50 protein-coding genes (2 of these 50 only partly in view) are annotated in these 57,671 nt (G+C 45.0%); 27 read left to right on the top strand and 23 right to left on the bottom strand.

The features are described from left to right. The 5 genes from E5260_RS07990 to E5260_RS07970 all read left to right on the top strand — a co-directional run. A protein-coding gene (locus tag E5260_RS07990; RefSeq protein WP_003640573.1) for a S41 family peptidase crosses the window boundary here: on the top strand, window positions 1–1,450 show its 3' portion. 29 nt of this gene lie to the left of the window's left edge; the window shows 1,450 of its 1,479 coding nt (coding positions 30–1,479); its start codon lies beyond the left edge, outside the window; the stop codon is at window positions 1,448–1,450. A gap of 366 nt (window positions 1,451–1,816) precedes the next feature. Further along, window positions 1,817–3,292: an MFS transporter gene (locus E5260_RS07985; protein ID WP_003640572.1), complete on the top strand. Its 1,476-nt coding sequence runs from the start codon at window positions 1,817–1,819 to the stop codon at window positions 3,290–3,292. 284 nt (window positions 3,293–3,576) lie between these two features. Further along, window positions 3,577–4,635: an LLM class flavin-dependent oxidoreductase gene (locus tag E5260_RS07980; RefSeq protein WP_003640571.1), complete on the top strand. Its 1,059-nt coding sequence runs from the start codon at window positions 3,577–3,579 to the stop codon at window positions 4,633–4,635. Beyond that, the gene (locus tag E5260_RS07975; RefSeq protein WP_003640570.1) at window positions 4,632–5,330 is read left to right on the top strand and encodes an NADPH-dependent F420 reductase; all 699 of its coding nucleotides are present in this window, start codon (window positions 4,632–4,634) and stop codon (window positions 5,328–5,330) included. Before E5260_RS07980 ends, E5260_RS07975 begins: the two co-directional genes overlap by 4 nt. 186 nt (window positions 5,331–5,516) lie before the next feature. Continuing rightward, entirely contained in the window at window positions 5,517–6,452 is a 936-nt protein-coding gene (locus tag E5260_RS07970; protein WP_003640569.1) for a restriction endonuclease, read from the top strand. 249 nt (window positions 6,453–6,701) lie between these two features. On the opposite strand, the gene E5260_RS07965 is transcribed toward E5260_RS07970, so the two are convergent. Continuing rightward, entirely contained in the window at window positions 6,702–7,631 is a 930-nt protein-coding gene (locus E5260_RS07965) for a LysR family transcriptional regulator (RefSeq protein WP_003640568.1), read from the bottom strand. 189 nt (window positions 7,632–7,820) lie between these two features. Between E5260_RS07965 and E5260_RS07960 the strand changes: the two genes are divergently transcribed. From E5260_RS07960 to E5260_RS07915, 10 genes are all read left to right on the top strand, one after another. Beyond that, complete coding sequence (locus E5260_RS07960; RefSeq protein WP_003640567.1) at window positions 7,821–8,969, top strand: cobalamin-independent methionine synthase II family protein; 1,149 nt, start codon at window positions 7,821–7,823, stop codon at window positions 8,967–8,969. A 567-nt stretch (window positions 8,970–9,536) separates the two neighbouring features. Then, window positions 9,537–10,391, top strand: a complete 855-nt coding sequence (gene ylqF, locus E5260_RS07955; protein ID WP_003640566.1) for a ribosome biogenesis GTPase YlqF — start codon at window positions 9,537–9,539, stop codon at window positions 10,389–10,391. Beyond that, window positions 10,384–11,151, top strand: coding sequence for a ribonuclease HII (locus E5260_RS07950; protein WP_003640565.1), 768 nt, complete (start codon window positions 10,384–10,386; stop codon window positions 11,149–11,151). The genes ylqF and E5260_RS07950 overlap by 8 nt, the downstream gene beginning before the upstream one ends. Window positions 11,152–11,229: 78 nt before the next feature. Continuing rightward, window positions 11,230–12,096, top strand: a complete 867-nt coding sequence (dprA, locus tag E5260_RS07945; RefSeq protein WP_003640564.1) for a DNA-processing protein DprA — start codon at window positions 11,230–11,232, stop codon at window positions 12,094–12,096. 88 nt (window positions 12,097–12,184) lie between these two features. After that, window positions 12,185–14,332 carry a type I DNA topoisomerase gene (gene topA / locus E5260_RS07940; protein WP_003640563.1) on the top strand — a complete coding sequence of 716 codons (2,148 nt, stop codon included), beginning with the start codon at window positions 12,185–12,187 and terminating at the stop codon, window positions 14,330–14,332. Between the two features lie 278 nt (window positions 14,333–14,610). Further along, window positions 14,611–15,936 (top strand): FADH(2)-oxidizing methylenetetrahydrofolate--tRNA-(uracil(54)-C(5))-methyltransferase TrmFO, encoded by a 1,326-nt coding sequence (gene trmFO, locus E5260_RS07935; RefSeq protein ID WP_013355556.1) that lies wholly within the window; start codon window positions 14,611–14,613, stop codon window positions 15,934–15,936. 79 nt (window positions 15,937–16,015) lie between these two features. Next, window positions 16,016–16,960, top strand: a complete 945-nt coding sequence (gene xerC / locus E5260_RS07930) for a tyrosine recombinase XerC (RefSeq protein ID WP_003640561.1) — start codon at window positions 16,016–16,018, stop codon at window positions 16,958–16,960. Further along, a complete protein-coding gene (gene hslV, locus E5260_RS07925; protein ID WP_003638820.1) occupies window positions 16,944–17,486 on the top strand; it encodes an HslVU peptidase proteolytic subunit in 543 nt (180 codons plus the stop codon). The genes xerC and hslV overlap by 17 nt, the downstream gene beginning before the upstream one ends. 17 nt (window positions 17,487–17,503) lie before the next feature. Beyond that, complete coding sequence (hslU, locus tag E5260_RS07920) at window positions 17,504–18,922, top strand: ATP-dependent protease ATPase subunit HslU (protein ID WP_003640560.1); 1,419 nt, start codon at window positions 17,504–17,506, stop codon at window positions 18,920–18,922. Window positions 18,923–18,948: 26 nt separating this feature from the next. Further along, window positions 18,949–19,827: an aldose 1-epimerase family protein gene (locus E5260_RS07915; RefSeq protein WP_003640559.1), complete on the top strand. Its 879-nt coding sequence runs from the start codon at window positions 18,949–18,951 to the stop codon at window positions 19,825–19,827. A 195-nt stretch (window positions 19,828–20,022) separates the two neighbouring features. Here E5260_RS07915 and plsY read toward each other — a convergent pair whose 3' ends face one another. Next, window positions 20,023–20,649 carry a glycerol-3-phosphate 1-O-acyltransferase PlsY gene (plsY, locus tag E5260_RS07910; protein WP_003644419.1) on the bottom strand — a complete coding sequence of 209 codons (627 nt, stop codon included), beginning with the start codon at window positions 20,647–20,649 and terminating at the stop codon, window positions 20,023–20,025. Between the two features lie 484 nt (window positions 20,650–21,133). On the opposite strand from plsY, the gene parE reads away from it, so the two are divergent. From parE to msrA, 6 genes are all read left to right on the top strand, one after another. Next, window positions 21,134–23,140: a DNA topoisomerase IV subunit B gene (gene parE / locus E5260_RS07905; RefSeq protein ID WP_003640557.1), complete on the top strand. Its 2,007-nt coding sequence runs from the start codon at window positions 21,134–21,136 to the stop codon at window positions 23,138–23,140. 13 nt (window positions 23,141–23,153) lie between these two features. Further along, a complete protein-coding gene (gene parC, locus E5260_RS07900) occupies window positions 23,154–25,604 on the top strand; it encodes a DNA topoisomerase IV subunit A (RefSeq protein WP_003640556.1) in 2,451 nt (816 codons plus the stop codon). A gap of 183 nt (window positions 25,605–25,787) precedes the next feature. Then, a complete protein-coding gene (locus E5260_RS07895) occupies window positions 25,788–26,747 on the top strand; it encodes a LysR family transcriptional regulator (protein WP_003644418.1) in 960 nt (319 codons plus the stop codon). Between the two features lie 22 nt (window positions 26,748–26,769). Beyond that, window positions 26,770–27,699, top strand: a complete 930-nt coding sequence (locus tag E5260_RS07890; RefSeq protein WP_003640554.1) for a manganese-dependent inorganic pyrophosphatase — start codon at window positions 26,770–26,772, stop codon at window positions 27,697–27,699. A gap of 127 nt (window positions 27,700–27,826) precedes the next feature. Then, a complete protein-coding gene (gene msrB / locus E5260_RS07885) occupies window positions 27,827–28,261 on the top strand; it encodes a peptide-methionine (R)-S-oxide reductase MsrB (protein WP_003644417.1) in 435 nt (144 codons plus the stop codon). Between the two features lie 27 nt (window positions 28,262–28,288). Then, the gene (gene msrA, locus E5260_RS07880) at window positions 28,289–28,804 is read left to right on the top strand and encodes a peptide-methionine (S)-S-oxide reductase MsrA (RefSeq protein ID WP_003640552.1); all 516 of its coding nucleotides are present in this window, start codon (window positions 28,289–28,291) and stop codon (window positions 28,802–28,804) included. A gap of 163 nt (window positions 28,805–28,967) precedes the next feature. On the opposite strand, the gene E5260_RS07875 is transcribed toward msrA, so the two are convergent. The 4 genes from E5260_RS07875 to E5260_RS07860 form a co-directional block, all read right to left on the bottom strand. Then, complete coding sequence (locus E5260_RS07875) at window positions 28,968–29,168, bottom strand: sterile alpha motif-like domain-containing protein (protein WP_003640551.1); 201 nt, start codon at window positions 29,166–29,168, stop codon at window positions 28,968–28,970. A 212-nt stretch (window positions 29,169–29,380) separates the two neighbouring features. Continuing rightward, window positions 29,381–30,235: a phage integrase N-terminal SAM-like domain-containing protein gene (locus E5260_RS07870; protein ID WP_003640550.1), complete on the bottom strand. Its 855-nt coding sequence runs from the start codon at window positions 30,233–30,235 to the stop codon at window positions 29,381–29,383. A gap of 2,054 nt (window positions 30,236–32,289) precedes the next feature. Further along, on the bottom strand, window positions 32,290–33,816 hold the full coding sequence (locus E5260_RS07865; RefSeq protein ID WP_003640549.1) for a hypothetical protein: 1,527 nt from the start codon (window positions 33,814–33,816) through the stop codon (window positions 32,290–32,292). Window positions 33,817–33,827: 11 nt separating this feature from the next. Next, entirely contained in the window at window positions 33,828–35,135 is a 1,308-nt protein-coding gene (locus E5260_RS07860) for a glycosyltransferase family 2 protein (protein ID WP_003640548.1), read from the bottom strand. A gap of 202 nt (window positions 35,136–35,337) precedes the next feature. Between E5260_RS07860 and E5260_RS07855 the strand changes: the two genes are divergently transcribed. Next, window positions 35,338–35,745 carry a hypothetical protein gene (locus E5260_RS07855; protein ID WP_003640547.1) on the top strand — a complete coding sequence of 136 codons (408 nt, stop codon included), beginning with the start codon at window positions 35,338–35,340 and terminating at the stop codon, window positions 35,743–35,745. Window positions 35,746–35,823: 78 nt separating this feature from the next. On the opposite strand, the gene E5260_RS07850 is transcribed toward E5260_RS07855, so the two are convergent. From E5260_RS07850 to E5260_RS07820, 7 genes are all read right to left on the bottom strand, one after another. Further along, a complete protein-coding gene (locus tag E5260_RS07850) occupies window positions 35,824–37,173 on the bottom strand; it encodes a dihydrolipoyl dehydrogenase family protein (RefSeq protein ID WP_003640546.1) in 1,350 nt (449 codons plus the stop codon). Between the two features lie 65 nt (window positions 37,174–37,238). Next, entirely contained in the window at window positions 37,239–37,676 is a 438-nt protein-coding gene (locus tag E5260_RS07845; protein WP_003644413.1) for a MarR family winged helix-turn-helix transcriptional regulator, read from the bottom strand. Between the two features lie 170 nt (window positions 37,677–37,846). Continuing rightward, entirely contained in the window at window positions 37,847–38,374 is a 528-nt protein-coding gene (locus tag E5260_RS07840) for a GNAT family N-acetyltransferase (protein WP_003640544.1), read from the bottom strand. Window positions 38,375–38,472: 98 nt separating this feature from the next. Beyond that, complete coding sequence (locus E5260_RS07835; RefSeq protein ID WP_003640543.1) at window positions 38,473–40,368, bottom strand: CDP-glycerol glycerophosphotransferase family protein; 1,896 nt, start codon at window positions 40,366–40,368, stop codon at window positions 38,473–38,475. A 25-nt stretch (window positions 40,369–40,393) separates the two neighbouring features. Then, window positions 40,394–41,500 (bottom strand): CDP-glycerol glycerophosphotransferase family protein, encoded by a 1,107-nt coding sequence (locus E5260_RS07830; RefSeq protein WP_003640542.1) that lies wholly within the window; start codon window positions 41,498–41,500, stop codon window positions 40,394–40,396. Continuing rightward, window positions 41,488–42,513 carry a ribitol-5-phosphate dehydrogenase gene (locus E5260_RS07825; RefSeq protein WP_003640541.1) on the bottom strand — a complete coding sequence of 342 codons (1,026 nt, stop codon included), beginning with the start codon at window positions 42,511–42,513 and terminating at the stop codon, window positions 41,488–41,490. Before E5260_RS07825 ends, E5260_RS07830 begins: the two co-directional genes overlap by 13 nt. A 1-nt stretch (window position 42,514) precedes the next feature. Further along, window positions 42,515–43,216, bottom strand: a complete 702-nt coding sequence (locus E5260_RS07820; protein ID WP_003644410.1) for an IspD/TarI family cytidylyltransferase — start codon at window positions 43,214–43,216, stop codon at window positions 42,515–42,517. A 602-nt stretch (window positions 43,217–43,818) separates the two neighbouring features. Here E5260_RS07820 and E5260_RS07815 point away from each other — a divergent pair. From E5260_RS07815 to E5260_RS07805, 3 genes are all read left to right on the top strand, one after another. After that, a complete protein-coding gene (locus E5260_RS07815; protein ID WP_003644409.1) occupies window positions 43,819–45,168 on the top strand; it encodes a hypothetical protein in 1,350 nt (449 codons plus the stop codon). 26 nt (window positions 45,169–45,194) lie between these two features. Next, a complete protein-coding gene (locus E5260_RS07810; RefSeq protein ID WP_003640538.1) occupies window positions 45,195–46,787 on the top strand; it encodes an L-lactate permease in 1,593 nt (530 codons plus the stop codon). A gap of 114 nt (window positions 46,788–46,901) precedes the next feature. Next, window positions 46,902–47,252: a hypothetical protein gene (locus E5260_RS07805; protein ID WP_003640537.1), complete on the top strand. Its 351-nt coding sequence runs from the start codon at window positions 46,902–46,904 to the stop codon at window positions 47,250–47,252. A 150-nt stretch (window positions 47,253–47,402) separates the two neighbouring features. Here E5260_RS07805 and E5260_RS07800 read toward each other — a convergent pair whose 3' ends face one another. Then, window positions 47,403–48,287, bottom strand: a complete 885-nt coding sequence (locus E5260_RS07800; RefSeq protein ID WP_003644407.1) for a lipoprotein — start codon at window positions 48,285–48,287, stop codon at window positions 47,403–47,405. A gap of 192 nt (window positions 48,288–48,479) precedes the next feature. Next, the gene (locus E5260_RS07795) at window positions 48,480–49,820 is read right to left on the bottom strand and encodes an amino acid permease (protein ID WP_003640535.1); all 1,341 of its coding nucleotides are present in this window, start codon (window positions 49,818–49,820) and stop codon (window positions 48,480–48,482) included. A 224-nt stretch (window positions 49,821–50,044) separates the two neighbouring features. Between E5260_RS07795 and E5260_RS07790 the strand changes: the two genes are divergently transcribed. Next, window positions 50,045–50,902 carry a DUF368 domain-containing protein gene (locus E5260_RS07790; protein ID WP_003640533.1) on the top strand — a complete coding sequence of 286 codons (858 nt, stop codon included), beginning with the start codon at window positions 50,045–50,047 and terminating at the stop codon, window positions 50,900–50,902. Between the two features lie 135 nt (window positions 50,903–51,037). Here E5260_RS07790 and E5260_RS07785 read toward each other — a convergent pair whose 3' ends face one another. The 3 genes from E5260_RS07785 to E5260_RS07775 all read right to left on the bottom strand — a co-directional run bounded on the left by E5260_RS07785 (window position 51,038) and on the right by E5260_RS07775 (window position 52,672). Next, window positions 51,038–51,775, bottom strand: a complete 738-nt coding sequence (locus E5260_RS07785) for a DUF1003 domain-containing protein (protein ID WP_003640532.1) — start codon at window positions 51,773–51,775, stop codon at window positions 51,038–51,040. 228 nt (window positions 51,776–52,003) lie between these two features. Next, on the bottom strand, window positions 52,004–52,312 hold the full coding sequence (locus tag E5260_RS07780; RefSeq protein WP_003640531.1) for a DUF960 domain-containing protein: 309 nt from the start codon (window positions 52,310–52,312) through the stop codon (window positions 52,004–52,006). A 27-nt stretch (window positions 52,313–52,339) separates the two neighbouring features. After that, window positions 52,340–52,672: a hypothetical protein gene (locus tag E5260_RS07775; RefSeq protein WP_003644404.1), complete on the bottom strand. Its 333-nt coding sequence runs from the start codon at window positions 52,670–52,672 to the stop codon at window positions 52,340–52,342. Between the two features lie 337 nt (window positions 52,673–53,009). Between E5260_RS07775 and E5260_RS07770 the strand changes: the two genes are divergently transcribed. Next, complete coding sequence (locus tag E5260_RS07770; RefSeq protein ID WP_003640529.1) at window positions 53,010–54,197, top strand: MFS transporter; 1,188 nt, start codon at window positions 53,010–53,012, stop codon at window positions 54,195–54,197. A 202-nt stretch (window positions 54,198–54,399) separates the two neighbouring features. On the opposite strand, the gene E5260_RS07765 is transcribed toward E5260_RS07770, so the two are convergent. The 5 genes from E5260_RS07765 to E5260_RS07745 all read right to left on the bottom strand — a co-directional run. Next, window positions 54,400–55,188 (bottom strand): DUF4931 domain-containing protein, encoded by a 789-nt coding sequence (locus E5260_RS07765; RefSeq protein WP_003640528.1) that lies wholly within the window; start codon window positions 55,186–55,188, stop codon window positions 54,400–54,402. Window positions 55,189–55,269: 81 nt separating this feature from the next. Beyond that, window positions 55,270–55,560 (bottom strand): RNA-binding protein, encoded by a 291-nt coding sequence (locus E5260_RS07760; RefSeq protein ID WP_003644401.1) that lies wholly within the window; start codon window positions 55,558–55,560, stop codon window positions 55,270–55,272. A 91-nt stretch (window positions 55,561–55,651) separates the two neighbouring features. Continuing rightward, window positions 55,652–56,386, bottom strand: coding sequence for a hypothetical protein (locus E5260_RS07755; RefSeq protein WP_003640526.1), 735 nt, complete (start codon window positions 56,384–56,386; stop codon window positions 55,652–55,654). A gap of 115 nt (window positions 56,387–56,501) precedes the next feature. Further along, window positions 56,502–57,239 carry a DUF975 family protein gene (locus tag E5260_RS07750; protein ID WP_003640525.1) on the bottom strand — a complete coding sequence of 246 codons (738 nt, stop codon included), beginning with the start codon at window positions 57,237–57,239 and terminating at the stop codon, window positions 56,502–56,504. A 114-nt stretch (window positions 57,240–57,353) separates the two neighbouring features. Continuing rightward, a protein-coding gene (locus E5260_RS07745) for a GNAT family N-acetyltransferase (RefSeq protein ID WP_003640524.1) crosses the window boundary here: on the bottom strand, window positions 57,354–57,671 show its 3' portion. Its footprint extends 117 nt past the window's final position; only the last 318 of its 435 coding nucleotides appear in the window; the start codon falls outside the window, past its right edge; it ends in the stop codon at window positions 57,354–57,356.

Genomic DNA, 57,671 nt, shown 5'->3' with positions numbered 1-57,671 from the left:
GCACATAAAAAAAGTGCCCCGGCCAAAGCGACGCGTTGGTCTATGGACCTATATTATTTCCATTGTCGTCGCATTAGGCATTGGGGTGGGTGGGACGTACTGGCTGATTGGTCGGCAAGTCAATGCCCAGCTCAGCAGTATGCAGCAGACTAGTAAAGCAATGAAAAAGATTGAATCAGTTTATGAAACGATCAATGAGAATTACTACAAACCGGTCAATGCGAATAAGTTGGCCAACGGTGCCATTAACGGCATGGTCAATTCGTTAGGTGATAAATTTTCCGAGTACATGGACAAGAGCGAGACGGAAAGCTTGAATGACACGATCGACAGTTCGTTTTCTGGAATTGGTGCCCAGGTTCAAAAATCTGGCAACTATGTTCAAATTATTTCACCAATTGCTGGTACGCCAGCTAAGAAAGCTGGTTTGAAACCGAAGGACATTATTAAGGCGGTCAATGGCAAGTCAGTGGCCGGTAAGACCTTGACACAAGCCGTTAGCATGATGCGTGGTAAGATCGGTACGACGGTCAAATTGACGATTGAACGCAGTGGTCAAACCTTTACCGTAAGTTTGAAGCGGGCTAAGATTCCAGTGACGACCGTTGATTATAAGTTAGTCGGTGGCGATAAGAAGATCGGTTATATTACGGTATCGACCTTCTCGACGAATACTGCTAAGGAATTTAAGACGGCGTTGAAGGCACTCGATAAGAAGGGGGCCAAGAAGTTAGTCATCGATATGCGTGGTAATCCTGGCGGGTTGATGACGGCTGCCTTGAAGATGGCCTCAATCTTCTTGAAGAATGGTAAGACGATCATGCAGGTCCAAGCACGCGATGGTTCGACCGAAAAATACACGGCGTCCAAGAAGTATGATGGTGGCTTTAAAGAAACGAAGCCAACGACCGTCTTAATTGATGGTGGGAGTGCTTCGGCAGCTGAAATCTTCTCCGCAGCCTTGCATCAATCGGCAGGTGTTAAACTGGTCGGGTCACAGTCATATGGTAAGGGGACCGTTCAAACGGTGACGACTTTTAATGATAAGACTGAGATGAAGATCACGGTCGCGAAGTGGCTGACACCAAACGGCACTTGGATCAACAAGAAGGGCTTGACACCTGATGTTAAAGCTGATGAGCCGAGTTATGCAAGCTTGACGGTTATTAGCAAGGTCAGTGATTTACAAGCTGACAAGGTCAATAGCAATGTCAAGACGTTCCAGAAGTACTTGCAAGCCTTAGGTTACTTTAAAGGAACCGTTAATGGCTACTTTGGTGATTCAACCACCAGTGCGGTCAAGCAGTATCAAAAGCATGCCAAGTTAACGGTCAATGGCAAGGTCGATAAACAGACACTGACTAAGATCGAGACTGAATTAGCTAATAAGATCAGTGATAATGATCGGGCTTACGATGCAGCAATGAAATTGATTGAAAAGACAAATTAGTTCAAAGCTGATTCGTATATTTTAAAAGGCGTAACCGAAATCCGCATGGCTTTCGGTTATGCCTTTTTAGTTGCGGAATTTTAATGCGGTACCGTCAACGAAGCTTTGACAAGATAGAGGTGGATCTACGAATTAGGCTCAAAAATGGCTTGTCACGGGTGCTTTATAAATCGGCAGTGGAAAGTCTTGTTCATCATGAATTTAAATCAAGATTTAGACTTGCCTTGCGGTGGGGGTAAAGCGGTATACTAGAAATTGTGCGTTAATTGATCAGTATGAAATAGTGAATTTCAACGGGTTGGATTGAGGTAACTTTTAGCTGAACGACTGACGAGATGTTTAGCAATTATAGAAAGAAGTTTTGTTGTGAATCGACGGGCCATTTATTTTGTTCAGGGCGCCCTGTTACTATCGAACGTTATGGCTGGTATCGATAGTACGAATGTGAATACGGCGCTACCAGCAATTATTGCGGATTTACACGGTCTACGGTTAATGGCGTGGATCGTCGCTGTTTTCTTACTAGGAACGGCAGTTTCGACCTTGATCTGGTCAAAAATGGGTGAGCGCTTTGGTAATAAGCGAGCTTATCAAATGACGACGGCACTCTTTATTGTCGGCTCCTTACTACAAGGATTAGCACCCAACATCTGGTTTTTGATTATTGCTCGGGGTGTTGCGGGTCTCGGCAACGGGGGGATGATTTCCTTACCTTACATCATGTATGCGGACATTTTTAAGAATCCGCGTGATCGAATGCGGGCACTGGGACTAGTCTCGGCTTGCTTTAGTATGGCAACGATTATTGGCCCCATGGTCGGTGGTGTGATTGTCGATGTGTGGTCTTGGCACTGGATCTTTTACCTCAACGTACCAATTGGGATTGTCTCAGCCGTGCTGTTACAAATCTTCTATCAAGAACCTAAGCGGGAACATAACTTGCAACCAATGGATCGTGCAGGGGCGTTATTGATGGCGGTTGGGATCATCAGTTTGCTTGGTGGTATTGAACTGATCGGCATGGTGTCGTTATGGATTGTCGCGATCGTGATCGTGGGGGCGCTCATTGTGTTGGGCAGTTTAACCATCGTGGAACGTCGCGCTGTGGACCCGGTTATTCCGGGCCGCCTGTTTAAGAACGCGCCGTTAGTGGTCGATTTCGTCTTATTTGTGCTTATTTGGGGCGCGTTCGTTGCCTTTTTGACGTACAGTCCGATGTGGGCTCAGGGCTTGCTAGGGACGTCAGCGTTAATTGGGGGAGCCACGCAGATTCCAAGTGCTTTTGCTAATTTTGGGGGTAGTGAATCAGTTCCCCGCATGCGGCGGCACTTGACGCCCCATCGCGTCTTGACGATCAATATTATCATTTTGACGCTGACCTTCGTTCCATTGATGATTGGCGGTGTTAAGCTTCCATACTGGGTCTTACTCTTAGCTGGCTTCTTTGAAGGTTGGGGCAATGGGGCCTGCTTTAATGAGCTGCAGGTTAAGGTCCAAGTAGACGCTGATCAACGTGACATTCCAGTTGCGACTTCGTTTAGTTATTTGATTCGGATGCTCAGCCAGACGTTTACCACGGCTATCTTTGGGCTAATCATGAACCAAGCTCTGACTAGTGGGGTGGCACGATCGGATGGTAAAATCACCATGGCGATGATGAACCAGTTAAGTGATGCTAGTCGGGCGGGCCGGCTACCAGCGCACCTAGTGCCGATGATGCGTGGCATCTTACACACTGGACTACAAAATATCATGATTGTTGCGTTCGGATTAATGATTGTCGCTTTAGTGATCAACTTATGGGCACAACGTCATGAGACGCAACGGCAGGCCCAGAGCTAGATAGCATGTGCAAACTTGATTTTTGCAATGATGATTGGTTCGGAACAACTTACGGATGAGTTACGGAGAGGTATTCTAATTGAATACCTCTTTTTATTCTGTGCGATGCTTGTATCGCTGAATTACTACCGAACCGGAATTCATCCAATTGGCAGATTGTTTTAATCATGATTGAAGGTGACTGTCAAGCTGTGCCTATCAGTTGCATTTAAAGAGATAATACGATATATTAACATCAACCACTTACTAAAAGTAAGTAAAATAAAAGTAATGGGGGCATTAAGATGATTGATGTTAATCAACTAGAGTTTGGGTTAGAAACATTTGGGGATATTGTGGCGAAAACGGATGGTAGTTTACAGTCGGCGGGAGAGTCATTGCGCCAAATCGTGCGCGAAGGTCAGTTAGCGGATCAGTATGGGCTGGATGTTTTTGGCATTGGTGAACATCACCGACCAGACTACAGTGTCTCAAGTCCGGAAACGGTGTTAGCAGCCACCGCTGCCGTGACCCAGCACATCAAATTAGCGTCAGCAGTAACGGTGCTGAGTTCCGATGACCCGGTTCGAGTTTATGAACGGTTTGCAACGTTAGACGGCCTGTCTAATGGGCGCGCCCAAGTGATGTTAGGACGGGGGTCGTTTACCGAATCGTTCCCGTTATTTGGCTATGATTTGACGGATTATGATGACCTATTTAACGAAAAACTCGCACTATATGACCAATTGCGAACGGAAAAGCCGGTGACTTGGTCGGGTAAGTTTCGGGCTTCGTTAACGAATCAAGACGTGTATCCAAAGACAGCTACTGGTGAACTTGAGACTTACATTGGGATTGGTGGTTCACCAGAATCAATTATTCGCGCGGCTAAGATTGGCTATAAAGTCATCATTGCAATCATCGGTGGCCGGGCGGACCGATTTAAACCGTATATCAAACTGTATCACGAAGCCGCTAAAAAGTTCAATCAGCCAGCTTATCCGATTGCGGTGCATTCGCATGGATTCATTGCGGATGATCAGGATGAGGCCTTGACGGTGGCTTATCAAAATATCAAAGCTAATTTTGATCGCATTGGATTGACCCGGGGATGGGCGCCAATGAGTCACGAACAATTTGACCGTGAAACAAAATACGGGTCGTTTTATGTTGGAACGCCGACCGTGGTTGCGCAACGGATCGCGACGACGATTGAAACACTAGGGCTGGGGCGCTTTGACTTGGTATACGGGGCCGGTAATCAAACGGCGGCTCAACGTGAACGGATGATTGAATTGTATGCGACACAGGTGATTCCACAAGTTAAAACTATTTTACAAGCGAAGCAGGTGACGACCAAATGACAGTCAAAAACGTTGGAATCCTCGGCGCCGGTAAAGTTGGTATCGTCTTAGCGGAACTGGCATTGGCGGCCGGGTATGACGTTCGCATTTCGGGCTCTGGCAAAGTAAGCAAAATTGAACTAACGATTCAAACACTAGTTCCGGGTGCAATTGCGTCGGAAAATCAGGATGTCATCGCCAACAGTGAGTTAATTATTTTAGCATTACCGCTGAGTCGTTACCGGCAAATCCCGGCTACGGCGCTTGATGGCAAACTTGTAATTGACGCTATGAATTATTGGTGGGAAACAGACGGGGTACGGGAAGAAGTTCTGGATCCCCAGACGTCCTCCAGCGAACAAGTCCAGCAATACTTCAAAGGGAGCCATCTGGTTAAAACACTGAACCATATGGGTTATCATAATCTGCAAGAAGACGCCAGACCTAATGGCGATCCGGCGCGGAAGGCCCTATTGGTAGCTGGTGATGAGCCCCAAGCCGTAGCAACTGTGGCCCACTTTGTGGAGACGCTTGGGTTTGATCCCATTAGCTATCCCCGACTGGCGGATGGTATTATGACTGAACCCGGCAGTCCGTTATTTGGGGCCAGTTTAAGTGCGACCGCGCTTCAGCAAATCATTGATCATTTTGATGAAACTGATTTTGGTCGTGCGCTTGCGGCCAAACATGCATTGGATGTTGAAACAAACAAGTAGCTAAACCAAACTAAAATGCGGCATTCAACCCGAATGTCGTATTTTTTCGTGATCTTAGTTGGTTAGATGGGGAAACGCACAACGCAAGACTAATTCAAACATGATAGAATAAATTTTGAAGCCGAATATTGACAGTTTGCTGTGTCAAAAAATAGTTGGCATTAAATTTGAAAGTTGGCATTTGAGATGAGTTATAAGCGTTGGAATGTAGAGAAGGCAATCGTTTTAGCACTACGGGAACTTGGTGGAACAGCCTCACGAAAAATAATACGCCAGACAATTGCTACAAATGAATATGTTAATCTGAAGTATGAGGATGTCTATGATACTAAAGTCAGTGCACGGACCGGAAGAGCGTATAATCCCTTCCTATACGATTTCAACTTTGGGTTAAAAAACCTACTTACAGTTGGCTATATTAGTTCCATGGAATGGGGAAAGGAAATTTCACTGACAAGTATCGGCAGAACTGCTGAATTATCAAATTATCCGACCTCTGAACAAACCCAACTAGTTACGAACTATTGGAATCAAAAGACACGTGAAAGAGTACATCGGAAATTAACAGCAATGCAGGAATCTGATGACAAGTTGGCAGATAGGGATGAGGATCTGGTCGTAATCGATGATCCAGAGTCGCGACAAGATGCAGATGAATCACAATGGAAGAGTGATTTAATTGAATGTTTAAAAAAATTCAATTCTGGAAAGTTTGAAAACTTTTCGCGAGCATTGATTTCAAAAATGGGTGTGACCATTGATAAAAATCGTGGTGTGGTACGTTCAGCTGATCACGGTATCGATGGCTTTGGCTATTTTAAATCCGACGAGTTTCGTACTAGCCGGGTGGCAATACAGTGCAAACGGTATACGCAGGACCAGGTATCCGAACCTGAAATTGATAAATTTAAGGGCGTCATGGATAGTTTTAATGCTGAATATGGTATCTTTGTGACAACTAGTCATTTCACTAACCGAGCTAAAGCTAAGGCGATGCAGGGAAATAATACGGTAACACTAATTGATGGTCAGGAGTTAGCTGATTTAGTTGAAAAATATGAATTACAGATTACCCCTATTAAAACATATACTTTAAATGCATATTATTATGAACAAGATTGATTGAATTTTGAGTGTGTTGAAATCTCATCAATAAATTAAGATAAAAAAACTGATATCCCCGCTGAGTTAATCCATACTCAGCGGGGGTTTTGAAAAAGGATATATATGATGTTTAAATGGTTTAGGTGTCCTGCTTTAGTGAAGGCGATTGCGGTTTGGACATTAAAGCCTTGATCAAATTGCAAAAAACAACCCGCCACTGTATGTTGTTAACAAAAAATGAATTCAGTCACGTCATGTGTCGATCAGTCAATTATTATTAAAAACGTCAAAGCCATATCCTTGAATGTGCTGTTTCAATAGTGTCAAATAGCGCTGGGCCGTAGCGCTCAATTCGATTTTCTTATGGCGCAGGTATCCAAGGGTCATTGCATCATCCACTTTTAGTGGAATCGCCACAATTTTTTCGTCATTGAGTTCGCTGCTGATGATGCCTGAACTGATTGTATAGCCATTTAAACCCACCATCAAGTTGAAGATCGTTGCCCGGTCACTGATGCGGATATGCTTTTTATGAGGCAGCGTACTGAGGATTTCTTCTGCAAAATAAAAGGAACTCGTATCGCCTTGCTCATAAGAGAGGTAGGGATAGTCTCGTAGGTCATCCAAAGTCAGTTCTTGCTTGTGCGTTAATGGGTTATCACGACCGACGAAAACGTGCGGGCGAGCCTCGAATAGCGGTACGAAGCTTAAGTCTTTGTCAGCAATCAAACGGCTAAGCACGGTCTGATTGAACTTATTAAGATAAATGACGCCGAGCTCGCTTTTCAAAGTCTGAACGTCATTGAGCACGTTGGCCGTTTCAGTCTCGCGTAATGTGAACTGATAGGTATCGCCACCAATTTCCTTGACTAATTCGACAAAGGCGTTCACGACAAACGCATAGTGTTGCGCAGAGACACTAAAGATACGTTTGCGAACGGTTCCCTGACCAAAATGTTCGTTGAGTAAATTAACTTGGTCGAGGACACTGCGAGAATAGTTAATGAATTCACGGCCCGCATCCGTCAAAGTGATCCCCGTTTTATGACGATAAAACAGTTGTACTTGATATTCCTTTTCGAGTTCTTTCATTGCTTGGGATAATGAGGGTTGGCTGATAAATAACTGTTTGGCCGCCTCGTTGATCGAGCCAGTCGTGGCAATTTTTTCTAAGTAGCGCAATTGTTGAATACGCATTAAGTGCACCTCCTGAGAAATGGTGGGTTTCAGTATCTAGTTAACGCATGATTGTAGCTGGCGTGATTGAATAAATTATTTAAGTTATAGGTATTGCCTATTATATCATCAATGCAATCAGTCTTATCTATTTTCTAATCAGATTGTTATAATAAACTCATTAAGACAGACACGGAGGATGATTACATTATGACAAAAACACATTTCCAATTGGTCGGCTCACTCTTACGCCCGGCTAGTTTACTTACTTATAAAAATCAAATCGAACATCGTGACGATATTCAATACCCATTTTATGAGGCTTTGCCGGGCTACCAGGCTGCCGAAACAGCGGCAGTGAAGACGGTGATTGCCACCGAAAAGGCGCATGGGATTGATGTGCTAACGGATGGCGAATATACGAAGTCAATGTGGCATTTGGATTTTATTTGGGGGTTTAGTGGTGTTCGGCGGTTCATTGCGGATGAAGGTTATAATTTTCGCGATCATGACGGCAGTGATTTTGAAACACGTAAAGATATTGGCATTGAAATCACAGCACCACTGTCTGGCAAGCATCATCATTTTATCGATATTTATCAGCAACTTAAGTCACAAGCCGATGGTAATGACGTTAAATTAACGATCTGGAGTCCCGCACACGCCTTTGTTGAGTTTGGATACATCGATAAGCTATATGGCCCTGACCAGATTTACAAAACTGTTGATGACTTGCATGCAGGCTTGCTCGGGGCGTATAAAGAATTCTTAACGGATTATCAAGCTGCGGGTGGCAAAATCATCCAATTCGATGACTGCTTGTGGGAAGTGTTTGCCAGTGATAATCAGCAAAGTCCCTTTGGTGCTGGAAATGGCAGTCTCCAAGAATTAGCTGATGTGGCCGTCAACACCAATAATGAGTTAGTTGATTTTGGCCATCAATTAGGGTTGAAAGTTTGGACGCATAATTGTCGTGGTAACTATGAAAGTCGGCACTTTGCAGAAGGTAGTTACAATACGATTGCTAAGAAATTCCTGCATGACCAACACTACGACCGTTTCTTCCTTGAATGGGACGATGACCGCGCCGGTGATCTTTCAGCGCTCAAGGTACTTGAGGACCGGCCGAATGTGGAAGTCGTCTTGGGCCTGTTATCCAGTAAGACCAATACCTTAGATGATGAAGATCGCGCGTTACGGTTACTGACGCAAGCTAGTCAAATTTTGAATAAGAACCAGTTATATTTATCTCATCAATGCGGCTTCGCTTCGTGTGACTCAGGTAACGAGTTAACGGCGGCTCAGCAGTGGGCAAAGATTGATCAGGGACAAAAGATTGCAGCTAAATTCTGGGATTAAGTCACGTCAGTTAGTTAGCTGACGGCTATCAAACGACAATCAAACAAGCGCGATGTTGCGGCCATCTTGATGATGAGGGCTGTGACGTCGCGCTTGTTTGTATTTGTAGTGGGTGAACTGTGTGTATGATTGTATCGGCGGGTATTATTAATGAAACGCTAAGGGTGATATGCGATGTGCTTTGACTAACGAGCTAATTGACAGCTACCGCAAGCCTGCAGCCAATAAAATGGTGTCGATGTTCCGGTTAGCTAAATTAACGTGCGGATGTATTGGGCAGCAGATCAATGGGCGGTTTCGAAGCATGGTCGATGTAAACATGGTAAAATATAGATTGCTGCATCATGCCAGTCCCGGACTAGCAAGTGTCCGGTGTTTTAGTTCATGGGCGGCATAGCGACCAACGATTTCGTTGAACGAGTGCATTAGTGGCGGTTGGTGCAAAGCACTTAAGCATGTCGCCACTGGAGCTAGCAGCATCGGCTTGACAGCCAGTGCTGCTCAAGAATTTTAACAATGATCAAAGTTTGAAGGCATTCACGCCACGAGAAAAAGGAGCACAACGTAATGGCAAATATTCAATGGTACCCAGGTCACATGGCCAAGGCGATTCATCAAATTCAGGACAATTTACATTTAGTTGATATTGTTTTTGAATTGGTCGACGCCCGGATCCCAGTGGCTTCCCGGAATCCAGAAATTGAAAAAACGGTCCAACAAAAACCACACCTCTTAATTATGACCAAGAAGGACTTGGCAGATCCCCAAGCGACAGCTGACTGGGTCAAGTATTACGAAGACCAGGGTCAAGTTGCGATCGCGGTCGATTCACGTAGCCGTACGATTGGTAAGCAAATGACGCAAGCGGCTAGTGACATGTTAGCTGACAAGTTAGCAAAAATTGCGGCCCGTGGCATTACTAATCGGCCAATCCGCGCAGTTTGTGTCGGTATCCCCAACGTTGGTAAATCGACCTTATTAAACCATATTGTCAATAAAAAAATTGCCAAAGTCGGTGATCGTCCGGGCGTTACCAAGGGCCAACAGTGGCTCAAAGCGTCCAATAAATTGGAATTACTCGACACCCCAGGGATTTTATGGCCGAAGTTTGAAGACCAAGTCGTTGGTACCAAGCTGGCCGTCACGGGTGCGATTAAGGAAAATATCTATCCTAACGATGACGTCGCTTTGTTTGCCTTGGACTTCTTCAAGCAGCACTACGCGGCACGCTTAGTCGATCGTTATCATTTGACGGCTGAGCAGTTGGCCTTACCAAATCCGGAATTACTGATTGCGATGACGAAAAATGCGGGGATGCGCGATGACTGGGAACGTTTCTGCGTGGCCTTCCTCTTAGATATTCGCAAGGGCCGGCTCGGTCGTTTTACGCTCGACTTAACGGGGGATCAACCCGATGCCTGAACGAACGATTGCGGATTTTAAACGGCTACTGGCTGACCAACCAACGGCAGCGCTTCTAGCCGCGGCTCAAGCCGATCCTCGCAAGGGCGTACAACAGGCTTATCAACACTATTTGCGACAAGCTGAAAAACAGGCGGCGTTAGTGACACGGTTTAATCAACATATGCGTTTAGAACGGGATTTTTGGGCCCACGGCGGACAATACGTTGCTGGGATCGATGAAGTTGGTCGCGGCCCGTTAGCTGGACCAGTCGTAACTGCCGCTGTAGTCTTGGACGATCATTTTGATTTGCTAGAAGTCAATGATTCAAAGCAATTAACCGCTAAGAAACGGGCGGCCCTGATGCCACGGATCCTAGAAGAAGCGGTTGCCGTGGGAATCGGCGTTGCGGATGCCCAACAAATTGATCAATTAAACATTTATGAGGCGACCCGAGTCGCAATGGCCCAAGCCGTCCGTAACCTGTCCGTCCGGCCAACACGTTTACTAGTTGATGCGATGCAGGTGCCGGTACCAATTGAACAGACCCGTCTAATCAAGGGCGATGCGAAAAGCGCGAGCATCTCGGCGGCTAGTATTGTCGCCAAAGTCGTCCGGGATCACTTAATGACAATGTATGATCAAGTGTATCCCGGGTACGACTTTGCTGATAATATGGGCTACGGGACTGCTAAGCATTTGGCCGGGTTGGCCAGTCTCGGCGCTACGCCGATTCATCGCCAATCTTTTTCACCGGTTCGAAATGCTAAGCGGGTCTAAATCCGTAACTACTCTTTAAAGAAGCCGTTCCGTTGACGACTAATGTCAACAAGGGCGAACTTAAGGAGTCGTGATAACATGCAATTAAGAAGTTTATTGATTCGATTACATTTAGCGCACGGCATCGGGTATGCCGGGATGGTACGCGTGTTACAACACTGTCGGCAGGTTCAGACGGTCGTCACTGATCCCCGCCGATTAGGTAAGTTGGCCCATTTAACTGCTAGTCAGCAGGGGCGTTTTACCGCTGATTGGCAAAGTATGGCGTTTCAACAGCGACTAAAACGCCATGCGCAGCTTGATATTTTAACAATCTTGGATGATGATTACCCACCGGCCTTATTAGAAGCCTATCAACCACCATTAGTGTTGTTTTTGCGCGGGCAGCGTGCGTTACTAACGACACGTCAACTTGCGGTTGTTGGTGCTCGGCAGGCCACATCGTATGCGGAACGGGTCACGACGCAATTATTGGCACCGTTAGCAACGGCAAAGTTGACCATTGTCAGTGGACTAGCGAAGGGAGCCGATGGTTTTGCACATCGGACCGCCCTTCGTTTTAACTTACCGACAATCGGGGTGATTGGGACCGGGCTGGATATTAGTTACCCCCGTCAACACCGTGACCTACAGCAGCAAATTAGTCAGGTCGGTTTACTAATCAGTGAGTACCCGCTGGGGGTGGGTCCGGAACCATACCACTTCGTTGCTCGTAACCGGATTATTGCCGGGCTGTGCCAAACGGTTATCGTGGTCGAGGCGCAGGCCCATTCTGGGAGTCTGATCACTGCTAATATCGCGTTACAAAACAATCGCAACGTTCTGGCGGTACCTGGACCAATTGATGCACCATTTTCAGTTGGGTGCAATCAATTGATCGTTGCGGGGGCCAAACCAGTCTTAAATTCGCGACATATAATAGAAGAGTTTTTACCAAAAATTTGACAACACGAAATTTTTGAAATATGATTACAGGGATTTCTTAAACTGATATTTATAATAATGATAATGAAACCTGTAAGGAGCTGATCGAGTGGCTGCAAGTACAACTAAAGCCAAACCGGCGGCAAAGCGGAAGACCGCAACTAAAACTGCTACCAAGCGGAAAAGCAAAACGCCCGCTAAAAAATTGGTGATCGTGGAATCACCATCTAAAGCAAAAACGATTGAGAAATATTTAGGTCGTTCTTATAAAGTCGTCGCTAGTCTGGGCCATATTCGAGATTTACCGAAGAGCAAGATGGGTGTCGACGTGGATAACGACTATGAACCGCACTATATCTCGATTCGCGGTAAGGGTGATGTGATCAAAGGATTGCGGAAAGAGGCTAAAAAAGCCAAAGCCGTGTACCTCGCATCTGACCCGGACCGTGAAGGGGAAGCCATTGCTTGGCACTTATCCTATTTATTAGGACTTGACCCTAAGGATAAAAACCGGGTCGTCTTCAATGAAATCACCAAGGATACGGTCAAAAACGCTTTTAAGGAACCGCGTTCAATTGATATGGATCTAGTGGATGCCCAACAGGCCCGGCGAATTTTGGACCGGTTAGTGGGTTACTCAATTAGTCCATTATTGTGGAAAAAGGTCAAAAAGGGGTTATCGGCCGGTCGGGTGCAATCGATCGCGCTAGATTTGATCATTCAACGTGAAAATGAAATTAAAGCGTTCAAACCCCAAGAGTATTGGACGATCGATAGTGAATTTCAAAAGGGTCGTTCCAAATTCATGGCAAGTTTTTATGGAACCCATGGTAAGAAGCAACCGTTGGATGACAACGATGCGGTGCAAAAAATCTTGGGCCAATTAGACCGGAATGGCGATTTTAATGTCGTCAAAGTCGTCAAAAAAGAACGTAAACGGTTCCCGGCGCCGCCATTTACAACCTCTACCATGCAACAGGATGCCAACCGGAAGTTGAATTTCCGGACGCGTAAGACCATGATGGCAGCACAACAATTATATGAAGGCATCAATGTTGGTGGTAAGGAAGGTAGCGTCGGCTTAATCACTTATATGCGGACTGACTCGACGCGGATTTCGTCGATTGCGAAGCACGAAGCGTCACAATTCTTGCATAAAGAATACGGCGCAGAATATGCGGCCACCAAACCTGTCAAGGGCAAGTTACCAGAAGGCGCTCAGGATGCCCATGAAGCAATCCGACCCTCATCCGTCTTCCGGACACCAGCTAGCATCAAAGACTACTTGACGAAGGATCAATTCCGGTTATACCAGCTGATCTGGTCACGGTTTGTGGCTAGTCAGATGACGCCCGAAGTACTTGATACAATGGCGGTCACGATCGACCAAAATGACGTCCAATTCCGGGCGAACGGGTCGAAGACGAAGTTTGCTGGTTTTACGAAGATCTACGATAAGACGGAAAAGAATAACGTCTTACCAGATTTAAGTGAAGGTGATGTGGTCAAGTTATCGAAGACTGATCCGCAACAACACTTCACCCAGCCACCCGCACGTTACTCTGAAGCCAACCTCATCAAAGCATTGGAAGAAAATGGTGTGGGGCGGCCATCAACGTACGCACCAACCCTGGATACGATTCAGCGGCGCTACTACGTCAAATTAGAAGCGCGCCGGTTTGTGCCGACTGAACTCGGTGAGATCGTTAACGATATTATTCAGGAATACTTCCCGGATGTCGTTAATGTCGGCTTTACTGCCAGTTTAGAAGAACAGTTGGATGCGACTGAAGAAGGTAAGGAAAACTGGGTCAAAGTCGTCGATAGTTTCTACAAGCCGTTTTCTAAAGAAGTTGCAACGGCTGAGGAAAGTATGGAGAAGATCCAAATCAAAGACGAATTAGCGGGCTTCAATTGTGATATTTGTGGCGCGCCAATGGTTGTGAAGATGGGCCGTTACGGCAAATTCTTTGCCTGCTCCTGTTTCCCGGATTGTCGTAATACGAAGCCAATCGTTAAAGAAATTGGTGTCGTTTGTCCGCAATGTAAGAAGGGCCAGGTCATTGAGCGGAAATCGAAGAAGAACCGGATTTTTTATGGTTGTTCCCGCTTCCCAGATTGTGACTTTGTCTCTTGGGATAAACCGGTTGGCCGTGATTGCCCGAAGGATGGCCATTACCTGGTCGAAAAGAAGCTCAAAGGTGGCAAGCAAGTGCTTTGTCCGAATGGCGATTATACCGAAAACGTTCAAAAATAAATGAAGAAAAGGTCATCTACGGATGATCTTTTTTTGTGCATTGTCAAACAATGCGTACAATTTGTGAAAATACGTTGATAAAATTCGCAATTTCAACTGATTAACAAGTGTTTTATCGGGAAAATAAACGCCCGTTTAAATTAATGTTCGCTTTAAGCTTGACGGTGGACATGTCATTGCAGGATTTGCTGATGCCATTAGTTGTCTTCTGCTAGTTTCTCAGGTATGATGACAACAATACTATCAATGGTATGACAACAAGAAAAGAGGAATTCTGGATGGCATCAATACCAACAGTAAACGTAATCGGCGCCGGTTTAGCCGGCTCAGAGGCCGCTTGGCATATTGCTAATATGGGCGTCAATGTCCGGCTGTATGAAATGCGGCCCAGCAAAATGACTCCCGCCCATCACACGGCGCAATTTGCTGAATTAGTGTGCACGAACTCACTGCGGGCGAACCAATTAGCCAACGCGGCGGGCCTACTAAAGGCCGAAATGCGGCAGATGGATTCGATCGTGATGCAAGCGGCTGAACACCACGCTGTCCCAGCTGGCGGTGCGCTAGCCGTTGATCGGGATACGTTCTCTGCAGAAATCACGGCTGCAATCACCGCGTTACCTAATGTTGAAATTATTAATGAAGAAATTACTAGTCTCCCAGATGGCATTACGGTCGTAGCGACTGGACCATTAACGGCGGCGTCCTTAGCGAAATCGATTCAAGCGTTTAACGACGAAGATGACTTACACTTTTTTGATGCGGCCGCACCGATTTTAACGAAAGATTCGATCGACATGGACAAGGTGTATCTCAAATCACGCTATGACCGTGGTGAAGCGGCCTATCTGAACTGCCCAATGACGGAAGCCGAATTTGACGTTTTCTATGACGCGTTGATTCACGCCGAAATGGCCGAAGCGCATGATTTTGAAAATTCAGATGTCTTTGAAGGCTGCATGCCGATCGAAGTGATGGCACAACGTGGGCGCCAAACGATGCTATTTGGCCCACTTAAACCAGTGGGCCTTGAAGATCCGAAGACGGGCAAACAACCCTTTGCGGTCGTTCAGTTGCGCCAAGATGATGCCGCTGGTGATCTATATAATATCGTCGGCTTCCAAACTCATCTTAAGTGGGGCGAACAAAAACGGGTCTTTTCACTGATTCCGGGTCTGGAGAACGTTGAATTTGTCCGTTATGGCGTCATGCATCGTAATACTTTTATGAAGTCACCGAAACTATTAACGCCAACTTATCAGACACAGCAACGGCCCGATTTGTTTTTTGCGGGCCAAATGACGGGTGTCGAAGGCTATATTGAAAGTGCAGCGAGTGGCATCGTTGCTGGAACCAACGCAGCGCGCTTAGCACTTGGTTTAGAACCGGTCGTTTTTCCAACGGACACGATGATGGGGGCGATGGCCCACTATATCACGCATACGAGTGCTAGCAACTTCCAGCCCATGAACGCCAACTTTGGCATTATGCCAAAACTCAAACAGCGCATTCGGGATAAGCGTGAGCGTAATACGGCGATTTCTGAACGGGCCTTGGCTGACCTGACGACTTTTAAAGATGAAACATTGACCGTTAACAACTAAAATATTGCCCCATTGACAGGGTGCATAATTGTGTTTTCCTCCATACTTTGCTAAAGTAGCAACGTATGGAGGTTTTTGCATGGAAACGGATTATTTAACCCTCTTTTTAAAGTACATTCGGGTTGAACGACAGTATTCGGAAGAGACCGCTGCTGCTTATCGGGAAGACATTCAAGCTTTTAATGATTTCTTAACGGCAAATGGCGGCGCGAAAGCGTATACTGAAGTTGACCGGTTGGACGTTAACGTCTATTTAAGTCATTTATATGACCGGCACTTGACCCGCAATTCAATTGCTCGGAAAGTTTCAAGCTTGCGGTCGTTCTATAACTTTTTGGTTAAGAATGATTTAGCTAAATTGAATCCCTTCGTGTACGTCCAACTCAAAAAACACGCGGCGCGCTTACCCCGTTTTTTCTATCAAAAGGAGCTGGACGTATTATTTCAAACTGTCTATGCGGATGATAGCGTGATGGGGGCCCGGAACGCGGCGTTATTAGAAGTCCTGTATGGTACTGGGATTCGGCTGAGTGAGTGTGTCGATCTACAATTAGCCGACGTTGATTACGACCTAAAAATGATGTTGATTCGTGGGAAGGGCGACAAGGAACGTTACGTCCCATTTGGTCGGTACGCGGCTACCGCGCTTCAGCATTACGAAACCGTCTGCCGGCAGCCCGTGATGGCCAAGTATGGTCAAACGCACCAAACGGTGTTTATTAATCGTCACGGCGGCCCCATTACTGGCGGCGGAATCGAATATGTCTTGAATCAAATCGTTAAGAAAAGTAGTTTAACGGCTGATATTCATCCCCACATGCTCCGACACACGTTTGCAACGCAGATGCTGAATAATGGTGCCGATTTACGGACCGTGCAGGAGCTGTTAGGTCATACAAGTTTGTCAACGACGCAAATTTATGCGCACGTGACAAAGGAACATTTACAACAAGATTATCGTCAATTTTTCCCACGGGCAACGCGGGAATCGACAAAGGAGACTGAACATGACAACGAAATTTGAAGCAACTACCATTTGCGCCGTTCGCCAAAACGGCCATAACGCCATGGCCGGTGATGGTCAGGTCACGATGGGTGAAAAAGTCGTAATGAAAGGGACAGCCCATAAAGTTCGGCGGATTTATAATGATCAGGTCGTCGTAGGTTTTGCCGGGAGTGTCGCGGATGCGTTTAACCTTGAAGATCGTTTTGAAAAGAAACTCAACGAATTTTCTGGGAATTTACAACGGGCAGCCGTTGAGCTTGCCCAGGAATGGCGCAGTGACCAGGCGTTACAGAAATTGGAAGCTTTGTTGATCGTCATGAACAAAGATGACATGTTACTTGTTTCTGGGAGTGGTGAAGTAATCACGCCGGATAACGACGTCTTAGCCATTGGTTCTGGTGGTAACTTTGCCTTAGCCGCAGCTCGCGCAATGCAGCTACATGCTAAGGATATGAGTGCCAAGGAAGTCGCTGAAGCGGCAATCCATATTGCCGGCGACATTGATATCTTTACCAATCATAATGTGATCTCAGAAACGTTGTAATGTAGGAGGAAACGCTCATGGAAGAAATCAATAAGACACCGAAACAAATTGTGGCCGCGCTTGATAATTATGTTATTGGTCAAAACCAAGCCAAAAAAGCGGTGGCGATCGCGCTACGTAATCGTTATCGGCGGATGGAACTTTCTGCTGAAATGCAGGAAGAAATTACCCCCAAAAACATGCTGATGATCGGACCAACCGGGGTCGGGAAGACCGAAATTGCCCGGCGGTTGGCTAAGATTGTGCACGCCCCGTTTGTGAAGGTTGAAGCAACTAAGTTTACGGAAGTCGGCTATGTTGGTCGCGATGTTGAATCCATGGTTCGTGACTTAGTGGACGTGGCTATCGAGATGGAAAAACAACAGGCTTATTCTGGTGTGCGGGCACAAGCGGTGCAGGCTGCTGACAAACGGCTCGTCAAATTATTAGTACCGGCCCAAAAGAAGCAGGCTAAGAACAATGGTAACGAGTTCCAAAACATGATGAACATGTTTAGCCAGATGCAAAACGGCCAGACCCCCAACGTTGACGATTCAAGTAACGAAGAAGTGACCGATGAAGTTCGTAATCAACGATTATCAGTTGCCGATCAGTTGAAAACGGGGCGCTTAGAAAACTCAGAGGTTACCATCGAGATGGATGACCCCCAGCAAGCCGCCGCGGGTAATAATAACATGCTTGGTCAAATGGGTATTGATCTTGGTGATAGTTTAGGTGCCTTAATGCCCAAGAAGCGGATCCAACGGACAATGCCAGTCTCAGAGGCCCGAGAAATTTTAGTTCGGGAAGAATCCGAAAAGTTAGTCAATAACGCTGATATTTATCATGATGCGATTGTCCGTGCTGAAAATACCGGGATTATTTTTATCGATGAAATTGATAAGATTACTAAGGGTGGTCAGCAAGGTTCCGGTGAAGTTTCACGTGAAGGGGTTCAACGAGATATTCTGCCAATCGTTGAGGGGTCACAAATTTCAACAAAATATGGTCCCATCAATACTGATCACATTCTGTTTATCGCTTCCGGGGCCTTTGCGGAAAGTAAACCTAGTGATCTGATTGCTGAATTGCAAGGCCGTTTTCCAATTCGGGTCGAATTAGACGATTTAAGCAAGGATGACTTTGTTAAGATTTTGACGGAACCTAAGAATGCGTTGATTAAGCAGTATATCGCTTTGATCGGTACGGACAACATTAAAGTGACGTTCACGATTGAAGCTATCGAAGCGATTGCCACGATTGCCTATAAGGTCAACCATGAGACACAAAATATCGGTGCCCGTCGTTTGCACACCATTTTGGAAAAGCTCTTGGAAGAATTGCTATACGAAGGTCCTGACATGGAAATGGGCGAAGTCACAATCACTGAAAGCTATGTCAACGAGCGAATCGGTAACATTGCACAGGATAAGGATCTTAGTCGTTACATCTTATAAAATTTATCAAGGGGGCGTTTACGCGGATGACAGTCGAATTAAAGAATGAGTACCTCACCGTTTTGATTAATGAAGCTGGGGCGGAATTAAGTAGTGTCAAGTCGAGTGACGGTATTGAGTACATGTGGCAGGCCGACAAAACTTTTTGGGGCCGGCACGCACCCGTGCTTTTTCCAATCGTTGGTCGTTTAAAGGATGACCAGTATACCGTTGCTGGTCAGGCTTATCACATGGGACAGCACGGTTTTGCCCGCGACAATGACTTTACGGTCGTCAACCAAACGGCCACACAAGCAACATTTGAATTGACCGATAGTCGTGCGACGCGGGAGATGTATCCGTACGCGTTTCGATTACGTTTGATTTATACGTTGACGGATCATGAATTGACCGTTAACTACAATGTGCATAATCCAGCTAATCAAGAGCTGTTATTTTCTGTTGGTGGGCACCCAGCATTTAACGTACCACTCGCTGATCCGGCGGGCACACTAGCTGATTATAAGGTTACTGTGGCACCACGAAAGGTCTACGCGCATATTCCATTACAGGCACCGTTGAACGATGCGGCAAATGCGGATGACTTCGACCTGACCAAGCCATTAGCACTTAGCCGGGATTTGTTTAAGGACGATGCCCTGATTTTGGATTTGAATCATCACGAGACGACGTTAATGTTGGACACTGATCTGGATGATCATGGGGTAGCGATGACGATTGAAGATGCACCATACGTCGGCATGTGGTCACCATACCCCGCAGAAGCGCCGTTCGTGTGCTTAGAGCCATGGTGGGGCATTGCGGATAACGTTGATAGCGATGGTCAATTAAGCCATAAGATGGGCATTAATCGGCTTGCAGCGAACCAGACGTTTGATGCTAAATATGCGATTAGCTTTTTCTAACTAAAATACTGTGGTTTAGTGAAACCGGTCGACAGGTTTGACCGGTTTTTTATTGTGGTCTGAAAAGATAGCAAAATAAAGAATTGTATCATCTTACTTTAACTAGAAACAAAAAATACAAACCCAGCACCAAAGCTTACCCGTTCCTAAATAAAAAGACCACTCAGTAATGAAATGGTCTTGAAAGTAACATAATTATTTGCGGTTAGCCCGTTGCTGACGTCGCCAACCAAGTCCGAAGTGTACCAATGATTCGGTCCCGTTTTTGATACGTGCAATATTACTGCGGTGCCGATAGAAGATGAAGAGGGTCAATGCAAAGGCCACGAGTGATAGCAACCAATCCTGATAGTAAAAAATTGCAATCAACGTGACGATTGGAAAAGCCGTCATACTAGCAACACTGACCATACTGGTCGTGTAAACCAATAATAACATGATGGCACTAGCAATTAAGAAGAACTCCCAGTTGTAGGCCAATAAGATCCCAGCACTCGTGGCAACGGCCTTACCACCTTTAAAGCCGATGTAAATTGAGAAAGTATGTCCTAAAATAGCTGCTAGTCCAATCAATAAGGTATACCGGTTATTCATATGAAATAGCAAGGTCGGTTGTAGTGCTGCGATGGTGCCTTTTAGAATATCCATCACCATGACAATTGTCCCAGCGGTCGGGCCTAGGACCCGGTACGTGTTGGTAGTTCCGATATTACCGCTACCTGCTTGACGAATATCAGTGTGAAAGAAAAATTTGCCAATAATGACACCCGAAGGAATCGCGCCAATTAAGTAGGCGATGATCAGCATAATTATTATTTTCAAAGTTGGTTCCTCCTGCAATATAATCACTCAATATTTTAGCATTCTTTTTAAGATTGTGGGGATTAATTAGTTTAAAAAATGATGATTGCGTGTCAAATTATGAAAATAAAATGATTTTTTGATAATTATTATGTGCCTAAAAGCGGGTGGTTAGAGCCTTTAAAGCGCTAACTGTCAAATTAATCACGCATTTTAAGAACTAGTCGTGACCAGTAATAAGTTTATTCATTGAACTGGCGCTTAGAATCAACATGAGGTAAGCTAGTAAGTGGCTTAACTTTTAAAAGATAGTTTTAAACGCGAACGTGTGTTTGCTATTTTAATTGTTAACGTGTATGCTAACAGATGAAGAGCCACAAGTGACAATTAGAAATTAACATAATTGTACCTTGACAGGTTGGGGCTTTTAGGACTATTTTATTACGGTTACCTGAAAGCCGCACCTAGTTGAGGTAGATTTTTAAAGATAAAAGGAGTTGTGAGAATGGCCAAGAAAAGCCCAAAATATGATGATTCTTCAATCCAAGTACTTGAAGGATTAGAAGCCGTTCGGAAACGTCCCGGAATGTATATCGGTTCTACAGACGGCCGCGGACTCCATCACTTAGTTTATGAAATTGTCGATAATGCCGTTGATGAAGCCTTAGCTGGCTATGGTAAAGAAATCAACGTGATTATTCACGCCGATAACAGCATCACCGTTGTCGATCATGGTCGTGGGATGCCAGTTGGAATGCATGCTTCCGGTATTCCAACACCTGAAGTTATCCTCACGGTTTTGCATGCTGGTGGTAAGTTCGGCCAGGGTGGTTATAAGACTTCTGGTGGGCTGCATGGGGTCGGTGCGAGCGTCGTTAACGCATTGTCGTCCGAATTGACGGTAACCATTGTCCGTGATGGCTACCGCTACGTTGAACATTTCAAAGATGGGGGTCATCCCGTCGGTACCCTTGAAAAGAAAGGGAAGACTAATAAGCCAACTGGAACGACAATGACTTTTAAGCCGGACGCTAGTATCTTTACAACGACGGTTTATAATTTTCAAACGTTGGCTGAACGGTTGCGTGAATCCGCATTCTTACTGAAAGGCGTCAAAATCACGCTGACTGACGAACGGGAAAATCAACAACAAGAGCTGGTCTTCCATTACGAAGATGGTATCAAGGCGTTTGTCAGTTACCTCAATGAAGATAAGGACACCCTCGGGGATATTATGTTCTTTGACGGCACTAAGGAAGGTGTCGAAGTTGAGGTCGCTGCGCAGTACAACGATGGCTATTCGGAAAACTTGTTGTCATTCGTCAATAACGTGCGGACGCCAGACGGTGGGACTCATGAAGTAGGGTTCCGCAGTGCCTGGACGAAAGCATTCAATGAATATGCTCGCAAGGTTGGCCTATTGAAGGACAAGGATAAAAATTTGGAAGGCTCCGATGTCCGTGAAGGGTTATCCGCTGTTATTTCATTACGAGTACCGGAAAATCTCTTACAATTTGAAGGTCAAACTAAGGAAAAGCTCGGAACACCCGAAGCACGAACGATTGTTGATAATATTGTGAGTGAACAACTTCAATTCTTCTTGATGGAAAATGGTGAATTTGCTCAAATGCTGATTCGCAAATCCACCAAAGCTCGGCAGGCTCGTGAGGCTGCCCGTAAGGCCCGTGATGAAAGCCGAAACGGTAAGCGGCGCCATAAGCAGGAACGGTTACTTTCTGGAAAATTAACGCCAGCGCAGTCTAAAAACGCTAAGAAGAATGAATTATTCTTAGTCGAAGGGGATTCGGCCGGTGGTTCAGCTAAACAGGGGCGTGATCGAAAGTTTCAAGCAATTTTGCCATTACGTGGTAAGGTGTTGAATACCGAAAAGGCCAAATTAGCTGATATTGTCAAGAATGAAGAAATTAATACCATGATTTACACAATTGGTGCGGGTGTTGGTCCCGAATTTGATATTAAGGCCAGTAATTATGACAAGATCATTATTATGACCGATGCCGATACCGATGGTGCCCATATTCAAATTCTCTTACTGACATTCTTTTATAAGTACATGCGGCCAATGATTGACGCTGGTAAAATCTACATTGCGTTGCCACCGCTGTATCGATTACAAAAGAAGCAGAACAAGCAGTTACGGACGGAATATGCATGGACTGACGAAGAGCTAACGCTCAAGACCAAGTCATTTGGTAAGGGCTATGCACTCCAGCGCTACAAGGGACTTGGCGAAATGAACGCGGAACAGCTATGGGAAACAACCATGGATCCTGAAAAACGGACCTTAGTCCGAGTCCGAATCGATGACGCTGCCTTAGCAGAAAAACGGGTCACAACGTTAATGGGCGACAAAGTTGAACCTCGTCGAAAATGGATCGAAAGTAACGTCCACTTTAATTTGGACGAAGACGGGTCGTTACTAGATAACGAGGCCGTCTCATCCGCACATGAGCAAGCCGACGAAGAATTGGCACAACAGCTAAAACAATAGAGGGGGTCGTAAAATGGCAACTGAACAACCAAAAATTCAAGAACTAACCCTTGAAGACGTCATGGGCGACCGCTTCGGCCGTTATTCTAAATATATTATTCAAGAACGGGCCTTGCCAGACATCCGTGATGGCTTGAAGCCAGTACAACGACGAATCTTATACGCCATGAATCAGGATGGCAACACCTTTGACAAAGCGTTCCGTAAGTCCGCTAAATCAGTCGGAAACGTCATGGGTAATTTTCATCCCCATGGTGATTCTTCGATTTATGAAGCAATGGTTCGTCTTAGTCAGGACTGGAAGTTACGGGAACCGCTGATTGAAATGCACGGGAATAATGGTTCCATGGACGGTGATCCGGCTGCCGCCATGCGGTATACCGAGGCACGTTTGAGCAAAATCGCTGGTGAAATGCTTCAAGACATTGATAAAAAGACTGTCGATATGGTCCTAAATTTTGATGATACGGAGTACGAACCAACTGTTTTACCGGCCCGCTTTCCGAACTTATTAGTTAACGGGGCAACGGGGATTTCAGCCGGTTATGCAACGGAAATTCCGCCGCATAACTTGAGTGAAGTCATTGATGCGATTTTATTCCTGATGAATCACCCTAAGGCAACGCTTGAAGATTTGATGGACTTTGTCAAGGGTCCCGATTTTCCAACTGGGGGGATCATTCAAGGATTAGCAGGTATCAAGCAAGCCTATGAAACTGGCCGTGGGCGTATCGTCGTGCGTTCGCGAACCAAGATCGTACCGCTTAAGGGGAATAAATCACAGATTGAAGTTTCAGAGATCCCTTATGAAGTTAACAAGGCGCAATTGGTGAAAAAAATTGATGAAATTCGCATTCTGAAGAAGATCGAAGGTATCGCCGAAGTTCGTGATGAAAGTGACCGTCAGGGATTATCAGTGGTGATTGAACTGAAGCGTGACGTCAATGCAGAAGGTATTCTGACTTACTTACTCAAAAATACCGATCTACAAATTACTTATAACTTCAATATGGTCGCCATTTATCATCAACGGCCCGAACACGTTGGGCTGAAAACGATTCTAACGGCCTACTTGGAACATCAACGGGACGTTGTAACCCGTCGGACCCAATTTAACTTACAGAAGGCTATGGATCGCCAACACATCGTTCAAGGATTAATCAAGGCGATGTCCATCCTCGACCAAGTAATTAAAACGATTCGTGGTAGCAAGGATAAGAAGGACGCCAAACAGAACTTGGTCAGTCAATTCGATTTCTCTGAGATTCAAGCTGAAGCCATCGTGACAATGCAACTTTATCGGTTAACCAATACCGATGTGACGCAGCTAGAAAAAGAATCAGCTGAACTGGCCAAGGCTATCGCAACCTATCAGCTGATTCTGGCAGAGCCTAAAGAACTCGATAAAGTTTTACGGCGTGAACTAAAGGCCGTTCAAAAAGCCTATCCAACGAGCCGTTTGACTGAGATTCAAAATGAAATTCAAGAATTAAAGGTCAAGACCGAGGTCGTGATTCCACAAGAAGACGTCATTGTTATGATTAGCCATGATGGTTATATCAAGCGAACCAGCTTACGCTCTTATTCAGCGTCTGAGCCCGATGATAACGGGCTTAAAGATGAGGATTATCCGATCTATCTAGCTAAAAATAGCACGTTAGATCATTTAATGATGTTCACCAACATGGGCCATCTCATTTACCGGCCGATTTATGAAATTGCTGACGCCAAATGGAAAGATACCGGTGAGCACATTTCTCAGACGATTGGGCTGGCTGAAAACGAGCGCATCACGTGGGTCTATTCTTTTGAGAACCTTAAAGCTACCGGAAAATTCTTAGTGGCAACTAGTGACGGCTATATCAAACAAACGGCCTTTGCTGATTACACGCCGGGTCGAACTTATAAGACTCGGGCCAGCCAGTTCATCAAAATGAAGTCAGACGATGCAACCGTTGTAACAGTCGAATACTTACCAGCTGCACCAACGGGAACCCTGATTCTGATAACGCAACATGGGTATGGCCTTCGCTATGATTTAAGCGAGGTCCCAACGATTGGTGCGAAGGCGGTCGGCGTGAAATCTATGGATCTGCGCGACGATGCCATTGTACGGGCAACAATCGCCGCAGATGATGATTTGATTGCCATGATTACGCAACGGGGTTCATTCAAGAAGATGAAGGTGGCAGATTTACCCGTGACAAGTCGTGCACGGCGGGGCGTTCAAGTCTTACGGGAGTTAAAAAATAATCCACACCGGGTCGCTGATTATGTCTTAGTTGCTAGTGACGCAAATGGGGTTGCACTTGATGTGCTGACTGATCGTGGTAAGCACCATTCGATCTTGAATGATGATCATCCTACTAGTGCGCGTTATTCTAATGGCTCTTTTGTAGTTGATACTGATACTGAAGGGGAACCTGTTTCTATGCAGATCCATCCGATCCCACTAACGGTATAGTTTCCAATGCGAATACTTGCACGTTAACGGGCATTCGATTAAGATAATATTATAACAGGGTAAAAGATTATGAATTAGTTAAGCTTTATTTACCAATAACAACCGCTTGCTTTCACTTTGAATCTTGTATAAAATTATAGATATCATAAGATGGCGATAAGAAGAAAGGATCAGGTAAAATTCATGAAGACAACTCAAGAAAGTATTTTCTCATCGAAAACGTTAACGTATTTCTTGCAACTAGCTGAAACTATGAATTACACACAGGCAGCTCAAATTTTAGGAATTACGCAACCAGCATTGACCCAACAGATCAAAAAACTAGAGCGTACCGTTGGTGCCCCTTTATTTTATTCCGTTGGGAAAAAGTTACGTCTCTCTGACGCCGGTTACACAATGCTTAACGCAACCCACAGTATTTATAGTGTATTGAACAAGGCAACTGATGAAATCCAGCAGACAACTAGTGCTACTCAAGGAACAATCAATATTGGCGTGCTAGCTTCAATTGAAGACCATGTATTTGAGGATTTTGCCATTAAGTATTACGAGGCCAATCCAAATGTTATTATTTCGTTGCACATGCTGACGCGTAAAGAGATTTGGGAACGATTAGAAAATAATCGGATTGATTTGGCAGTCATGTACCTACCTGATGAAAGTATCAAGAACTGGAAGCCATACCAGTCTAAGAAGATTATCCAAGACGAATTGCTATTCATTTCGGGTGACGAGAAGTTAGCGAAGAAGAAGCGCATCAAGTTCAAAGATACGACGCTCAATCCATGGGTGACGTATCCTGAAAACTATTACTTGGATCAAGTGGTTAAGGAATCTTATAAGAACCAGTTGGCTGATTTGCCAACGGCAGTCGCACGGTTTACGACGCCACAACAGATTTATCGCTTTGTGGCAGCAACTAATACTAACACGGCGTTGCCAAATTCATTTATGGTGGCTAATCCGGCAACTGATAAGCTCCACACGTTGTCATTTGAACCAGCCATCAAGTTTGACTTAAATTTTGTCTTCCGTAAAGATAAGGACCAAATTCCGCGAATCAAGAATTTCCTTGATGAATTTGATGCCTACTTACGGACCGAAGATTATATTTCACGGTTACAAAAGATTAATCAAAAATAAGTTTTAAGGGAGTTTTGTGCTAATGAGTAAGGAATTAGTTTTTGGACATCAAAATCCTGATACCGACGCAATCGTGGCGGCTAAGGCGTTCTCATACTACGAAAATAAGATGGGAGCGGACACTGAAGCAGTTGCATTAGGCGAACCCAACGAAGAAACTCAATTTGTTTTGGATTACTTCGATGAACCAGCACTACGGGTGATTACTAAGGCCAGTGATGAAGTTGACAGTGTTATGCTTGTTGATCATAACGAACCTCAACAAAGTGTGAGTGACATTGCTGACGTAACTGTTAGTCACGTGGTTGATCATCATCGAATTGCTGGTTTTGACACGGCCCAACCATTATTCTACCGGGCTGAACCACTTGGTTGCTGCAGCACTGTCATTTACAAGTTGTTCAAAGAAAATGACATTGAAATTCCAGCCAAGTTAGCTGGATTAATGTTATCTGCAATCATTTCAGATACATTACTCTTAAAGTCCCCAACCACAACGGAAACTGACGTGGCAGTTGTTAAAGACTTAGCTAAAATTGCTGATATTGATTATGAAACGTATGGTTTAGCAATGCTTAAAGCGGGCACTAACCTTGACAGCAAGACTGAAAAGGAATTAATCGATGCCGATGCGAAGTCATTTGAAATGGCTGGCAAGACCGTGCGCGTTGCGCAAATCAATACAGTTGACTTGGATGATGTTTTCAAGCGTCAAGCTGCTTTAGAAGCTGCTGCAAAAGACGAAAATGCGAGTGACGGCTATGATTTATTCTTAATCTTGGCTACTAATATCTTAGATAGTAACTCGGAATTATTAGTCGTTGGTAACCCAACGGAACCTGTTGAAAAAGCCTTTGGTAAGACGATTGCTAACAACCGGTTAAGCTTACCAGGTGTCGTTTCACGTAAGAAGCAAGTTGTCCCTCAATTAACGGACGCCTTCAACGCTTAATTTACAGATTAATTTAAAAAGAAGCTACCACTTGTTGGAGCTTCTTTTTTGCATTCTAGCTAGATTGGGGTATGATAAATACTGTAATTAGATTGTACACAACTCAATTATGGAAGGACTGATAGTAATGGATAAACAGCAGGGTGAATTACGACAGCGTCTAACGCCTGAACAATACGCCGTTACTCAAGAGGCAGCGACCGAACGGCCATTTAGCGGTGAGTATGATAACTTTTACCAGGAAGGTATTTACGTTGATGTAGTTAGTGGTCAAGCACTCTTTAGCTCGCGTGACAAATATGATGCGGGTTGTGGGTGGCCATCCTTCACTAAACCAATCGATCAGACTAATCTTAACGAACACCGTGACGAGTCGTTTGGCATGCATCGAACAGAAGTGACTAGCACACAAGCAAACTCACATTTAGGTCACGTCTTTCCAGATGGGCCACGAGATCGCGGCGGGCTTCGTTATTGTATTAATTCAGCAGCACTGAAGTTCATTCCAGTTGCCGACCTTGAAAAGGCTGGTTATGGTCAGTATCAGAGTTTATTTAAATAATTGAGTTAATAAACGGGAGGAATTTAGATGACAGAGACTGCAATATTTGCTGGTGGCTGTTTCTGGTGCATGGTCAAACCGTTTGATCAACAGCCCGGGATCAAGTCAGTCATTTCAGGTTACACTGGTGGTACCGTCGCTAATCCGACGTATGAACAAGTTGCCAGCCACACGACTGGGCATACTGAAGCGGTTAAAATCACTTTTGACCCAGATGTAATCAGTTATGCTGACTTGGTCGAAATTTACTGGCGTCAGACTGATCCAACCGATGCTTCTGGCCAATTTCAGGACCGTGGTGACAGTTATCGACCGGTAATTTTTGTTAATAGTGAAGCTCAACGTCGAACTGCAACTGCTTCAAGAGATGCACTTGCGGCTAGCGGTAAGTTTGCTGAGCCGATTGTGACAACCATTGAAGATGCGAAGCCATTTTATCCCGCAGAAGCCGAGCACCAAGACTTTTATCGACGCAATCCATTCCGTTATCAAATCGAAGAAATGGGTGGTCGTGAGGCGTTTATTAAGCAACATTGGCAATAAGCTAGATGGTGATTAAGCGTTGAAAATGGCTCAGATTTGCGATCTTCGTATCGTTTGAGTCTCATCTCGATAAAAATAAGGCTAAAAACACGAATAAACCAACCTGCAACCACAGCAATCGTCGCTGGGCTAGTAGGTTGGTTTTTGAGTTCAATTATGATTGTTAACTTGCTTGGTACGCGTCCAATGCTGAATAAAATGATTTTTTGACTGAGTCACGAATATTTAAGTAAGTAATATAATCAGATAATTCATGAACATTACTAGTCAAAGGAAAATCAAAATCTGAGTGCGCATAACAAGCGGCTGGCGCGAACGGACCATTTTGTTCAATAAACGGTTCTAACCAACGATAGAATGTCATCAAATCATCCTTTCAATACTTTAGTTAAATTCAATAAAACTAGTTTAACTGCAAAAAGGCGCGTTGTATAGGCGTTTTAAGGCTTCTTAATTAACTAGCAAATTCCACGTAATGCTTGTGACGTGTTTGTAAAGTTATGTAAAGATCGTGCAACAACGTAAAGTTACTTTAACTAAAAAAGCTAACTGTAGCAGTTAGCCCATCAGTGTCACTTAGTCGGTTTTAGTGGCTTTTAAAGTTCGCAAATCACGTTGTCGTAGCAAGTTTTGGTAATATTCGAGGCTGGTTTCATCTAAAAGTAGTTGTTGCATGATCTCAGTCGGTTCGGTCGTCCGGTGTTGATTGAGAAACCACAGCATGAAGTCCTGGCGCAATGCAACCGGCTTTAATGGCACACCTAAACGTTGACTATCACCCGCCAAGTATTTATGCAATGCCGCGAGGGTGAGATGTGGGTCGGTTCCGCGTTGACGCTGCTTTAAAAAAAGGTCCGAACTACCACTTTGAGTCTGTAATGGCTGCAAATAGGCCCGTAGTTTAACCAGAAAAGCCTGTTCTACTGCTGTAAAGGTAATTGCATTCAACTGCTGATAAAACCCTGGGGATAGCATCTCCGTGGCAGTATAACCCTTGGTCGTTAGTAACAAGAATAAGCGGGTGTATGGATGCAGATCATCCATTGCTAACCATGCCGCTAATTGCTCTGGCCAGGTCGTTGTTTGTTGACGATTGGTCAAGGGTTGCCCTTTAATTGTAAAGGTTGGTAAAGTTGTAATAATTCGGTGTGAAAATAAATAGCTAAAGTAGCCGTTTAGATTCGACAGACATTTGTTCAGTGTCGATGTTTTGAATTGGCGTTGTTCACGGAGCATTGCCAAGTAAGCTTGAATATCATTCTCAGTTAAATCTGCTAGTAATTGATCCTTAGCAAAGGTCTCATTGAAATGCTGCTCATAGTTGAAAAAGTCAGCCAAGGTTAATTCATATTGCTCAATCGTACTAGCTTGCTTGCCAGCAGTTTCTAATGAGGCGAGAAAGCTTTTAGCATACGGAAATTTAGCGGTCATTGATAGTAGGACATCCTTTCTGGGTTAGAATTCTTACTTTAACTAAAACATAAATTTACAACAAAAACAAGCGATTTGACCGATGCTGAGAGACGCGTTCTAAGCGCGTGTTCGTTTATTAGTTGAAGAGTTGTCCCTTAAATAAACCGTAAAATCGATGTTAGTTATCAGCAAATCATGAGCGTGCATGCAAACTAGTGATAATTGGATTTAGGAGTCTGAAAACATTTGAACTTTTAGTGATTCAGATAAGTTGATCCGAATTAACGAAAAATGCTCGGTTGAAATTCAATCGACTAATTTTAGTGTTGATGTTTGTGAATCATAAAAAATAATTTAAGTTAAGCGGACGTCTTGAAAAATTCTGAAGGGGACCTAAATCAGGTCGTGGGGGAGCAATTTTGTTTTTAATTCTACTTTGTATAATATATATTATGTAAACTAGAAAATGTAAAAAAAGCCCCCTAGCTAGATTTACCCATAATCCACACATAAACCATCATAATCACAACAAACCGCTTTTATCGCGTGAATTGTCATCAAGTTTACTGCTAGTACAGCGATAATTTTTGGGTGGCAAATTAATTTATGGCACATTTTTATAAAATCTACTGAACTCACTGAATCATATTATTGATGTGACTTACCGTGAATATATGATTATGGTTCATAAGGTGGCCACCATGCATCATGAAATAGCTTTTGACTGTGTTAATGATGTTATTGCTCATATTTATTGAATCGATGGTTTGCTAACGACAGCCTTATTTTTTCAAAAGACATGATTTGCCATGGACCAGAAACGCCAAAAACCGTATCAGGACAGTGTTCAATCACGCGCTTAACTGAATCATCAGCCACGTTCAAAAATGTTAAAGATGTGTAATTTAGACCAGTCTGTAATACTAATTTATCTTGTCGACAACCACATCAGTCTACCGTAATTTATATTAGAGGCCGCGGGCTGAACACCATAAATGTGAGTGGCATCCTTGAGTACCTGCGGTTGCATGAAGCCCAGGTAATTAGCGGCAACTAGCCTAGCTTTCAACTGTTTTTTGGCGATTATTAGTCAGAATTGTGGCTTGACAACTTGTTAATTTTCAGACCATTAGTCCTAAAATTAAGCGTATTTATTAAAGCTGATTGTGCCATTCAATTTAGTGTCAACAATTATTGCAGACTACGAACAATAATTCGCCATGGCCTCATATGTTTGTTGGACATGTGCTAGATCAAAAGTTTGGTGAATAATTTACCGGGGTGATGGGTTCTTTCAATACCACGGCTAATAAAATTGTGTAATTTGCAGCAAGTTGTCACGAACGCAATGTCATCATGCAAACCGATATTACGCAAATGGGCCGTTGGAGTTCATTTCAACCTTTTGTGACAACCCCTACCCGGCCAAAAATAGCACCCGGTCGCCCTACTCTTAAGCCTATTCCATTTCAACGCATTCTAAAACCGCTTCAGCACCAGTTTTATCGGATCAATTGGGCAATTCAATGGTTTTGACGACAATATCCATTGCAACGCACGTTTTGGCTGAAGCCTGGCGGATTGACATGACGGCTCATAGCAATGATTTTGCTAGCCCGCGTAATTTTACGCCGAACCGCCCCCCAGCCACTAACAGCGTCATCCATCGCCCATAGTACTGACTGTCGCCCTAGCTTGAAACCCGTTGCCATGACATGTTGGCGAAGAGCAATCAATCATTTAGTGGTCATCACCGGGCTGTCCTGGCACCTTGACGAGCACCCAATCGGCATTAGTAAATGGGGATTACGGGCCATTAAAGTCAATTGATCCGTGGTATTTGCTAACGATACTGGCAGTGCCAGCTATTAACTATGACCGTAGCCACAATAATTTGATAGTACAAATTAGACGATCTGTCCCCTTTTAAACATTATAAAAAGATTATTACTGAAGTAACAGTCACTACTGTCAGCAATAATCTTTTTTATATCATCAGTTTAATTTTCATTCAGTGAGCTTCGAACGCTAGCGATTCATTTGGGTATTGATCTTGAAATTGCCACTGTTACTCAACTCTGCTTGATTTGACGCCGCCAGAGCTTGGCCCCCGCGATCCCGCAAGTCATCAACATAAGGATTGGTAAGTACAAGATAATATGATAGCGGCCCTGTACTTCTAATGGTAAAGCGCTTAAGGTGAAACCGTCTAACAAAAGCGCTGCCATTAGCAAATAGTGGTTAAGATAGTGTTGATGCCATAGCAGTCCCAGCCCCATTAAAACACTGAATAACGCAATCACCAGCATTGCCTGCCAATAAACCGTCGCACTTGTAATCAATATAGGGGCTAAATAAAACCAGTGGCGGTTAAGCAAACCGGGATGATGGCTTAAGTTATATAAGCTCCAATCATAGCCATAATCCTCACGAATAAAGCCCTGCATTTTTTCATTAACAAATGACCCCAACTGTGGCTTGATTTGTTTGAGATTAGTCTGCAAAGTCCTCGCCATCGTTCGTGTGATTCGCGGATAGGCTTGCGTCAACGTGGGCGCCACCCGTAATTCGTGGCTGACGGTAGCTTGTAGTGCCGGGCTATAGGTCCCGTGACTTTTAACATCTGTCCCCGTAGCCAGGCTGTATAAAGTTTCAACTTGGGCTGGCGCAACCTTAAAGCCATATAACCAGCTGTCGAGATTAGTCGCTGTGAACATGAGTCCTAACACGACCGCACTGTATATGAGGAGCTGACGTACTTGAACGCGGTAAAGGTGGTGAGATTTAAGCAGGACACACAAACTCATCAAACCCAGTGCAATTAGCCAGACGCCCATGATTGGCCTCAGCATATTGGCCACGACAGTCATCACGATCGCTAACGCTAGGTATAGTCGTCGATCCGTGATTGTGGTCGTCGTGAGTGGGACTAATGCCCGCGTCAGCGCATACATCATGAGCAGGACGCTGGTGAAAAAGAACGGTTCACCACCATTTAAGAGCGTGCCGTACAGCCAATAAGCTGGAATCCAGTAAAAAATGAGGGCAGCCATGATGCCTAATTGTCGTGAGAGCCACCGTGCGACTAGCCAGTAAATTAAGACCATATCGACTAAAGTACACCCAATATTGATTAGTTGGCTGACAAAAAAGTTGGCCCCGCCAAAAGCCGCGACTAAACTGTAGCCGTTCGCGATATTTAAAGCGTGCGGAAAAACGACGTAATTGCCAACGATACCATGGTGTAACAGTTGGGTCCAGGTGAATCCTTGGGCACTAAACGCGGCTAGTGTATGGTAATTCCAGAAATCTGAGGTCGGGTCGATCTTTAACCCTGCAACTAGTGGAAATTTTAAGATAGTTAACCCCATCAGTGCTGCAACTAACCAGCTAGTTTGGTGGCGGCTCAACCACCAGCTGCCAAGGCCAATCGTGGCACTAATGAACAATACGAATAAACCAGCGCCTATCCAAGCACTGATTGCGAGGTGTAATTTCAGGTTGACTTGCCAGTTGGCGACAATCATCCACCCGAGTAAGGCAGCTGCAATCGTGAGAACGGTAATTTGAAATATCTTATAGCACCACTTCATCGGCATGCACCTTCATCTTAATATGAGCGTTTTAAGCCAGTATCTGGATATTTTGCAACGCGGGTCGTAACACCATGGCGCGTTTTAGCCCACGCTGTTTGACCGCGTAACTGCCGATAAATGGCGACGTATGGCGTCAGGCTAATGATCAATAAGAATGCCTGAAAGCTTAAACTTTGTTTGAGGGCATTCATGAATCCAACGGGTTGTTTCACGACGGCACAGTTGCGTTGATACAGTGCTGCTAATACCAAACAAGCCGAAAAAGCGATCACTAGTAATGTCCCGATAGCCAAGTGATGCCACCCAACTTGCCAATGTTGTAGGCTACGGCTCACAAGCACGACTAACGTGATTAGACTGGTCAGTGGCACGATACAACCACTGATAGGCATCAAAATCCAAAAGGTCGTGTCCAATTTTTGAAAATGGTTCAGACGTCCCGAACGCCAAAGTGCTGGTAGATAACGCATACATTGAACGGCACCCTGACACCAGCGTACCCGTTGGCGAAAAAACGGTCGTAATTGTTCAACAGCTTCTTGCTGGACAACTAATGTATGATCAAAAGCTGTTCGGGTACCACCTAACAGCCAAGTCCGCAAAGTAAATTCGAGATCCTCAAGTAAGCTATTCCCCCATGGGTTTTGCAACGCTAAATCTAGCCGGACAAACTGACCATTACCCGACGCGATCCCCTGACCAAGACGGTTGCGTAGCTGTTGAGTGGCATTGTTAACGCCCATAAACTCAAAATTTTGCATCTTGGTCAGCCAGTTGGGCTGATTATAAATGTTCACACTAGTTTGGATCATCGCCAACTGTGGTTCTTGTTCAAAGTGCGCCAGCACCCGTGTCAAGTCAGCAGTATTCATGAATGCGTCTGCATCTAGGACCCCCACGATTGTTCGTTGCGGATCAGATTTTAGTGCTAACGTCTTATGAATATACTGGACAGCAGTGTTGAGGACGGCCCCTTTACCAGCACGCTGGTTACCCGTGCGGTGTAGAATTTGTAAGAAGCGCGACGATGACTGAGTTAACAACAGTAGACTGTGATCAGTCGAATCGTCATCGACGGCAATGATCTGGGCGTGAACGGTTGGCGGTAATTGTTCGAGTGATTCAGTAAGTTGCGTAATCGTGCGCGAGATCACGTGTTCTTCATTGAGTACCGGAATGACCAAAAATAATTCATAGGGTGTGGGCCCTTTTTCATAGCTTTGAATGGGCTCCCGATAGTGATTGATCAACAATAAATTAATAATAAAATACAAGTAAAAAACGACTGAAATCGTAATTGCAACTCGAACTATTATCATCATAACTCCCCCATAGAAACTTATTAAGAAGGTATTATACGCATACTTTTTTAAAATGCCTATTATTTATGTTATGAAAACATAGTGAACGAATCATGCTCATTCTTTACGTCTTTTTCACGAGAAGTTTACAATTATTCGGTAGTTAGGCGCCTATGTAGATTGGTAAGATAGTGTTATTAAACAATAAGGACGGCGTAGACTGATGAAAAAGATAACTTGGGGATTACTCGCACTGTTGATTGGCCAACCAATCATCGTTTATATTGGGCAAGCAGCCCTTTTAACGACGATACCAAATCACTATGGTTTATTGGGGGCAATCGCTTATACGAGCGATCCGTACCATTATTTGGCAATGTTTGAAAGTATGCTCATTCCGGCCCTATTGCTTGTGATTATCCTGCTAAATCGGTATGCGACACCCTTTGTATGGTCAATGATTCTGAAAGGCACACTCAGTTGGTGGCTCTTTGGGATGAATTGGTTCATTTTGATCAGTTTATTTGTTCAGGCCAGTTGGTTAAGCTGGGGCGTCTTCATTTGGACGCTCGGTGGGGCCATTATCCTGCTTGTCAAATTATTAGGGGCCCTAGGCATGAACTATCGGTGAGTTAGTCTCGAACGGCAAAAAGATACTGTATAGGCGACGCCTACACAGTATCTTTTAAATTGGTCAGTTGGTTTAAAACTAGTCATGGTGTAAAAGTGGTGTCAACATATCAATGATACCCACTGAAGCACTCGGAAAGGCAAAAATCTTCTGACTTAACGTGTTGGCTGAGACGTGATCAGTAATAATCATGGTCAGTAAGTTAATCAAGTCTGGTGCGCCATTACCATAGATGGAGGCGCCAACAAGGTAATTCTCTTGGTCAAAGACCAGTTGTAGATCAGCATCGACCTCGTTTTGATACTGAAAGGCTAACAGTTTACCGTATGGTAGTGCTTGAACGTGAAAGTGTTCAGTATCAAACTTGGCGGCTTCGACAGGGATACCGACTTGTGCGATTCTTGGTAACGTAAAGACGACCGATGGAATGACCGGATAATCAATCGCGGCCGTACTTCCAAGCAATTGGCCGGCAATGTAGTTAGACTCAAAGGTCGCGGTCGGTGTTAACTTCGGCAAAGTCTTGCTGATGACATCACCGCTAGCGTAAATGTTGGGAATATTTGTCTGCAAATGGTCGTCGACGATAATGCCGTGCCGATCGGTCTTAATGCCAACTTTCGTTAACCCTAAGTGTTCGATGTTTGGAATCCGACCAGTAGCTGTGATGATGTCATCACTCTCAATGGTCAGGCCGTTCTTAGTGGTTGCCAATAATCCCGTGGCGCTTTTAGTCACTTGGCTAAGGGCTTCACCAAAGTGGAAGTGTACCCCGGCTGCCTGTAAATGTGCAATCATTTTTTCAACGTGCTCTGAATAAAATGCAGGTAGTGCCCGGTCGGCAAACTCAATAATATGCACTTCAGATCCTAGTAACACAGCCATGTTGGCAAATTCTAACGAGATAATTCCGGCACCAATCAAGGTCAACCGCTTGGGCATGGTTGGTAGGTCAAGAAAATCACGACTATCATGCATTAGATCAGCGCCCGGAATAGCTAATTTGGCTGGGCGCTGTCCGGTCCCGACAACGATGGTATCCGCCGTATACGTGCTGCCGGCCACTTTAACAGTGTGCGTATCAGTCAGTTCGCCATGTCCTGTAATAATCTTAATCCCTAATTGCTTGAATACGGCCGTCATTTGTACCGATAAGGGTTGAATGACTTGCTGCTTATATGCCATCAATTGTGACCAATCGATACTGGGCGTTGTGTTGACACCAATCCCCTGGTATTGTTTGAGCTGTTCGGTCAGCTCGAAGGGGCCGTCTAACAAAATCTTAGCATCACAACCAAAGTTAGTGCATGTCCCGGCGATTGTATCCTCTTCAATGATTGCTACCTTTTGTTGCGCACGTGCAAGGGTCACTGCAGCGTGCCACGTCGCGTGACCGCTACCGATAAAAATTGTGTCATAATCTGCCATTAAAGATTCCTCCTAAATTTATAATTCAGTCGTGCACGATTGAAATAGCCAATAAAAAGGCCCATCTAGGCCAAATCTTGTGATAATGCGGTAATGATCTTCTGGTTCAAGGCCAAAGCCTGCTGATATTCATCGATGGTCAGATGGTAGCGACTGATACAAGTTGCAATCGCGGCTTCGATTGGTGCTTGTTGTTGCTTGCCTTGAGTTGTGAGATGAATAACCAATTGACGCCGATCCGTTGCTGGGCGCTCCCGTTGCAACCACCCGGCGTCTTCCATACGCCGCAAAAGTGGTGTCAGAGTGTTGCTACTTAAACGCAGAACTTGACCCAATTCGTGTAGTGACTGATCGTCGCGTTCCCACAATGCCATTAGTACGAGATATTGTGCGTAAGTCAGCTTGAATGGCGTTAATGTTTCGACATAAAATTTGTTAAATAACCGATTGGCATTGTATATGCTAAAACAAAGTTGATTTGCTAGGTCAATTTCTAGTGTCATGCAGATGCCCCTTTCAATCGTGTGCGATTGATTAATAGTATAAGCCCCTTTCTTAACAAAAACAAGGGGTAGTTCGATTTTTAATGGCACAGCCACGAACTTCGGACAATTTTTAATTTTCAAGAACAAGCTGCTTGGGTGGTGTCGTCAATTAGGCAGCGACTTCCGATCTAGTCCTGAGTCAGCGACTTAATCATGAGTAAATCGGTTTGGCGATCGTCACCCATCACAAAATCGTGAGCACTGAATTGTTCAAAGCCCCATTTCGCATAGAAGTCCTTTGCCGGTTCGTTATGTTCCCAAACGCCAAGCCAAACTTTATGCTTGTGATTAGCTTTAGCAATTTGAATCGCTTGTTGCATAAATTGATTACCGAGCCCTTGGTGTTGGAAAGCTTTTCGGATATAGATTCGTTCAACTTCTAAAGTGTCTGGACCCATTGCTTCTGATTGTGCCGCACCGGTGTTTAATTTCAAGTATCCTAATGATTCACCGGCTCGTTCAACAAAATAAAATTGTGATTCGGGTTCCGCTAATTCATGGGTTAACTTGGGCAAGTTATATGCATCTTGTAAGTATGCGGCCATATTTTCAGAGGTGTTTTGTGCACCAAACGTGTCCTTAAAGGTTTCAATACTGATTTGTTGTAGTTTGTTCACGTCAGCAGTGGTGAGCCGCCGTGTCGTAATTTGTGACATGATCAATTCCTCCTATAGATTCCTAGCAAAAACAGTCGGTCACACAATCAACGCTGTAAATGCGCTGATGATGTGACTGACTGCTTTATCTTAACATATTATTTAGCCTTTTTACCCCAATCAGGGATAATCTTACCATCTTCACTAATGGCGAGACCGTCGTTATTTTCTAACTCAGCTGCGTTCGGATCCTCGAAGTCATTTTCAAGTGCATCCACGAAACGAGCTGTAGACTTACCATCTAGATCATCAAAGAAGAAGTTCACAAAGCCGTCCAATTTAGCTTGGTCAACTTGTGGATGTTGCAACTGGCTGATCAACTCACCCGTGTTTTCCGCTAAACTACCAGGAATAAAATCAAAGTAGTTGAAGTAAAAGCTCCGGGATTGCATGTAATCCGCTAAGTCCGGCGCAAAGAAAATCATTGGCCGGTTCAGTAGTGCGTATTCGAAACAAACTGATGAGTAGTCAGTGATTAATTGGTCAGCAACGAGTAATAAATCGTTGATCTCACGATAATCAGAAACATCGTAATAGAAGTCCGAATATTCATATGGTAACGTTGGTTTGTTTTGCACAAACGGATGAATCTTCAGTAAAAAGACGTAATCTTCGTGTAATGCTTCGTAGATTGCTCTAAAATTCAACATTTCAAATGGATAGTATGCTGATTGCTGGCCATTGCCACGGAACGTTGGGGCAAAGAGAATGACTTTTTTGCCCTTGATGAATGGCAGGTCATGCGCTAGTCGCTCTCGAATCGCCTGTTTCTTAGGTTCATCGAAAAAGATATCCGTCCGTGGTATCCCCAGCGGCTGAATCTTATCTGGAGCAATCCCAAACCCTTCCGCGTACTTATCCGCAATGTTATGCGAAGAAACCAAGGCTTTGGTGTAATTACGATGGTTCAGTGATTGAATCTTAGGACCACCAGGCATCCCGAGTCGGCTGTAACCAAACGTTTTAAAGGCACCGACCGCATGCCATACCTGAATCAAATCCGCATTTTCCCGGATATGCAATGGGTAAACTAGTGGGTAAAAGTCATCTAAAATCACATAACGACTAGTAGCCAACGCTTTAGCTAACGTTCGAACCTCTTTCCAGGATTTTTTGGTTTTAATACTTGGCTTCAAATAGAATGAAATCTTAAAATCAGTATTGCGACGTTTTAATTCCTGATAAATAAACTCGAAATTACCGGAGATCGTCACCCGGCTATCGGAAACAAATGAAATTTGTTTCTTATGAATCGGTTGAAGGCAGTACCACCGATACCAGAGTTTTAGCGCCCGGCGTTTAATGGCACGCATCGCCGCACTATCTAAGCCGACGTCTTCGGTAAATTCATTTTCAAGCGGGTTAACATCACTCAGTTTGTATGAAGTGACCTTCAATGCTTGTGAAGCTAAGCTATAGCGGAAAATTAAGCTGTATGATTTATTACTCTTGGCCGAATAACTCGTCATTTTAGTGGTATAGTTCAAATCCTGATGGGTATCAACGATTTGTCCAATTGAAGTCCGCCGAATTAGCCAACCATTGCCTAAATACTGTTGCAGTTGTAATTTAATTTCATAAGTACCAGGTATTAGTGGCTTTCCATCAGAAATCGTTGAAAAGTTAACGTCACCATGATAACCAGAAGCTGGAAATCCGGGCCGTTCAACAGTCGTATTAACCAACGGAATTTCAATTTCTTCGGCCTGATCGTTAATTAGAATCAAACTCTTAATAATCCGCTCGGCATCTTTTTCAGGATACTTTTCAAACCATGCTGAACCTTCAATAACTAAGTAAGAACTATTAAAATCAAGTTTAGTCACTTGTCGTTTGATCAATGATTCGGCATTCTTGGCGATTCGTTGCGAGTTCATAAATTCAAGCGCATCACTTTGCGGCCCGGTCGGTTCCGTTAATTCTTGCGTATCGCTAACTGGTGCCCGCCGTCCATAGACGACACGCCGCGCAATCCGTTTTAATCGTTGTAACATAAATTATGCGCTCCCTACTAAATATTTAGAGTTGTTTCATCAAAAACTGAAATACTCGTTGTGCGTTATTTCCATCTTGATGCGGAAAAGTCTTTGCTTTCAAATCATGGACATAATCAAGGTCGAGCTTTTCCAGGTCATGATTAATAAACGTCATGATTGCTGGAGCTCGATCAAAATGTGGTGCACCCAAATATTGATAGTAATCAACATAAAAACCACACGTCTTAATATAATTTTGATAATCAGGTGTATAGAGTAAAATTGGACGTTCAAAGTAACTGAAATTAAGTGATAATGACGAGTAATCCGTAATAAACAAGTCCATTGTTGGCATAATTTGCTTAACACGAGTCGCATCCTGAAAAACATGTACATGCGATGGTAAATGCCAATTTGGTAACTTAAGGTACGGATGTAATGAAATATAAATATCCCAAGGCTCCTGTAGTTGTTGACTGGCATTCACAAATTCACGGACATAGGCCAGAACCTGTGCCTCACCATGCATACCTGGTCGGTAAGTGGGCGAATATAGCATGCGTTTATTACCCGAGTGTGTTTCAGGGTGCTGGCGCATTAATTCGTCCATCATCGGTTCGCCACTGGCAATCACGTGATCAGGATCGACGTCAAAGGCATCCACATAAGCAGGTTTATCAATTTCAGAATTAATAAAGACCCAATCATAATTCGTATGTGGTTTAAGCACACTTTGTGAAGCCGTTGGTAAACTTAAACCAAAACGTTTTAAAGACCCAATTGCGTGCCACAATTGGACGACCTGATTATTAGCATGTTTATTAATAGCATACAGTGGAAAAAAATAATCATCAATAATCAGCATTTCGGAACGAGCAATAATGTGTAAAGCCCGTATTGACGCCACTAAAAATCCGAGTTTACTTTTAAAAGTCCGGTCATAATGATAACAAAAAACGCGAATATCCATCTGGCCATCTTTTTCGAACTGGGCGTGTAGCGCCTTCAAATTATCAGTTAACTGGTTACTTCGCATCGTTGCAAAAGTAACCCGATGCTTCCTAGGACCACCTAGAAAGTAAAAAAGCTGGTATAAAAGATTAAAGCTAGCGCGTAATAGCGTTAGCTTTAACGTCTTTAAACGTCCCACTCCATCACCGCCTTGCCCCAATAGTTGGTTAAGGCCCCTTCAAAGAAATCAGTGATGTCCTGGATTGTGCTGACCTTGCGAGTGAAGCACACTAAGTTCTGCAACCGTTCCCGTGTAACGGGGCTATCCGTCAAAATATCAACAGCTCGTTGAAAATCAGCGCGGCCACTTCGGCTTACGCCACGTAGTGTTAAGCCTTCTGCAAGCACGGAACGCGTGTCAATGCCAACTGGATCTTCTGAGACGCCCATCAAAATGGCCGTCCCCATCGGTCGGATATGCTGGATGATTTGAGCAATTGCTGATTCGCTCCCCCGGCCACCAGTACATTCTAGTGCTTGGCTGACCTTTAAATCATTCGGAATATCATCAACTAAATAGGTTTTGTCAGCAAATGAGAAATAATCGAGCTTAGACTGATGGCGCCCAAAAATCATGAGTTGGCTGTCTGGAAAAATTTGCTTGACAAGGGTTGCGGTAATAAATCCTAAATTACCATCGCCCCAAATGCCAATGACTTTACGATCAGCATCCATGACGCCTTCTAATTGTGTGAGCGCGTGAACACCAACTGAGACCATTTCAATAAAAGCAGACATTTGATGATCAAAGTTATCTGGTACGACAATCGCACGGTCCCGATGCAGACTCACATACTCCTGCATGAAGCCATCATAACCACTGGAACGGAACTTAGAAGATGGTAAATAGTTCTCTTTAATGATGGGATCTGTTTCAAACGGAGTATTTGGTACCATTGCCACTAATGTTCCTGGCTTAAATTTATCTTGAGGATCCTTGACGACTTCACCAACGCCTTCGTGAATGAGCGCCATTGGTAATTTCTGCCGTAAGGTCGCTTGTGGTCGTTGACCCGTAAAGTAACGAGTATCCGCATGACAAACGGATAAAAAGCGTGGCCGCACAATAATATCATTATTGGTGATCTCTTCAGCAACAGTTTGCACTTCAAACTGACGAGGATCTACTAAGCGATAAACTTGATTTAACATATTAGTCCCTCGTTTCTACTAAAGCAGAAGCAACTCTTAAATCGTAAGGCGTTGTAATCTTGAAATTATAGTTTTCGCCCCGCACTAAGGTCACTTCTTGACCTGCTAACAAGCAAATCTTGCAAGAATCTGACAAAGTTTCCTTTTGGGCATCAGTTAAGGCGTTGTAAGATTCAACTAGTGTTTTGATATTAAAACTTTGTGGTGTTTGCCCCTGATACATAGTTGAACGCACTGGGATATCGTCGATTTTGCCTTCTGTTCCTTGCACAATCGTATCAATAGCTGGCACCACCGTATCAACTGCTGGGTGCTCTAAAGCCGCTTCAATATTATCATTGATGATACGTTGCGTGATAAAAGGCCGTACGGCATCGTGAGTCACGACGATGTCATCATCGTGGCTACCATAATTTTCTTGGATATAGTCGATACCTTTCATCAAAGTTTCGTTACGTTCAGAGCCACCGGTAACCACGTGAACTCGTTCGTCTGAGATGTATTTTTTGATTAGATCCTGTGTGTGACTCAACCAGTCGGCAGGGCAAACAACTAAAATCGCATCAAAGCGACTTTCCAGTACAAACTTTTCAACGGTATGAATTAAAATTGGCTTGCCTGCTAAGGTCAAAAACTGTTTAGGCATCGGGACGTTCCCCATGCGAGTACCCTTACCGCCAGCTAAAATCTGAGCATAAATCATATCAACATTACTCCATTCATGGTACATATTATTAAACAATTATAAACGAGAATTATGGATTTTTTATGAACTTGTCCTTATTAAGTCAAACACTAGCAAGACAAGAATAGTATGATACATAATTCGCTATTCCTAAAATAAAACATGGCTACGTTAAGAAAAAGCCTACAAATATAGTACGTTCACTACCATAACATATCTAATTTAATACAAGTACTACCCTGTCGACAAGAGGCAAATAATAAAGAATTATTAATTTTTTGCCGAATTGCAGTATACATAACGACACAGCGATGGTGCTACTCGAAGATATGTGGTGTATTTTAGACTTAAATCTAGTTTGGTATAGTAATTTTTAGCATAAAGGTTACTACTATTATGAACTGTTCTTGACGGTTATTCAATTGATAACGGTTTTTGGATTGTTTTGTGGTGTTTAGATATTAAGTTAAAGTAACGTGTTACATAATTATATTATTTGCAACTCATCAGGCTATTTATATTCTAACGATGTTACGGCCGACATATCCTTTTGTCAGCATTAGCTCTAATTAATTGGTATACTAGGCCTAGAAAAACTAACGAAATGGTTGTGATTATCTTTGACTCGTCTACGAAACTCTGGGTTGGACTTCTCTGTCGCGACGCTTAACTTCTTGGCTAACGTCGGTATTGTCCTACCCTACGTTCTAATTCTCTTTAAGTATCAGCAGACCCACAACGCGAATTACTTAGCTGCGATCGTGGTCTTCTACGTGGCCCGGGCGGCGAGCGTCTTTGGGACTAAGCACCTAAACCTCAAGGCTAGTAGTTATTTGCTCATTTGCCTCTGGCTGGGTGCGTTTGGTAGCTTGTTGTTCAGTTTGACGGCTAACATCGTGGCCGTGCTGGCTGGGGCCCTATTCTTAGGATATACATCCGCCAACATCTGGCCCTATTACTTGACGATCAAGTTACACTTGTCCGCGCAGACGGATTTTAAGTTAAAGAAAATTTACTGGTTGATTTTCTTAGTTCTCGGCATTCTCTTTGTGCTAGATTTTGCGCTGAACTGGGGTTACCGGCTTGCCTTTATCCTACTGGCGCTACTATTTATCATTGCGTTGCCTGCTGGCCGTTTGCTGAGTCAGTTTTCGCTCGCATTTTACGATCAACATGAAATGGCCCAAGTACGTCCCGTCAAGCCGTGGCGCGTTGTGGTTTTTATCGTCTTCTTTGCTGCGATTGGTTTACTGACGTTGCTTCGTAAGGCGAGCCTACAAATCGCACTACCGGCCGTATTAGGAATTATCGTCGTGGCCATTGTTCTACTAAATCTAGAACTAGCTGCTGATTGGCAAGCCATGCCGGCTAACAAACTACGGATCGTTGATCGGGGCTTTTTACTGAGTTTTGTCCTACTGTTTAATAGTTTCTTCGGTGTCTTTGTCTTTGGCAAAATGGGGATGTACCTGGTCTTCGCCATCTATTTGTTGGGCTTTGAGACCGGCCGGCCACTATATTTATTATTGGGACAGCATGACTTACATCGTGCCACCACGATTGCACGCGGTGGCCTGATTGTCGGCCATTTGTTAGTTGCCACGGCCCAACCCGTTTTATACGTTGCCGGTTTGCTCCTGATCTCATTGTACGTCGGTTTTGAAAACCCAGCCATTAATACTAGCGTTTATGCCACTGAGGTTGATGATCCAGATCTCGCAATTATTCATAAATATCGCTTTTCCACTTATGGGGGCCTGCTTTGTCAACTGTGTTTCTTCGGCCTCTTAGTAATTGTTAGCAGTTTTCGACAATTAAACTTGCTCAATTTCTTCAATCCAGCTTCAACCGCTTTGAAGAACACTTATCTAGTCGGGATGGTTTGGCCCTTAACGGCGATTTCTCTGATTGTTACGCTGGTCACGCTCTACGGTCAGTATTATTTCAAACGAGCACAGTCAAACGACTAGGCACCATCTAAGGAGGCTTTACGACCATGATTTTTATTGCAAGTGCTGCAATCATCCTGCCACTGATTCTTCTCGGGGGACTGAATTTATCCGCGACCCGCGGAATGACCATTAGCGCTCTGGTGGTGATTATTACCGGCTACTTTTTCTGGCAGATTAGTCCAACGGTCCTCACCGCCTCAATTTTACAGGCGATTCATAAAGCCCTCCCCATCTTATGGATCTTATTTGGCGCCTTACTCATGCTCAACTGTTTGCGTGCCACTGGTGCAATCGACCGGATTAACCAGGGCTTTCAAAGTTTGTCTGCTGACATGCGGCTACAAACCGTTTTGGTAGCCTTCCTATTTGGGGGCTTGATTGAAGGTGTCTCGGGCTTCGGGACCCCAGCGATGGTCACTGCACCATTACTAATTGCACTCGGCTTTTCACCCATGGCGGCCGTTATCTTGGCCTTAGTGGCTGACTCGACCCCCGCAGCGTTCGGCGCCGTTGGAACACCATTGACCGTGGGACTGAGTAATGTGACCGAAAAAGCATCCGTCTTGAACTTGATTGGCCTGCGCATCACGCAACTCGATTTATTCGTTGGTGCGCTAATGCCAGCGGTGCTCATTTTAATTCTCATCATGTGGTTTGGCCCTAAGGCACACCGCTTGAAAAGCTGGCTTTCCGTCTTACCTTGGGCGTTAGTGATCGGTTTCGTTTACAGTCTACTGGCACTCCTCAGTGCTTGGCTAGTGGGTTATGAATTTGTTTCAATCATCGCACCGCTGGGAACGCTGGTTATTGCCATCATCACGATCCGATTGCACTGGTTGTTACCAAAGTCGAGCCAGTTGACGCCATGGCGGACGAACGGGATGGCAGCCCAGACGCCTGCGCCTAGTCCGATGAACCTGATGACCGCTTGGTTTCCTTACCTGCTGGTCGTTGTGCTATTACTCGCTAGTCGGGTCGTGACACCGATCAAGCAGGTTTTGACCCGTTATGCTAACTTATCGTGGTCCCACATTCTAGGTTATAGTCAAATCAACTCTGATTGGGAACTCCTCTATTCGCCAGGGACAATCTTGGCGGTAGCGGCCATCATTGGGTTACTAGTACAAGCCCGTTCATTAAAACCCTTACTACCAACTGCCCATTCGGTCATCCGTTCGATGGGCAACACCGCAATTGCCCTCGGTGTTACCCTGATCATGGTTCAAGTCTTCACTAATTCTGGCTTGAATCAGGCCAACCTACCTAGCATGCCAATGTATATCGCCAAGTTTATCGCGACCTATCTAGCTGGTGTTTGGGTCATCATGGCACCATTCCTAGGCCAATTAGGGGCGTTCGTAACTGGTAGTACCACGGTCTCGACACTGACTTTTGCGCAAATTCAAGCTGATATTGCGGCCAATGCGAGTTTGAAGCCCACGATTATCTTGGCAGCCCAGCTCGTCGGTGCGGCAGCCGGCAATATGGTCTGTGTCCATAATATCGTTGCTGTCAGCTCAGTCGTTGGCCTGAGTGGTCAAGAAGGCGCCATCTTACGTAAAACACTACTACCAGGTCTGGGTTACGCCCTGTTAATTGGCGTTGCCGGGTGGCTACTATTACGTCTAGTAGCTTAACTGAATGCGTATAAAGGCACTAATCACCTTAACTGCGGTTGATTAGTGCCTTTATTTCATGAATGGATTAGACTAAAATAGGATTATAATTTTCAACGCAAAGGAGGCACCGACATGCAAGTGCGCTTAGTGCCAAACTTACAACTCGGTGAACGGATTATCGGGCCGACCCCCGACCCTGAGGCCAATCGCGCGCTTTATCAACGTTATGCGAAACGATTACAGGCGCGGCTAGGTATCGGCTTTCAAGTCTACCTAGATATGAGTGACGGTTATGATTTACTGCATGCGCGTGATTACGACACAGATACTTGTTGGGTGGTTGCAGCGGCTGTTTACCAAGCATTAACTGATTCTGCCGTGATCACCCACCACCGTATCATCTCGCTGAGTGACCAAGCACTTATCTTAAAAGCGACGCAGCCCATCGAACAACAACTGCGCCAATCTCCGACTGATCAATAGTCGCGATTCACCAGCTGGCAGTCGAATGAGATGAAAATAACGCCTAACCAACAAAAGTAGCAGTGTACTAGCCATCTCTGGCTGATTACGCTGCTACTTTTGTTTATCAGCTCACTGCTTAATTTAACGAGCGTAGAAACTAGTTATTGATTATTGCATACTGGCAGCCATTTTGATAGCCGTTGCCATCTCTTGAGCCTTGACTTGATAAACCACTTTACCAGCTTGCCATTGGATAACTTGGTCTAAAGGTCCAGAGCCTGACGAAATCGCGTCAAAAGTGATGGCGCCGACCGACTGTGGTGCTGGTAAGTAGACCTGCTCGAAAGTAGCGACGGCCTGTTTAGCTAACGCGACGCCCGCATCTTCGTGCATCATGTTCGCATGCACGGTCAACGACCAGCGGCCCTCATTCCACATGATATATCGTTGACCAGCACCCGCGTCGATATGCGCGGTGATTTGATGACCGAGATCGACGGTTGGCAGCCCTGCTGTGGATTTATTATCACGATAACCCACCTGCTGGGCCGCGGCATTAGTTGTCGCATAGGTCGTCTTAGTGACAGTCGCATAAGCCGTTTCATCCACCACGGCCGCCGCGTTGAATGGCTGGGCCTGTTGTCCCACACTATAATTGATGGTGTAATTGGCTGCGTCACCTGAATAGCGCATGTTCAACTTCGAACTGCCACTAGTTAACCCATCGACTTGTGGAACGAGCGCCTGCTTTCCCAACGTCTTAGTCAATTGTTGATTCAATGCTGCCAGCCGGGTCGTAGCCGTGGGCTGGGTGACCGACTTGTTAGCGGCGCTGGCGGCCCGCTCACGCGCTGTTCTAGACGAGCGCGTGGCTGCGGTTTGAGGCCGACTACTAGTACTACTGGTAGCCTTAGCCTTCTTTTGGGTGCTGCTAACCGTTGCCTTGGCACTCGTGGTCGTCTGACTAGTTGACTTGGAATCCTGGTGTGTTGGTGATGAACAGCCGACCAACAAGACGGCAAGTGGTAATACGAGCAAGTTGCGATAATTCATACTGTTCCCCTCCCCAATAATCATGTCACGGCTGATACGTGGTCGTCAGCAACGTCCATGATGTTTGACTTAATTATAGAATAGAATGCACTATTAGGGGTGATTATTGCACCTTACAAAAATCGCCGGCCATTAGCTGGTAAACTAATTGGGTTTACCAAGACTGATGACCGGTGATTACAATTATCGTTTTTAAACGGTGCGATGCATACTTCGTTCGATGACTAATAAAATGACGAACCAAACGACTGAACCGATGACTGCCCAACGGTTGACTTGATCAAAGCACAAGACGACCGTCACCGCGATAAAGAAGGCCAAGGTCGCGATGTTGGAAACAGGGAACAGGGGCAGCTTAAACGGATTATGCGTACTGTCAGTGGTTCGTTTGTAAACGTAATGGCACACCAACAAGGCACACCAAACAATGATGAAGTTGGTTGTTGCCACGTTAGAGATCAACGTGAAGACGGTACTTGGAATCACGTAATTCAACGCCACGATCACCAGTAAGATCAATGATGAGAATAACAATGAGCGGGCGGGAACGTTGTAACGATTGACCTTTCCCATCCATTTCGGCGCGTTGTCACCGTGCGCAAGTGTAAATAGTGTTCGACTCGTACTGAAGATGGCACTATTACAAGCCGAGAGCGCCGCGGTCAGAACCACGAAGTTGATAATGCTGGCCGCGGCTTTGATCCCAACGTCGCTGAAAACTTGCACAAAGGGTGACTGACTGGTCGTGATCTGATTCCAAGGATAAATTGCCATGATCACGAACAAAGCGCCCACGTAGAAGAATGAGATTCGAATGGGTAAGCTATTGATGGCCCGTGGTAATTCTTTTTCTGGGTTTTCGGCTTCCCCAGCTGTAATTCCGACCATTTCGATGCCCGTAAACGCAAAGATAACGAGCGAAAACGACATCAAGAAGCCCTGGACGCCTGTTGGGAAGAAGCCCCCGTGACTGACCAAATTTGTCACCGAGACCGTTTGCCCACCGACATGGGCCGATGAACCAATCAAGATAGCCCCCGTCACGATCAAAGCAATGATAGCCACCACTTTAATCATTGAAAACCAATATTCTAATTCGCCAAACGCACTGACGGAGAGCATATTGAATACTAATAAAATCAAAATAATTATTAAGGGTGTCACCCACTGCGGGATCCACGGAAACCAGTAACGAATGTAGATACCACTCGCAGTCAAGTCAGCCATAGCTAAACTGATCCAGCAGAGCCAATAGGTCCACCCAATGGCAAACTCGAAACGTTTACCTAAATATCGATTAATGAATTCTAGAAACGAATGTAAACGCGTATCCGACAATAATAGCTCGCCCAGTGCTCGCATCATCAAGTAACAGAAGAAACCGCCAATGGCATAAGCCAACAAGATCGACGGCCCCGCCTGTTTGATTGCTGAACCGGAGCCTAAAAAGAGCCCGGTTCCAATCGCGCCACCAAGCGCAATCATCTGCACGTGACGGCGTTTTAGTTTACGGGCAAGTTGCTGATTTTCCATATGACCTCAACTTTCCTTTAATCCAATTTGATAATAATTTTCATAAAAATACAGATTTTTTCACGTCCATTCATTTTATGATAAAATAATCTGCCGTGCAACTTTTGCCACCGAAGGAAACCGTAAAAAACGGGTTTTAATTGCCATGCAGGATTTTTTCTGGTATCTTTAATTACTTTGATTATTACTGGAATACCAGTCATTAGAGCTAAAGGAGTTTACTTATGCCAACTAAAACAACTGATACTTTCTGGAAACGATTCTTCAAGGGCGTCGTCATCGCCCTCGGTTTTATTTTACCGGGCGTCTCAGGTGGGGTTCTCGCCGCCATTCTCGGTATTTACGAGCGACTGTTGGGCTTTATGGCCCACTTCCGTCGTAACTTTAAACGGGACTTCTGGTACTTTGTCCCCGTCGGATTAGGAGGCATCGTCGGGATTGCCCTGCTTTCCGCCCCGCTGGAATACTTACTTGCACACGCTCAGGTGATCGTTCTCTGGGGGTTCGCAGGGGCCATCATCGGGACCTTACCAGCCCTGATGAAAACTGCAACTAGTCGGGCGCCACGTGACTGGCTCGACGGAGTTTGGTTCTTCGGGACCTTCATTATTAGTGCCGGCCTACTTTACTTTATGAGTGAGCTGTTTGGGACCTTGCCCGCTAACTTTGGTGGTTTCATCGTTGCGGGAGCGCTGATTGCCTTGGGCGTCTTAGTGCCGGGACTGAGTCCTTCCAACTTGCTACTTATTTTAGGCCTTTTCACACCCATGCTGACGGGCTTTAAAAGACTAGATATCGTAGGCGTCTACTTACCGATCGCCATCGGTGGCATCCTGGCGATGGCGTTGTTCTCGAAGTTGATGGATCACCTATTAGTGAAGTTTCATTCCCGAGTCTACCATTTCATATTAGGTATTGTTCTGGCTAGTACCATGCTGATATTGATTCCGAATCCATATGCGGCTGAGAGTATCTCATATGCGCATGCCACACTCAGTACCTACCTATTCAGCGCCATAGCTCTTGCTGTGGGAATCGCGCTGGGGTACTGGATGAGTGCTTTAGAAAGTAAATATAAATAGTGCCACTGACCGTTGGCAATCTTGACGAGTGCCGTTGAATGCCGTTGTGCGGTCACGGTTAACCAAAAAACTGAGCGTCGGAATGTGAAAATTCCAGGCGCTCAGTTTTTTTGGTTAACTACTCACTCAGCCACCTTAACTTTGATTGCGACGTCGCCGCGGTTGCAATCGTCGTAATTCATTGACTTGTGCTTGAATCTCACCTAACATTTGTGTTTGCATTTTCTGGATTTCAAGCATGTTTGGTTCATCTTGTTGAATTAAATGATCGACTTTCGAGTGCAGGACCCGAATCTCCTCTTCAGACATCGAGTTCACTTTAAAATCATTGGCCGCTTGTAGCCGATCATACTCAGCTGCCCGATTCTGACTCATCATGATCAATGGTGCCTGGATTGCTGCGACCATGCTTAAAAATAAATTTAATAAAATAAAGGGATAAGGGTCAAAATGATGGCTAAAAATTGGTAAGACGTTGAGCAACATCCACACGAGCATCACCACGACAAACGAAATGATAAACGCCCAGCTCCCCCCGAACCGTGCGACCCCATCCGCGACCCGTTGACCAAATGTCAATGAACTTTCCAGCTCGCTATTAACATCGACGACCCGATACGTGTGGTTAGCGAGAATCTTAGATAATTGCGCATTGACCTTATCATTTTGTTGATAATCGTTCTCGATCATCGCATCCATCTTTGCTAAGCGATAATGTACGAGATGCTCACTACAAATGAAACTGCTATTATGGGCCTGCGGAAAATCTTTTAAAATCATTTGCCGCAAACTAGTTTCCAATTCTTCTAATCGCATACCGTCCACAACTTGGTAACGTTGTTGATCGACAATGCACGCTGCTGTTTTCGCCATTAGACACACACCTTTCTCTGATCCCGGTGTGAGAATTACGTGAACAACGCGGCCTCCTTGATTAGCAACCGGAACCTGACATCGCAAAACCACACCTCACACCATCTATTTAATTATACAAATTTAAGGCGCATCTGCCCAGTTAAAGACCACCAATCAAAAAGCGATTATTCGCCGACCTGAAGTGACGAGTTTCCTCGTATTCAGCTCATTGAATAATCGCTGCGTTCAGACGGAGAGTTCGTCCATCAACATCATGGTCTGATACTGACCATCGTCTAAGACTGCCACCGTCTCGGGAAACTCCCGTTGGTAATTGACTGGTAAATCGAATTCCATGATGGCATCGTGCTGCGCATCAAAGGCCACGGTGACTTGCCCATTACGTGCGATCAGGGCAAATTGCAGGACCCGTGGCAGGCGAACGACTCCCTTTAGATTTTGATCAATAATATCCCAAATGCCATCAATCACCGCGCTCGGTAGCTTGGCGGCTAACCCTAGCGTTGCAAACCGTTCTTCATCTTGATCAAACATGCTAATCACCTCATTACTCAATTCGGCTTAGTTATCACGAACAATCACTGCGACCTCTTTTTCAATCCGGATAAATAAGCCTTGTGAATCCTGTCGAAAATCATTTTCTAACGTGGCAGACAGCGGTTTAATGCGGCCAACGACGGTGCCAGTTGTCCCATAGAGTTCGATAGTCTGACCATCTGCAGCCCACTTAACTGTCCAGTAACTACCTTCTAAGGCCTCATCGACGAAGTACTGAGTTCCCGCCAGCACAGCTTCATTAATCACGCTACTTTCATCCGCAGTCATTCCCGCGTCTAATTCCCACTTAAGTTTTTGATTAACTTCCAACATGTCTCCTGGAATCAAATTTTGCATGATTATTCCTCCACTTTTGTTCATTTACTTAACATCATACCACAATCACAACTAATATCAGGCATTCAAACTTATCGGTACCAGTTGTCAGTCAGAAATTGATATGGTATTGTTATGATAAGAAAATGAGATTATTAGAAAGTGGTGAATGACGTGTTGGCTAAATTTTTAGCTTGGATTAACCTTAAGCGCACAATTTTTGCAGTTATGGTTATGTCAGGGGCGCAGTCTGCGCTTTTTCCAAGTTGAATGACCACTAGCCATTGCGCAGTCACGAGCAGCTGACGACAATGGGTCGTCTTTTTTTGTCCGCTCGTGGCCGCTAAAGGAGTCCAACATGTTATCACCACTTACCCGTCGTAACCTAACCCTCAGTTATGGTTATGCGGCCTGTGCTTTTTTTGGTATCAACACCCTCTGGGTGATCTTTTTACAGCAACAAGGCCTATCACTCGTTGAGATAGGGCTATGCGAAAGTGTTTTTCATCTGACTAGTTTTCTCTCGGAAGTTCCCTCCGGCGTTATCGCCGACCGCTTTGGTTATCGGCCTGTCCTGATCATTAGCCGCCTGATGGCTATCGGACACGCCCTCATCATGTTGACGGCTCACAGTCTCGGCTGGTTGCTCCTAGCATTCATCCTACAAGCCTGGGCGTATAATCTCCAGTCTGGTACGATTGAAGCGGCACAATATGACAGTCTCGTCAATACTCAGGCCACGCAACATTATCCACGCGTCACGACGATTCTCAACACGACAATCGAAGTGGCCGATACGTTGGGTGTCGTGTTGGCTGGCTGGTTAATGCCCCAGCATCTTTCAGTGACGTACTGGGTCTATTTAGCGGCAGCTCTCATTGCCATTCTGGCAATCAGTGGGCTGCACGTTCCCCAGCGCCAGTTGACCAAGACTCATTCAACACAACCGTCGTTACGAACGATCCTTCGTGCTGCCGCGCATCTGTTAGTGACCCAACGTCGTTTACGGCTTTTAATGATCTTTGACGCGCTCTTTTCGGCACTCGGAACAACTTATTACTATTACTTTCAAACAGTGATGACTGCTCAGCACTTTAGTGGGAGACTAATCACGACGATCCTCATTGCGAGTATGGCCCTCAATATTGTGGCGATCCAACTGACACCTTGGCTACAGCGACATCAAACCCAACATCAGTTACTTTACGGGCTCTGCCTAAGCATGATTATGGCCCTACTTAGCGCATTTAGTCACGCCATCGGTCTACTGGTCCTCATCTATTTAGTCATCAATAGTTTGATGGCACTGATTGAGCCACTGTTTTCCAACTACTACAATCAGCTGATTCCAAACGGGCAACGGGCCACCCTACTGAGCGTTGCCAGCATGGTCTTTAGTTTAGCGATGATCAGCGCTTTTCCTCTGATTGGCTGGTTAATTCAACGGGTGGGGTTTGCCGTTACTTTCGGTAGCTGTGGCCTGCTGACATTGATCGCCTTGCTGAGTCTTTACGGCTATGCCCGGCGAAGGGCCGTCCAGCATTGAAAACCATAACTAATCACTGACATTACTGCTGAGAGATGTTCCTCCACGACTTGACCGGTTGTTTTTGACCACCCCGCAACCAGATACTAATCGCAATTGTGTCACCATTAATCATGCACGTGAACGGTAAAGTGAAGGCCCCCGAGAATCGAAAGGATTCCTGGGGGCCTTTTCCGTCGTTTGGGGCTGTTCGGCCTATTAGCTAGTTTGAGTGAGCCAGATTCGATCGTTCAAACTGTTGCCGAATTTCCTCAGCGATGGCGCGCATTCGCTTTGGCGTATCTGCTTGTGCCAGCCGATAGCCGATATAGTATGGTGAGACATTAAATAGTGGGACCACTTTGGCAACAATCTGGTCATCCCGCGGATAGAAAAATAGGTTATAACTATCACACTGCCCATGAAAATACGTATTTAGCGTATACTGGACGACCTGTTGCACAGCATCGGCTAACGGTGCAATCGCGGTAGCTGGAGCAGCAACGTTGATTTCGACAAATCCCATGATAGGCCGATCAGAAACAGTCACTTGGACCTGATCGACCGCCAACACTGAATACCCAGTCAAATTGGCTGCTGTCACGTTAGCGTAACCATCGGCGGCCATTAAACCAACGATTTGCATGTGTGGATGCCGTAAACTTCCACCCGAGTGTGGGCCAAAACTTTTATAGCACAACACCGATTTGAACCGACCACTCGCAATTGTGGCTTGCCAGTGCTTCAGAGCAAACGCGAAGACAGCGCGGTTTTGTGCGGATGAGTAAGTAGCAATATCGCCATCATGGCGGGCCGCCTCGATCACGATCGTTTGCCAGGTAGCTTGCAAGGTCGGAAATTTATTCAACAGCCAGATACGATCTGCATCTTGCGCGATAATATCAGTCAACTGGCCCGGATCGCAAAAAGGACAGGCATTGTGCGGGTGCCGGATATTTTCTGGCTTATCCTTCGCAATGGCCGTATCAAAGATTAGTGGCTGGTTTGGCAAGGTTTCTCAACTTCTTTCATGAAATAAGAAAACGGGTCCGAAACACCAATTAGGTGCCGACCCGTTTACCTTTTATACGCATTAGTTCATTGGTTCCGGTGTATCAGCGCCCGGACCAAACTGGACATCCGCCATCGTGATCCAAACAACAAATTCCGTTGAAGCCAACCGCCAGTACTGCGGATCCGACGCCGGCGGGAGTGATTGTTCAAAGAGCGCAATAGCCAACGCGTTCGCCGCATTGTCCGCAGCAACTTGGACACTCGCCCCAAAGGTCTGGGCGGCAGGAACGTCTGGAAAACGGACATCCCAGTAGGTGCCTTCATCACGAAAAATGGCTGGATACTTAACTTCCACATAATTGTGATTCAATTTTATCACTCACTTCTTACAATCATTTTAAGGCTATTATACCGAAAACGGTCGCAAAAGCCCAGCTCAAACATCATGATTGCAATTAAAATTAATCAGCTTTTGACACGTGGTACGAGCCATTACTATCCGTCGTGACCTTATAGTTCCCACTGATCGAGTTTTCACCATAGTCCTTCGCGTCATCTAAATTATCGTATGTCGAGCCGGAGTGACTGCTACTGCTGCTCTTCTCAGTACTCGTTGATGACGTCTCACTCTTAGATGAGCTGCTAGCTGTTGAAGTACTGTGAGAGGTGGCACTACTGGTGGTCGTTTGATGACTGGCCGTCGTGCTATGCGAACTAGCTGTCGTATTGCCAGCGGTCGTATTAGTGGCAGTTGAACTGCTATACGCACCCGTCGTTTCTGTCCCATCTGTGCTAGTGTCGGCATCCGTACTTGCAGCCGTCGTTTCGCTAGTACTTTCACTACTTGAGCTTGAATGCTTCTTCTTTTTCTTCGATGAGCTAGATGATTTCTTCGAAGATGATTTTTTGCGCGCCTTGCTGCTACTTGAGGAACTCGTGGTTTCGACTAAGTCTTGGTTGCTAGCTGCTTTGACAAAGTAAACGACTGTTCCACCGAGCGCAATCACGATTAAAGCCAATAGCCATAACGAAACGTGATGTTTTTTTTGCGGTGACTTAGGTGCTTGCGGTTTCTTTGGATCGTTCGGTTCCTTAGGTGCATGGGATCCCTGTGAACTCGCCTTACGTCCCCGCTTGCCACCCGTAGCCTCTCGCGCTTTCAAGCGTGACATGCGCGTCTGTTTTTGTTCAGGCATTAACTATCGCACTTCCTTTCTTGCTTCCGCCAGTTTACCATATTTTGGCGGGCTTGTCTTAATGCTTAATAAAAGAAACAATATTATTTGTGTCGATTTTTAATATCGACGTTCATTAATTAATTGCTTGTAAATTATCATAATAGTTGGCAAGTACACCATAAATATATGGTACCAACCATAACTGGCCGATTCCAGCCGTTAAGATACTGAGAAGTTCCCAGCCCAAAAAGCTTAAATGCAACACGAATAACTGCCACTTGTGCCCGTGCATCAACTGCCGGCTACGGGTGACCGCATCACGATAGCGTGGCCGTGCTTGACCAGCAGGTGTTGCAGCTAACAAGTCCTTATACGCATAAAAAGTCTGTGAATAAGCGTACGCCTTAATAATACCCGGAACCACCAATAGCAGGCTCCATAGGAAGATAAGCACAGTTTTATAAATAATCAGACCGACCAGTGCCCACCCATAACGTTTCGTGAACCCGACCGTTGAGTCACTGACCGGATGGATCTGGCGTTCTGGTTGTCGGACCCAGTCCAACATCGCATAACTCGTCCCAATCCGAAAGATTTGAACGACCAGCCAGACACCAACTTGAACCAGTAAAAACCCAGCTATTACAGCTAAAATCAACGATATATCAGAACCAGTCAGGGTCCCCAACTGCTTAAAAGCCGTGTCGTCAGTCGTGGAACTGCCCGACGACACGCGATCTGAATAATTGGCCATCACCCCGAAAATCGTTAATAAGCTAATAATAATACATAATAAGATGGCATCTTTCCAACGCCCCTTAAAGAGTTGCTTAATTTCGGTTTTAAGTTCGGCCCTCGTTTTTTGAATCATTGCGCCACTCCTCCACTACTTGTTTAATTTAGTCCATTTTCCGTTTTTTGTCCCCGTTAGTCAACGGCAAAACCCTAAAAAAGCGCTGGCAAAATGCCAACGCTACGAGTTGAATCATAATAATTGCTTATGCATAATCACAACGGGGGCCCCATCTTCATCATACGGGCCGGCCGTAACTCGATAACCACACAGTTCGTAAAAGCGCTGGGCAGTGAGTTCACCATGAATCTCGCCATGAGTAAAACCACGTTGCGTGGCCCACTCCTCAGCCGCTGTCAATAATTGACGACCCCAACCATGACCGCGATAGGCCTTCCGAGTGCAGACTCGACCAAATCGCATCACGTGGTCAGCTTGTGGTTCTAAGCGTAACGTTGTAATTGGTAAATCAGGCTGTAAATATAGAACAGCGTATTCACGCTGTTCAGT

Origin of the sequence: Lactiplantibacillus plantarum (assembly GCF_014131735.1) — a bacterium.
GTDB lineage: Bacteria > Bacillota > Bacilli > Lactobacillales > Lactobacillaceae > Lactiplantibacillus > Lactiplantibacillus plantarum.
The sequence above is the reverse complement of the archived record's forward strand: the minus strand, read 5'-3'. Positions and strand labels throughout refer to the sequence as shown.

Excerpts from the sequence above, each read along its gene's own strand:
- E5260_RS07980 (WP_003640571.1), top strand. The coding sequence starts at position 3,577 with ATGATTGATGTTAATCAACTAGAGTTTGGGTTAGAAACATTTGGGGAT.
- E5260_RS07975 (WP_003640570.1), top strand. The coding sequence starts at position 4,632 with ATGACAGTCAAAAACGTTGGAATCCTCGGCGCCGGTAAAGTTGGTATC.
- E5260_RS07970 (WP_003640569.1), top strand. The coding sequence starts at position 5,517 with ATGAGTTATAAGCGTTGGAATGTAGAGAAGGCAATCGTTTTAGCACTA.
- E5260_RS07965 (WP_003640568.1), bottom strand. The coding sequence starts at position 7,631 with ATGCGTATTCAACAATTGCGCTACTTAGAAAAAATTGCCACGACTGGC.
- E5260_RS07960 (WP_003640567.1), top strand. The coding sequence starts at position 7,821 with ATGACAAAAACACATTTCCAATTGGTCGGCTCACTCTTACGCCCGGCT.
- ylqF (WP_003640566.1), top strand. The coding sequence starts at position 9,537 with ATGGCAAATATTCAATGGTACCCAGGTCACATGGCCAAGGCGATTCAT.
- E5260_RS07950 (WP_003640565.1), top strand. The coding sequence starts at position 10,384 with ATGCCTGAACGAACGATTGCGGATTTTAAACGGCTACTGGCTGACCAA.
- dprA (WP_003640564.1), top strand. The coding sequence starts at position 11,230 with ATGCAATTAAGAAGTTTATTGATTCGATTACATTTAGCGCACGGCATC.
- trmFO (WP_013355556.1), top strand. The coding sequence starts at position 14,611 with ATGGCATCAATACCAACAGTAAACGTAATCGGCGCCGGTTTAGCCGGC.
- xerC (WP_003640561.1), top strand. The coding sequence starts at position 16,016 with ATGGAAACGGATTATTTAACCCTCTTTTTAAAGTACATTCGGGTTGAA.
- hslV (WP_003638820.1), top strand. The coding sequence starts at position 16,944 with ATGACAACGAAATTTGAAGCAACTACCATTTGCGCCGTTCGCCAAAAC.
- hslU (WP_003640560.1), top strand. The coding sequence starts at position 17,504 with ATGGAAGAAATCAATAAGACACCGAAACAAATTGTGGCCGCGCTTGAT.
- E5260_RS07915 (WP_003640559.1), top strand. The coding sequence starts at position 18,949 with ATGACAGTCGAATTAAAGAATGAGTACCTCACCGTTTTGATTAATGAA.
- parE (WP_003640557.1), top strand. The coding sequence starts at position 21,134 with ATGGCCAAGAAAAGCCCAAAATATGATGATTCTTCAATCCAAGTACTT.
- parC (WP_003640556.1), top strand. The coding sequence starts at position 23,154 with ATGGCAACTGAACAACCAAAAATTCAAGAACTAACCCTTGAAGACGTC.
- E5260_RS07895 (WP_003644418.1), top strand. The coding sequence starts at position 25,788 with ATGAAGACAACTCAAGAAAGTATTTTCTCATCGAAAACGTTAACGTAT.
- E5260_RS07890 (WP_003640554.1), top strand. The coding sequence starts at position 26,770 with ATGAGTAAGGAATTAGTTTTTGGACATCAAAATCCTGATACCGACGCA.
- msrB (WP_003644417.1), top strand. The coding sequence starts at position 27,827 with ATGGATAAACAGCAGGGTGAATTACGACAGCGTCTAACGCCTGAACAA.
- msrA (WP_003640552.1), top strand. The coding sequence starts at position 28,289 with ATGACAGAGACTGCAATATTTGCTGGTGGCTGTTTCTGGTGCATGGTC.
- E5260_RS07875 (WP_003640551.1), bottom strand. The coding sequence starts at position 29,168 with ATGACATTCTATCGTTGGTTAGAACCGTTTATTGAACAAAATGGTCCG.
- E5260_RS07870 (WP_003640550.1), bottom strand. The coding sequence starts at position 30,235 with ATGACCGCTAAATTTCCGTATGCTAAAAGCTTTCTCGCCTCATTAGAA.
- E5260_RS07865 (WP_003640549.1), bottom strand. The coding sequence starts at position 33,816 with ATGCCGATGAAGTGGTGCTATAAGATATTTCAAATTACCGTTCTCACG.
- E5260_RS07860 (WP_003640548.1), bottom strand. The coding sequence starts at position 35,135 with ATGATGATAATAGTTCGAGTTGCAATTACGATTTCAGTCGTTTTTTAC.
- E5260_RS07855 (WP_003640547.1), top strand. The coding sequence starts at position 35,338 with ATGAAAAAGATAACTTGGGGATTACTCGCACTGTTGATTGGCCAACCA.
- E5260_RS07850 (WP_003640546.1), bottom strand. The coding sequence starts at position 37,173 with ATGGCAGATTATGACACAATTTTTATCGGTAGCGGTCACGCGACGTGG.
- E5260_RS07845 (WP_003644413.1), bottom strand. The coding sequence starts at position 37,676 with ATGACACTAGAAATTGACCTAGCAAATCAACTTTGTTTTAGCATATAC.
- E5260_RS07840 (WP_003640544.1), bottom strand. The coding sequence starts at position 38,374 with ATGTCACAAATTACGACACGGCGGCTCACCACTGCTGACGTGAACAAA.
- E5260_RS07835 (WP_003640543.1), bottom strand. The coding sequence starts at position 40,368 with ATGTTACAACGATTAAAACGGATTGCGCGGCGTGTCGTCTATGGACGG.
- E5260_RS07825 (WP_003640541.1), bottom strand. The coding sequence starts at position 42,513 with ATGTTAAATCAAGTTTATCGCTTAGTAGATCCTCGTCAGTTTGAAGTG.
- E5260_RS07820 (WP_003644410.1), bottom strand. The coding sequence starts at position 43,216 with ATGATTTATGCTCAGATTTTAGCTGGCGGTAAGGGTACTCGCATGGGG.
- E5260_RS07810 (WP_003640538.1), top strand. The coding sequence starts at position 45,195 with ATGATTTTTATTGCAAGTGCTGCAATCATCCTGCCACTGATTCTTCTC.
- E5260_RS07805 (WP_003640537.1), top strand. The coding sequence starts at position 46,902 with ATGCAAGTGCGCTTAGTGCCAAACTTACAACTCGGTGAACGGATTATC.
- E5260_RS07800 (WP_003644407.1), bottom strand. The coding sequence starts at position 48,287 with ATGAATTATCGCAACTTGCTCGTATTACCACTTGCCGTCTTGTTGGTC.
- E5260_RS07795 (WP_003640535.1), bottom strand. The coding sequence starts at position 49,820 with ATGGAAAATCAGCAACTTGCCCGTAAACTAAAACGCCGTCACGTGCAG.
- E5260_RS07790 (WP_003640533.1), top strand. The coding sequence starts at position 50,045 with ATGCCAACTAAAACAACTGATACTTTCTGGAAACGATTCTTCAAGGGC.
- E5260_RS07785 (WP_003640532.1), bottom strand. The coding sequence starts at position 51,775 with ATGGCGAAAACAGCAGCGTGCATTGTCGATCAACAACGTTACCAAGTT.
- E5260_RS07780 (WP_003640531.1), bottom strand. The coding sequence starts at position 52,312 with ATGTTTGATCAAGATGAAGAACGGTTTGCAACGCTAGGGTTAGCCGCC.
- E5260_RS07775 (WP_003644404.1), bottom strand. The coding sequence starts at position 52,672 with ATGCAAAATTTGATTCCAGGAGACATGTTGGAAGTTAATCAAAAACTT.
- E5260_RS07770 (WP_003640529.1), top strand. The coding sequence starts at position 53,010 with ATGTTATCACCACTTACCCGTCGTAACCTAACCCTCAGTTATGGTTAT.
- E5260_RS07755 (WP_003640526.1), bottom strand. The coding sequence starts at position 56,386 with ATGCCTGAACAAAAACAGACGCGCATGTCACGCTTGAAAGCGCGAGAG.
- E5260_RS07750 (WP_003640525.1), bottom strand. The coding sequence starts at position 57,239 with ATGATTCAAAAAACGAGGGCCGAACTTAAAACCGAAATTAAGCAACTC.